Source organism: Dyadobacter sp. CY351 (assembly GCF_021502625.1).
Taxonomy (GTDB): domain Bacteria; phylum Bacteroidota; class Bacteroidia; order Cytophagales; family Spirosomataceae; genus Dyadobacter; species Dyadobacter chenhuakuii.
Genome location: NZ_JAKFFU010000003.1, coordinates 692,059 through 749,729 on the forward strand (window position 1 = coordinate 692,059; position 57,671 = coordinate 749,729).

Here is a 57,671-nt window from a genome sequence, read left to right on the forward strand (position 1 = left end):
CTGAGCCCCTTGCAGTGTAATTGTAGCGGATAAAACTCCGCTCCCCATCCGATGGAAACGAGGTGAATACCTGGCCGATTGTTGTATTTACATCGCCGGTTCGCTGCCCTGCGATATCGTTCCGGAGATAATTCCCGCTCAAACTGACATCCCATTTTTCGGAACGCGCATTGAATGTGACATCGCCGCCAAAACGGAGCGGATTGTGCAGGTTATCATAACGGTAAATGGCCGGAAGGCCTCCCTGCACATTGGCCGAAAACGGTGTAACATTTTCGAACTTAAAAGCGCCATTTTCAGAGGTTAGCAAGCCGGTTACCAATGTCGAGTCCGGGCTTTTGAAAAGTGCCACTGAGCAATATGCCAATGGTTGTTTGGTCTGCCGGTCGGCTACGCTGCCGGAGATGGTTTGCGCCTGTATACAGGCAATCGAAGTGAGTAAAATCAGTAAGGTAAAAGCAAAAACTTTCATGGTGAGTTAAAGGCACTTCCGTGGTTTTGCGGACGAGCAAAATTAACTCTACACCGGCGGTAGACTTTGTACATTCGCGCCGATTTCTGGTATATTCAAGAAATACCCTTCATTCTCTTAATCCTGAAAAGCTCACTCCCGTTCAGCTTATTTTTAATCGGCACTTCCATGATTGAAGAAATCTTTGCGCTAATCTAATATACCCGTCTCATTCTGATCTGGCTGGAAGAACTGATAACCAGCGGCACCTTTTCCACTTTCACCGAACTGTTGTCGAGACCAAACCACTGGGCTTCTGAATTGGTAATGCTCTTGATGGCGAAATAAAACTTCATAACAAACTCTTCATGCCATGGAAGATCATTTTCAACAGACAAGTAACGTTCAAGAACCACAAAACGGAAGTCACCCGTCACATTCTGGCGGTTGAGTGACTCATACCGGCTGGTAATGTCGACCTCGTTATTGCGCACCATATCTTGCACCACATCGCGCAAGAACATATTAATGCGCTGCTCGACCCGGAAACCCAGAATAAAATTGATTTTGATCACATCATCCTCGGCCCTCACATTAACGTGGTAATCCATGGTGTACGGTTCGTCGGTCGTCTCCACGTGCACAAACCAATAGATATCCGCCCGTTTAGGCCGCTTTTGAAATATTGAATAAATGATTTTGTTTTCGATCTGGTCGTCCGCAGCCGCATTGGACATAAACACCAGATGCGTGGCATACTTGGGAACACTGATGTCATTGCTAAGCTCTTTGAGCGCAGGGATATATTTGTCCAGATCCACGAATTCTGTCAGTCTGAGTTTAATCACATTCGCCCGCAGCCACATGGCCATCAGGTCTGCGATGACGATTGCCAGTACCAGGGAAACCCAGCCGCCATGCGGGAACTTCAAAAGATTGGCGGCAAGGAACGAGCCTTCGATAGCCAGGTAAACAACCATGAATGCGCCTACCCAGAGCTTTGCTATTTTATGTACAAAAAGATAGTACGAAAATAGCAAAGTAGTCATGATCATGGTGAGCGTGATGGCAAGCCCATATGCCGCTTCCATATGCGATGATTCTTTGAAATACAATACGATACCAATGCATCCCGCCCACAAAAGCCAGTTTACACTCGGCACATAAAGCTGTCCTTTCTGATCACTTGGATAAATCAGGCGGACTTTGGGCCATAGATTTAGCCGGATGGCTTCCGAAACCAAGGTGAACGAGCCGCTGATGAGCGCCTGGCTGGCTATAATGGTGGCCATCGTAGCGACGCAAATCCCTGGCAACAACCACCAGTCGGGCATGATCTCATAAAATGGCTTTCGTCCATTCAATGTCTCTCCAACGTGCATCGCCAGCCACGCACCTTGCCCGAAATAGTTGATAACCAGGCAAGTTTTAACGTAGATCCAGCTGATCCTGATGTTGCCCCGGCCACAATGTCCGAGATCAGAATATAATGCTTCGGCTCCGGTCGTACAAAGGAAAACGGACCCCAACAGCCAGAAACCTCCCGGATGGTTCGCCAAAAGCTGATAAGCATAATAAGGGTTGAATGCTTTGAAAATTTCGGGGTGGTAAAGCACCTGCGAAAGCCCGAGGACGAGCAGCATTAAAAACCAGACAAGCATCACCGGCCCAAATGCCCGCCCTACAATTGTGGTCCCAAAAACCTGAATGATGAACAACAATGTGAGAATCCCGATGACAATCGGAATGGTCTGAATATGCGGATACAGAATGCGAAGACCTTCCACGGCCGACGAAACCGAGATGGGCGGCGTGATAATCCCATCTGCCAGCAAAGTACTGGCCCCGATTATGGCTGGAATAGTGAGCCATTTTGCATTTTTCCGTACCAGGGCGTAAAGGGCTAATATGCCGCCTTCACCATTGTTATCGGCCCTCAGGATCAGAATCACATACTTTACAGTGGTTTGCAATGTCAATGTCCAGAAAATGCAGGACACCGAGCCGTAAACAACATCCAATGCAATGGCCTCACCGCCGATAATGGCCTGCATGGCATACAATGGGGAGGTTCCGATATCTCCAAAAATAATCCCTAACGCGACCAGCAGACCTGCTGCAGATGCCTTGTCACTATGTTTTAAACTCATTCTTGTTGTTAATTACTGCAATCACACAGACCTCGCCTTTATCAGGGCATATAAATTTGACAATATTAGGATATTTCGCATTCATCATGCTTTGCAGGATTACGATTCTTCGAAAAATTTTTAGTACAATCGATTCCACCAGGCAACCATTTGTGCTTCGGGATTCTTCGTACCAGGAGAACATTCGCAAGGGACAATGATTACGCTCACGCCGCGCGCCCATCCCGGCGAATCCCTCAAAGGCGGTGCCCGCTGCTAAGAATGAGAGGCAATGACGGTTAAGACGGTGATGTACAGCAATGTCTCCGAAACTTTAATATGGAATACATAATATTAGCTGTACTTTTCGTAATTCAATTATACTCAACCCTTTTTCATGAAAAAACTTTACTGCTTCGTTGCGTTTTTGCTGCCTTTTGCCTCATTTGCCCAGTGCCCTGCGGGTGATGTTGTTCTTACTACACAGGATGAAGTCAACTCCTTTCCCACCGATCATCCCGGATGCGTTACATTGCCGCAGAATCTGTCCATTATCGGCCAGGCCCTCACTCCTGACATTACTGACCTCTCTCCATTGGCCGTCATTACCGGTGTGGGCGGAGGAATTTACATCCAGACTGTCGAGGGATTAGCCACTCTGAACGGTCTTCAGAACATTACAGCAATCGGAAACGACCTTGAAATTTCTGAGAACCCGTTGCTGACAGATATAACAGGCCTTTCAGGGATTACAGATGTGCCGGGGAAATTGCTGGTGTCGGGAAATGGTGCCCTGCCAACATTGCTTGGCTTGCAAAACGTTACGGCTGTGGGCAATGATCTCGATATTTATGATAATGCGTCCTTAACCACGCTGAGCAGCCTTACCCTGACGTCCGTGGGCGACGACATGTACGTAGAAGACAACCCGCTGCTTACTGATTTGCAAGGATTGCAGAATATAGTAAACCTCGGCGACGAACTTAATATATTGAACAATGAGGCATTGGCGAGCATTCAGGCCCTTTCAGGCATCGCCGCTATTAAGGATGATATCTCAATAATTTCCAATCCCTTACTTACCAGCCTGGCCGGTATAGATCATTTAACAACATACGGCGGCGACCTGATCATCAGTGACAACGCGTCCATTGGAACTCTCCAGCAGCTTTCAAATGTAACAACGATCGGGGGCGAGCTTAGCATCAGCGAAATGCCGTTATTAACGGATCTGAACGGATTGCACAACCTTACATCTGTCGGGACGCTATACATTTACCAAAACGCTGCACTCACGACTTTAAGCGATCTGGCATTGTCCAGCGCCAACCTGGTTATCATCGAAGACAATGATTTAATTACTGATCTGTCCGGTCTGGATGGTATAACTGCCGTGTCGGAATTCCTGGCCATTGTGGATAACGACGCCCTGACGAGCTTGACCGGGCTTGCCGGGCTTACTGACATTGGTTCTTTAATCATTGCCAATAATAGCGCATTAACCAACATTCAGGCGTTGTCCCAACTTACTTCATTGACAATGCTGCAGATTATTACCAACAACGCGCTGACAGACCTGCAAGGACTGGAAAATGTTACCACAATTGACGGGCAGCTTCTGATTTTAGACAATAATGGATTAACCAGTTTGAGAGGTTTGGACGGCCTCACCACAGTTGACGGGATCGTTCCGGATGAGCCTGGTTTTATACTGTCTGGTAACGCCAATCTGACTGATATCAGTAACCTTTCGGCTTTTACAAGGATGAACAGCAGCTTACTGATCATAAATAACAGTTCACTGGCGTCCTTGTCGGGCTTAGACAACCTGGAATCTATCGGGCCGTATTCTACATTATGGATTGGTCAAAATCCATCATTAACAAGTCTGGCCGGCATTGGCAAGTTCCAAAGTGTAAATAATGTTGTTATCTCCGAAAATGAGGCACTGACGGACCTTTCGGGGCTTGAAACCTTAGGCTCCGTAACCGATGTGTTAAGCATTATAGGTAACAATGGCATGACTTCACTCAAAGGGTTAAATAATTTAACAACGATAGGTGGACATCTTTTGCTGGATTCCAACCCAGCACTTGAAAGTTTAAGCGATTTGAACAATCTCACTTTGCTGCAACAAATGCTCACCATTACCGACAACGTAAGCCTGGGCACCTGCGCGGTAGCCGGCATATGTGCTTACCTGAAAACCAGCAGTCCGGACGTTGTTACCATCTACGGAAATAACACCGGATGCGACTCACAGGAAGAAATTGAGACCGATTGCGCGAGCCTGCCGGTTACGCTGGTTGAGTTCAAGGCAGAGAAAAAGGAAAATGCTGTGCAAATCCGTTGGTCGACCAGCAGTGAAGTGAACAGCAGCTATTTTGAAATACAACACAGCCTTAACAGCGGCAAGTCCTGGGAAATAATTGGCAGAGTGCAGGCTAGCAAGGAAAGCTTTGAGGTTAAAAAATATGAGTTCCCCCATCTTAATCCTTCAAGTGGCGTAAATTTATATCGCCTGAGCATGGTAGATCAGGACGGAACTTTTGCGCTTAGTATGATCCGTAATGTTACATTTAACCAGGCGAATGGATTCTCGGTTTACCCGAACCCGGTTGCAGAGCAGCTAACAGTAGCGGCAAGCAAGGATACACCTGAGGGAAACCTACGAGTCTTCAACGCGGCAGGTAAAATGCTCTTTTCGAGAGATGTTAACTTCTCAGGGAAGCCTTATCAGTTTGAAACTTCGGCTCTGCCCGACGGACTTTACACGATCCAGGTTTCCAACGGCTCAGGAACGAAAGAAGTGAAAAAATTCATTAAACTAACCCGTTAAATCTTGCCGGACAGCGAGGGATCTGAAAACTCACAAATATGAAACAATCGTCATTATCCATAAGGCCCTTTATAGGGAGCAAAGACTTTGAAATATCCCGAAATTTCTATCGCGATATGGGCTTTGAAGAAGTGGTGATCTCACCGGATATGTCTCTTTTCAAAACAGACAATGTTGGCTTTTATCTGCAGGACGCGTTTGTCCGGGATTGGATCGACAACACAATGATATTCATGGAAGTAAAAAATGTGCAAAGCACGTGGGACGAGCTTGTTGCACTCGATCTTCCGGCAAAATACAGCGGCGTGCGGCTCACACCTATTCGTGTCGAGCATTGGGGCCGCGAGTGTTTTGTCCACGATCCGTCCGGAGTGTTATGGCATTTCGGGGAGTTCTTTGATAAAAAATAGCGGTGAATGCGCATTAATGATCCTGAGCCAGGACTTGTGCTTGCGGTTTGGGCAAACTGTTGTCATCCTCCGTTTTGAGAAAAGTAAACAGGATATCGTAGAGGTCACCCGGAACATAAGGCTTCGCGAGATATCCGGAAAATCCGTTGGACAATGCTTTGTCACGCTCATCTGTAAACGCAGAGGCTGTCAGGGCGATTATGGGTGTAGTGGCGCCTTGTGCACGGATAAGCTGGGTAGCTTCAAAACCATTCATTACCGGCATTTTAAGATCCATTAATACCAGATCATAATGTTGGTTGTTGAACCGCTCAACCGCTTCACAACCATTTTGGGCCTTATCGTATTGCAAGCCGATCTTTTTGAGCAGATTGGTGGCAAATAGTAGATTAACTGCATTGTCATCCACGACCAAAATCCGGGCATCGGGAATAGCGACCGTTACGCGCGCTGGCTTCTCCACCACCAGTTGCTGGTTGGAATAGTCGAATTCAATGTCAAAGGAAAAACACGACCCTAGCCCCTCCTCACTTTCTAATTTAATTTCACTGCCGAAAAGCCGTAAAAGCTCTCTCGTTATCGCCAGCCCGATCCCCGTTCCGCGGTTACCCCGCTTTGCTTCACTGCTACTTTGGACAAATATTTCAAAAATAGAAGACTGGTCTTCCGACGGAATGCCGACTCCCGAATCGCTGATCTCGAAGTGTAAGGATATCCGGGTTTCGTCCCTTTTTTGCTCCTTCACCGCCAGTTTTACAAATCCTTTCTCCGTGAATTTGACCGCATTATGAATCAGGTTGGTAAAAACCTGGTTGAGACGGACCTGGTCGCCGGTCAGCTGCGCAGGCAATGCTGGATCAATGTCAAAGATCAGGTTCAACCCCTTCTCCTGGGCCCGGGGTATGAATGTCTTTTCAAGATTTTTAAGCAAAATATACAAGTCGAACGGCTCCGTGGCAAGCTTGACATGATTGGAATTTATCTTATTGAAGTCAAGAACATCATTGACGACGGCCATCAGGTGATCGGACGAAAACTTCAACGTCCCGACCAATTCCCTCTGAAAATCCGTTCGCAAATCTTCCTGCAACATCAAGTGGATAACGCCTACAATCCCATTCAGCGGGGTCCTGATCTCGTGGCTCATAGTTGACAAGAAATCGGATTTGGCCTGCATTGCCTCCCTGGCGAGCTGGTTTTGCTTTTCGAGCTCCTTATTTTGTCTTTGTAAGCTGTTGAAATAAATAAACTCCCTATACTGCTTGTTATAGCGCATTTGCAATACCAATGGAAACACACTTTGTCCCAGAAAATAGAAAAATCCGCCCTCTTTCAGAAAGTGAACCAGCACATCCGCTCCTTTGATATAGAGCGCTAATGAGAAAAAAAGAATGGTGGCAACCGAGCTGATGAGTGCATAGCTGAACTTCCAGTGCAAAACCCAAATCGAGAATATCAGCTGCAACGTCAGGTTGATACTCAGGTCGTAATAATATAGAGTCTGAAAACGGGCGAGGATAAACGAATGAAAAATAATCAGCAGGATCCGGCTGTAAAAAGAAGCATGCTGACTATTTAGTTTCCCTCTGAAATGCAGGAAAATGATCCCTGCTACCAGGCCGCTGCAAGCCAGTTGTATCAGAAAAATAGACCGGTAATTGGGATTGCCATTCAGGTAGTAAAGAATGGACGTGGATGGATAGCAAACCAAAAAGGTCAAACAAAATATCCTGTTACCCCACAATGCCCTGGCCTCGAATGCCTCGTTCCAGAGGTTCGTTAAGCCATGCGGATCGCCCTTTATCACATTCTGAAAGATAGTTGCAGCCACTGTTTGTAAAACTAGATCTAAAACTTTGCAAAGTAGTTATTTGCAATTCATATTCCGCTTTGTAAGCACCGGAACCGCAAATAAATATTGCCCGCATCCTGACCTTTACGCTTTACATTCGTGAGGCTTTGCTACTGCTTAGTCAATCCCGACATGTAAAGATCAAAACCGCCTTTGCCGCCAGGCCTGTCGGAGGAAAAAATCATGAGGGGATAATTGAAATGCATTTGGGCTGGAAGAATGGGCCTGTATTCATTGTTGGCGCTATTTATTCGCTGACCTGCATTAACCGGCTCACTCCATTTTTCGCCATCAAGCTTCGCATAGTAAATATCAGATCCTCCAAAACCACCAGAGCGGTCCGACACAAAAACCATCATACCATCCTGAAAATACGGACATTTATCATCGCCAGGGCTTGAAAGCTCTTCTACCTTCCGCAATTTGTAAGATTCAGGGTGCAGCAAACTTTCCGGTGTAACCTGTTCACCTTCCTTTCTTGGTATACTTAGCTCGTAAATGTCGAAGTTACCATCCCGGTTGGAGCTGAAATAGATCTTGTCGCCTGCATATGAAAAGCTGGGATAACCATCGTCCTTTTTGGAATTTAAAATATCAAAGTTGAATGGCCCTGAGATTCCTTTATCGTCATTTAAAAAATATCTGATCTGCATATTCCCTTCCGAATCGTCTGCGTAGAAGAGGAAAAAATTTCTTTTCGTATAATCACTTTGAATGTCATATCCGAATTTCAATGTCTTTGGCCCGAACACATTGAAATTGCCATTTGCCCTATTAATCATGCCTTCAAGGGCACCTTTGTCCACAAAACTGTCATATTGAATGCCGCCCGGATTATATTTTTCCAGACCTAAACGTTTGTCATAGGTAAACTGCGCCGGAAAACTGACGAGGTTAAACACATTCTTCCTGTCCCGTTTAGAGGAAAATGTCAGGTAAGTATGTCCGGATTTATTATAGGGAAGATCGGAATTATAGTCGTCAAATTCAGAATTGAATTCGTCCAGACGAACTACATCATTCAAAAATTCACCATTCTTTCTGCTGCCCGGTTCGATCGGCCAGCAACTTTGCATCAACAAAACCAGGGCGATATATCTTTTCATATCAAAGTTTAATTGTTCCTTTAAAAGGTACAAAAAACACCCGAAAGGTTGTAACCGGACAAAAACTTATTTTACTTAATCTCACTATGGTTCCTTCGACGGAGCGTAGTAAAGCAATATCGCACCGCTGGCAAATGTCTGGGTTTTTGTCAATTTTAAAATAACCCCGTCGGCCAGTTCTTCAAAAAGAGGCAGCCCTTTTCGTGCAACAACCGGGTGGACCATCAGCTGGAATTCGTCTACGAGGCCTAGGTTCAGCAAGCCGATGATCAGGCTGCGGCTGCCAACCAGAATATCGCGGCCGTCTTCCTCCCGGAGCGCCAGCGCTTCGGTTTCCAGATCGCGGGCAGCGACTTTTGCGCTTTTCCAATCCACATGCTGCAATGTTCTGGAAAATACAACTTTGGGGATCGCATCCATTTGCAATGCAAAATCATCCATCGATTTTTCCCCGCTCGGATGTTCCGCCAGGTCCTTCCAGAATTCCATCAGCAGATAAGTTTTCCGCCCGTACAATGCAACACCGGCGCTTTTCAGAAGCTCTCCATAATGATCGTGCACTGCTTCATCCGGGGAAACCGCCGTATGGTCGCAAAAACCATCCAGCGTCATATTGATAGCGGCGATTATCTTTCTCATACCTAAGTAGATTTGGTTAGTAAAGATTGAACAGCAGCAAAATTACTAAACCAAAGATCCTGTAACTGTGGTCATTTCAAACATATTGAGGGGGTATTTGAGACAAGTTTACTTCACCTGTATTTTTGACCAGTAGGGCTTTGATTCGCTATTATTTACAAACAGGCCATGTGCATCGTAGCTGCCAGCGGGAAGATTTGCTGGAATTGTGTATTTGCCGACACCAATTTTCAACCCTGCTATCGACCAGGTAAAGATGATGAGTTCAGGATCAAGCTCCACGATTTTTTCACCGGATCTGAGACGTAAACGAGGGAGCATATCGACAGTGATCTGAGAATCGAAATAGCCATATGTGACGGGCGAGGCTTTGACGAAGAAAGACTCACCCCTACCCACAGATACAGGGTCCAGACTGCGCATGGTAGCAAGATAAATATTGCCTTTCCAGATGGATTCGATGGCGTTGGTTTCATGGAAAGACACATGATAGCTGGCATTTCCTATGAGCCTTTCTGCTTCATAAAATGACAGCAAATATGATCCTTCGGGCAGACTGGAAGGGATTTTATCAACAGATAAAAAATTACCATCCACGATCCGCGCCGCCGCGGTTAGCGGTTTATCCAGGAAATCATTGGAAAACCGCACAGAATATTGCTGTCCGGGCACAAAGTTGTCACCATACACTTTGATCGTATCCTTATAAAGGACTTGGTATTTGTAACTCGTGCTTGGGTAAACCACAGCTTTTCCCTTGATAAACTTCACGCCCTCGAAGACCACTGGTTTTTGTCCTTGAAGCATGATCTCAACATTCGTTAAATCTCCTGTTATCAAGTCCTTGCTCAAATTATCGTACAGCATTCCGCCCTGATCATTAAAGCTCGTTGTTATGGTCTGCCTGGTTTTTGTATTAAATATTTTAACCAAAGCACCAGGTTTGCCCGGAGCCGAAGGGATGCTGCCCACGTTTTTAAGATAGCGTAAGTTAAACTTTATATAGGACGGATAAACCTGGACCTCCTTATCCAGGAGCTCTATTTGGGGCGCTCCTGAAAACCTGAAATAAACTTGAATGGATAATCTTCTATTGCCTGCTTTGCGCCGTAGCTGAAATACCAGAGGTCCCGTCCCCTGATAGGCATAAAGAATCACATTCTCTGAACTTAACTTACCCAAACTGTCCTCCAAAGCAGTGCTCGATTTCAGCTCCAAACGAACTTCGGCCTTCTTATTATCATACCCATCTGGCAAATCTACCAGATAACTGTTAGTAGCCGTATCAAAACTTATGGTCTTGGCTCCCACAACATCAAAGTCTTTCAGGAATTCGGCTGCGGTCAATGCTCCCGTTGGCTCGGGTTCGGGCACCGGCGGATTCTCCACAAGATCGTTGCCCTTTTTACAGCCTGACAGAAAGGTGATTAATACAAAAAGAAAGTAAAATGTTTGCTTCATTCGGAAGGGATCGCTGCTAGTAACAAAGTAATCCTAAGTAACTTATTTTATACTTTAAATACAATTAATTAAGGGTTTTGTATTTAAAATGGATAAATTAAAGCGTCTGACTTCCATTTAACATTGCACGCTTTCCCTTATGACTTCCCTGATTGAGAAATTTATTGATCAAGCCAGTTACATTGCCATTTTTCTTCTCATGCTCCTGGAAAATGTTTTCCCGCCTTTGCCGTCGGAAATTATCCTGTCTATCAGCGGTATAACGGCAGCCCAGGGTGAAATGAATCCGTTCTTTGCCGTTCTTTCCGCTACATCAGGCTCACTGGCGGGAGCGGGGTTCTGGTATTGGGTTGGGAATAAAGTGGGGCATGACCGTTTGGAAAAGTGGGTTAGCCGAAATGGCATGTGGATCGGTCTTTCGGACGAATCGTATCAAAAAGCGCTTCGGTTTTTCGACAGGCACTCTACTGCGGCTGTTTTCTGGGGAAGAATGGTGCCGACGTTCCGAACCTTCATTTCCATTCCGGCAGGGCTCGTCAAAATGAAACTTACAAAGTTCCTGATCTACACCTTCATCGGCACGCTCACCTGGTCGTCGCTCGTCTTTTTCATAGCCTATTATTTTGGCAATAAATACCAAAGCGCTTTTGATACGGTCGGGAAAGTTTTCAATATCATCTTTGCCGGACTGCTGCTGTTTTATGTCGTAAAAGTTATCCGGAGCTGGGTTCAGAAGAGGCGCAAGTGAACCTATCCCAGGTATCCGGAAATAATTGCCATGAACTGATCAATTTTCGAAATACATCCAGTCTACATGGAAGAGCGGGCCTTTTTTATTTTCATTTTTAAAAACAAAAAACAGATCGTGAATGCCGCCAGACGCTTTAACGGGCATTTCTAACTCTTTCCAATCCGTTTTCGGATCAGCGACTTTTCCTTCCGGCACTGTTAAGCTGCCCAGCAGCAAACCGTCTTTCGAGCCTCGCCGCATTTCAATTGTGCCGCCAATGCCTTGTTCCTGAATACGGAACCGGATTTTTTTAATGTGATTAAGGTCAATGGCGTTGAAACGGGTGTACTTACCGTGCGTAATATGCGAGATGTAAGAAATGTATCCCGTGTTCTTGGTGGCAATCACCACATTCACATTGCCTTCATGGTAATCTTCCAGCTGAATCAGCGGATTTTTGAGCACAATGTGGCTGGCGGTTTTGAGCGACTCGATCCCTTTGGCACCTTTGTCTGCATATGAGGCCTGTAAAACGTAAGCGCCTTCACTTCCTTTTCCGATATGCTCCGTAAGCTTCATGTTATTCGAAAGGGGCGTTTTTTGAGATTCCTGCCCTATTGATAAAATATAGCCAGCAATTTCCTTCGCATTCGTTTCGGATAAATCCGCGTGCGGCGGCATCGGGTATGATCCCCAGTTACCGCTTCCGCCGGTAATGATCTTGCGGGCGAGAAGCGCATCAGCACCTTCCTTATCAGCGTATCTTTTAGCGATTTCCTTTAATGCCGGCCCGATTGATTTGGTTTCCGGCGTGTGACAGGCCTTACAGTCTAGCGAAGCGTACAATTTAGCGGTGCTGGCGTAACGGAGATCGGTTTCTCCGTCGGATGTCAGGGCGCCGGCGAGGTCTTTTCCGTAGGGCAGGTAATTAAAGCTTACTTTAACACGCTGCTGATCAACATTCCCGTCTTCCTTATCGCTCACTTTTACCTGGTAGTCAAATGCTGAATTATCCCAATAAAAGCTGCGGTTTGCCTTTGTCGCTATTGTCACGTCAGGCGGCGTATTGCCAACTTTGACCTGGGTCGTGCCTGTTCCTTTGCCGCCATTCTGGTCGGACACGGTTAATACCACATTGTAAGTTCCGGGCTTACTGAATGTGTGCCTCAGTTCTTTTGACGCAACAGTTTTGCTGCCGATTTTCCAGGCATAGGAAAGCTTGTCGCCGGTGTCAAAATCTTTCGAATCATTGGCCGACAGCGCAACAGTAAGCGGGGCCGCTCCTATTGTCTTATCAATTTTCAAAGAAGCAACCGGATTGCGGTTACCTTCCGAATATTCAACCCGGATGATGCCTGAATCGGTGTTTCTTGCAAACCAGTTGGTACCATATGCGAGCAGGTAAACGGCGCCGTCCGGAGCGATCTGCATGTCCATGGGTGCCACCACTTTCAGTTGAGGCAGGAAAGGCTCCATACTTACATAATTTCCCTCCTGATCCATTGTGACAGCCATTATCCATTTCCTGATCCAATCGTAGATAAATAGCTTGCCGCTGTAATAATCGGGCAATTTATATGGAGCATTGGGGTAAAGATCACTGTAATACACCGGCCCGGCCATGGCGCTCGCTCCTCCTTTTTCCACCAACGGCCACTTTTTGGAAGGACCTTTACCATACCATATGAATGCAGGCTGTGCGGCTGGCAGCTCTTTTACTCCCGTATTATTCGGCGAATCATTGATCGGGCGTTTCGGATCTTTTCCGGGGCCTTCTTTTTTTGTTTCAAAATCATAGTCCGGGAAAACCTCGTTATCACCCAGGAAATAGGGATATCCGAAAAAGCCCGGCTTGCGTGCCTGATTGATCTCGTCGTAGCTCAGCTTCCCTTCACTGGCCGGCACTTCGGTGTCCGGGCCCACATCTCCCCAATATACATACTTGGTTTTAGGGTCCACCGACATTCTGAATGGATTTCTTACCCCCATTGCAAAAATTTCGGGCTTGCCGAGTGAACCGTTTTTCGGAAACAAATTGCCGTCAGGAATACTGTAAGTTCCGTCTGCTTCCGGCTTGATGCGCAATATTTTTCCACGAAAATCATTGCTGTTAGCCGTCGATGCCTGATCGTCGGCCAGTTCTCTTCCCGGCCTTTCATCGATCGGGTTATGCCCTTCTATTTCTTCTGCATTGGTATTATCCCCTATTGACAAATACAAAAGCCCAGCAGCATCGAATGTGAGATAACCGGCTGAATGACAGCAATACTGCCGCTGGGTCGGCACTTCCAGCAACACCTTTTTAGATTCCTGTATCAACTTACGGTCTTTCAGTTCAAAACGCGTTAACTGACTGACGTGCCTATCGCCGCCTACGCCGTAGTAGAAATATATCCAGTTGTTATTCTTAAAATCAGGGTCCGCCGCTACACCTAGCAAACCATCCTCAATGCCGCTGAAAACATTAAACTGAGAGATCGTCGAGAGTTCTCTGGTCTTGTTATCAAAGTAACGGACAGCACCTTTTCTTTCCGCAACTACAATGTCATAATTAGGCAAAATGGCCATTTCCATCGGCTCGTCTAAGCCCGAAACAACCGTCGTATAGGTAAACCGGCTCGAATCCGGTCCATTTACCGGAACGGATGGTCCGGCATCAACAACCCTGAACAACGGTTTTTCTTTCCTGGAAACAGAGGCAATGCTTAACAGGCCAATCGACAGCAGCCCGCTCAAATACAAGATTTTTTTCACTTGAAACATATTAGGTATGTAACTGATGAGTCCGATACGCTGGACTAATGTACGAATTCAGGCATACAGACTTGCCACATTTTAGCATGGCAAGTCTGTAATTTCTAATAATTTGGATTTTGCGTGATAGAACCGCCTGACCTGTCTATCTCGATTTGCGGAACAGGAAAAATCTCGTTTTTGCCTGCTGTGAAATTTCCGCCTTTGCCATTTGACCCAGGTTTCAGCGCATAGGATTTCATGGTTGGCACCAGCGTATTCCAGCGGATAAGGTCAAACAGGCGATGGTATTCCATAGCGAGCTCCACGCGGCGTTCGTGGCGGACTGCCTTGCGCAGATCGTCGGTTGCTTTCACATCCGGCAAAGCCTTTGCTGCAATGCTGGTAACCCTTGACACGGCTTCCACGTCTTTTCTCATGCTGCCAGAAGCACGCTTGCGAACCTGGTTGATATAGTCTGCGGCTTCGGCTTTGCTGCCTCCGCTTTCAATCAACGCTTCTGCGTACATGAGGAGCACATCGGCATAGCGGATCGGGTGGTAAGTCCAGGCATCATTTCCCCAACCCTGGCCACGCCGGATCTCCGGAAGATACACTTTCCTGTTGTGGTAACCTGTGTTAGGATAGGTTGAAAAATCCAGGACTTCTTTCGTTCCGTTTACTTTTGGAAATACATCGCCCGGCTGGATTACGGTGAAGAGTAAACGCGGATCACCCGGTTCAAATTCTTTTACCAGGTCCTGCGTAGGCATATCGAAGCCCCAGCCGCCGGTTGCTCCGCGAGGCGAACAATATACGGGTGTTGTGCTTCCGTTGATGGGTATGGCAGGATCATCTCCCATTAAAATGGAAAACACGGCTTCCTTGGTCTTGTAACCATGTTCAAGAAAAATTTCCTGGAATTGTGGATGCAATGCGAATGCTTTGGAGTCGATCACTTTCTTGGCTGCATCGCGGGCTTTTGCATATAATGCAGTGTCGTCTTTCGCGAAAAACAAATAACTGCGCGCCAGCAACGCGAGCGCAGCTTCCTTCGTCGCTCTACCGATCTCACCTGGCTGAATGCTCGTGGCAGAGAGCATGGCAGGGTCACTGCTAATTGCCAGCAGCTCCGATTCGATAAATGCAAATATCTCTTTGCTCGACGCACGGTTCAGCTTTGTGCGGTCATCCACTGTAAGCGTTTTTGTCACCAAAGGCACGCCCCCGAAAACTTCGGCAAGCTCGAAGTAAAACATCGCTCTCAAAAAGCGGATTTCGTCCAGGTAGCGGTTTTTCAGGGTCTCATCCAGCGGCGCTCCGCTCGCATCGATCAGATCCGCTTCGGGCAATTTTTCCAGTGCAACATTGCAGTTACCGATGGCATTGTAACGTGCTGTCCAGTAGCCTGTAAGCGTTTCATTGGATGCGATCGCGCGGCCGAAGCCCAGGTCGGTTACGAACGGACGGTCACCGGCATCCGAGCCGCCTTTGTCGCTGTCGTCGGTGGTCATATTCCCCAGTTCTGCGCGTGCAGCCTCGTAACCCCAGAAATCGTAAAATCCGCGGTAACACGTTATCAGTGATTTGAAACCTGCATCGGGTGATTTGTAAAATGTTTCGTCGGTCAGGTTGCCCGGAGGCGTGCGGTCTAAGAACTCATCGGAGCAGGATGTGCCGGTCATTACCAGGCACCAAACAAGCATAATGAATGATAATTTTTTCATATTTCTATTCCTGTTTAAGAATATATTCGAGAGTGATCTATTTAAAATTTCGCATTGATACCAAACATCCAGGTGCGAGCCTGTGGGAAATATCCCTGGTCGATACCCATTAACTTGGGGTCTGTCGATCCCATTTCAGGATCAAGTCCGCTGTATTTGGTAATGGTAAAAAGGTTTTGAGCGCCTACATACAACCTCACCTGCTTGGTCTTAACCTTTTGTAAAAGCCCTGCCGGAAGGCTGTAACCCAGCTGTAAGTTTTTCATCCGCATGTAAGATCCGTCTTCCACAAAATAAGAGGACACATTTGTGTTAAGACCTGCATTCTGCGAAATCTTATAGTATTCATTGGTGCTACCCGGGCCATTCCACGCTTTTTCAAGAAAGCCTTCGGGAGCATTGTACCAGCCTGTTCCAGCCTCGGTGTCGTAACGCAGAATGTTCATGACGTCGTTTCCCTGCGAGCCCTGGATGAATGCACTCAGGTCGAATCCTTTGTAAGCTGCATTCAGCGTAAATCCATAGATGAAATCCGGCCATGGGTTCCCGATTTTGGTGCGGTCGTCTGCATTGAGGATATTGTCACCATTAATGTTGCGGAAACGGATGTCGCCGGGCGAAGAAAGCCCTTTTTGCGGACTTGCATTTACCTCGTCCTGTGTCTGGAAAATCCCGTCTGTCAGCCAGCCCAGGTAATAACCCACTGGCATGCCCTCTTCTGTTTTGCTGATCGTTTCACCCAGGTGGGCTGTGGAATAGATCGGCTCTCCGCCGCCCAGTGTCGTTACTTTGTTGGTAAAAGTCGAGAAAGTTGCCTTAATGCCATACTGGAAATCACCAACAGCATTGTCGTATCCAACTGCAAATTCCCAGCCTTTATTCACCATCTTTCCTGCATTTGACCAGGGCGAGTTGGGATATCCCAGCGTGGTCGGCAATGGGACGATAAGGAGCATGTTGTCGATTGCCTTATTGAAATAATCAGCAGTGAAATTGATTTTACCATCAAGAAATGCAAGATCAAGACCCAGGTCAGTCTGCGTAGAGGTTTCCCACTGCAGCATAGCATTCCCTATGCTGCTCCGGCCTGCACCCAGGTAAGCGGTTGTATTGTTACCAAAGAGATAGCGGCCGTTGTTTCCATATGTCGAAAGATAGGCGCCGTTAGAAACATTCTGATTTCCAATCATACCATAGCTCGCCCGCAGCTTTCCGCTCGTCAGCCATTTCGGAGCGGCGTCTTTGATAAAGCTCTCCTGCGTGAAATTCCATGCGGCGGAAACGGAAGGGAAAGTCCCCCAGCGGTAATCTTTCGCAAAGCGTGAAGTTCCGTCACGGCGTACATTGGCGGTCACAACGTAACGACCTCCATATGAATAGCTGATCCTTCCGAAGAATGAATTCAGCGCATTGGAATACGTGTAACCTGAGGCAGCCGGATTGATCGTGGCGGAGTTGATGATTCGCATATCCGGGTCGTTGTTAACCACGCCTTGCTTGGAAGCACCGTATTCGAGTCCTTTTGTCTGCTCTGCGGATGTACCCACCAGCGCATTAACCCGGTGCTGTCCCCATATCTGATCAAAAGCCAGCGTATTTTCCCAGACAAAGTAATTGGACCAATACGAATAATTGCTCACCGTATTGTATGTGCTGTAATCATATCCGTTGAGATAATACTGCGGCGTAAATCCGTTCGACAACGCACGGTTAATGTCCAGGCCGAAATTACTCCTGAATTTGAGCGGCTCGATAATTTTCACTTCCAGATTCGCGCCGCCTTTCAGACTGATCCCTTCCCAGATACTCTGACGCATTCTTTCGATCTGACCAACCGGGTTGGGCTTGTTTGAATAAAGTACACCTGCATATTTTGAAAAAGGATTGCTCGCATCGTAATTCTGCATGATCGTCTGGTAAAAAGCAGGGACATTGGTGAGGTTATCCCTGTAAACAGGCGTGATCGGATCGGCGGTCATGGCGCTGAAAATGGTCCCTGAAAAAGGATTATTCTCATCAATGTTCCGGCGGCTTTCGTACACAACAGCAATGTTGCTTCCCAGCCGTACGCGTTCATTGATATCAGCATTCACATTGTTTCGCCACGAAATACGGCGGTAGTCGGAGCCGCGCACAATGCCTTTTTGATCCATATAACCAACCGATGAGGCAAAATCCACTTTCCTGCTTCCGCCCGATACCGTAATGTTATAGCTCTGCACCGGCGCGTTTTTCTGCGTGATGTATTTCCACCAGTCGGTGCCTTCCGGGCCCGTGTTGGCGCGCACAAATGCCAAAGCCTCGTCTTTCATCGCAGGGGAAATCGGAAGATTTACACCCACGGCCTCAGCAGCGCGGTTTTTGTATGTGATAAACTCCTCTGCATTAAGCATCTGGGGACGCTTCCAGGGCGATTGCAGCCCGTAATAGCTGTCAAAAGAAACATTAACAGATTCGGATTTGCTGCCTCTTTTGGTCGTGATTATCACCAGGCCATTGGATGCACGAGATCCGTAAATAGCAGCAGCAGAAGCATCCTTGTGAATGTCCATCGTCTCGATGTCATTGGGATTAAGCCAGCCGATCCCGCTTTGCGGAAGGCCGTCGACGATGTACAAGGGCTCATTTGAATTATTGATCGAACCGATTCCGCGGATCCTCACCACGCCGGCAGACCCCGGACTACCGCTGCTTTGCGTCACCATAACCCCGGCTGCTTTTCCCTGCAATGCATCGGATGCGGTGCGAAGGGGCATATTCTGGATTTCGCTTCCGCCTACCGATGACACCGCGCCGGTAATATCTTTTTTGGAAACAGACCCGTAACCCACCACAACCACTTCCGAAAGTGCTTTCGAATCCGCCGACAGCTTCATATCCATGACTGATCTGCCTTCCACGGGAAGTTCAGAGGAAAGGTAGCCGATGAAAGAAAATACAAGCGTTCCGTCCTCAGGAACATTGGACAGCGTGTAATGACCTGTGTTATCGGTCGTTGTGCCGTTGCTTGTATTCTTGATAATGATGCTCGCTCCCGGCAATGGCTCGCCTGTGACCGCATCAGCAACAACGCCCGACACTGTCAATGCTGCCAAATCGGCTCTGGTACCGCGTGCGGAAGCCAGTGCATTGGATTGGGAATGCTGAATGCGTGAAGTCTTCTGATCCTTTTCCGATTGCTGCCCTTCCCTGTCTTCAATTTCTTCTTTGGTGTAAATTACATAGAAGTTGTCTCTCAACTTCCGGAAGGCCAGCTTGTTCGGTTCCAGAATCCTTTTCAGGTAAGATTCGAGGGATGAAGCTTTTCCCGAGTCCTTAATTGTAATACCGGCTACGTACCCGGAATTGTACAGAAAAGAAACATTGAATTGCTTTTCCAGGTCCCTCAGTTTACTTTCCAGCGTGACGGCTTGCTCCGTGTTACTTTTTGGAGCATTGACATTGTCCACCCGCGAGAGCGCAACGGACTGCGCGGTTACCTGCGCCAGGAAGCAATTGCAAAGCGCAAAAAGTTTGAGTGTAATAATTAATCGTTTCATAGGCAAAGGCTGTAAAAGGGTTTGTTTTAAGTAAGGAATCTGTTCAATCAAAAGCATATAATTCTGCGTTGTGAATGTATAGTAACATTTCCTCCACCCTACCGCCATTTCAGCGTGAAATTTTTAAAAAATAAGTGCGGTAACGGGCCTGCTTATCTTTTCCGATCTGTAATTGTCAATACTTTTCCGTTCTGGGCTATGATAACGCCCGACGCTTCGGCGATGCCCTGGATCAGGATTTCAATGTTGTCTGTCGGCACAGAGCCGGTGATTTTGCGGGTAAGCAATTCGGGCGACTCTGCCTGTATTTTGAAGTCGTAAGTGTCTTCCAGGATCAGCGACACTTCTTGCAGGGTAGTATTATTAAAAATCAGCTTATGCTCCTTCCAGGCCGAATATACGGACGTTTCCACGCTTTCCCGGACATAGTCGGAAGGATTACCGGCGAATTTCACCATTTCCCCGGGCTTCATAATCAGCGTCTCATTTTCCTCATCATTTAAATTGCACTGCACTTTACCCTGGTCGAGGACAATGCGCGTTCCACTTTTTCGGTTGGCTACGGTAAACTGTGTTCCCAGGACATCCAGGCTAAAATCTTCCGCGGTACGGACCCGGAATTTCCGGTTGTCTTTGGTATGGATTACTTTGAAATAGGCTTCGCCTATCAGGTTAATTTCGCGAAGCTGTTCGTTCCCCCAGTTTGAACGATAAGTAATTTCTGAGTTCCCATTCAGCGTCACTTCCGAGCCATCCGGCAGCATTACAGTGCGCACCTGGCCGTAACCCGTTTGTTCCCTGATCAATCCAGTCAGGCTGAAATAATAGTATAAACCTCCACCCGCCATAACAACAAGCAGAATAGAAGCTGCAACCTGCAGCATCCTTGTAAATAATATACGTCTGCGCGATCGGATCGGGTGCAGATTTTCCTGTTCTAGTGCAGTTTGGATTTTTTCAAACATTTTCGCTTCCAGGGCAGGCAATGCCCTTTCCGACAGGCGTTCCGTGAAATCGGGCTGGCTTTCGTAGGTCAAATACCATGCTTCCAGCTCCGCCTGTTCTTCGTCGGAAGCTATCCCTACTCCCTGTCTTTCCAATAAATATTGTAACCGCTCCCTATTCATTGATGATCAAACTTCTTTAATAGTTGTTAGTAACATTCAAGCCTGACTTCCGTCATTTAATCCCTGCTTTTTTTAGCATAACCTACTCAAACCCGCTCTCTGCCAGCAAGATGAGGATCAATATGAAATCTTTCAAACTGGCCCGGATGATCTTGATCGCCTTGCCCATCTGCTTTTCCACGGTATCCACGGGAATATTTAATTGCAATGAAATTTCTTTATAGCTCAGGTTTTCACGACGGCTGAGCTGATATACTTTTTTGATCTTTTCGGGCAGGTTTTCGATGCTTCTGGCCAATGCGCCGGCAAGCTCGTCGTAGTACAGGCTGTCTTCAATGTAATTTTTTTCAATCTCCTGGGTATTAGTGAGATGGTCCAGATACGCACTACGGATTTTTCTGGAGCGGATGAGGTTGTATATACGGTAGCGAAGTGCGCCGAAGAGATAGGCTTCCATTGACACCGTAATGACAAGCGTTTCCCGTTTCTCCCAGATGTCGATAAAAATCTCCTGGATAATTTCTTCGCATTCCTCTCTTAACAGCAAGCGTTTGTAAGCCGAATCGAACAATCGCCGCCAATACTTTTTATAAAGCTCGGCAAAAGCATTCCTGTCGCCCTGCCGCAAACGGTAAAGCAAATCTTCTTCTTGCCGGTGAGGGTTGTCTGGATCGATGATGCAGGTGATATCTCTTTATTCCTGAAAGCCAAATGTATAGCTTCCCCAGTAGCTTTGCCAGTCGGCTTGCTTCGGGTCGTTGCTGGGAACCATGTGCACGGTGCTAATCATCCATTTTCCATTTTGATCTATTGAAAAACTTGCATTGCCGTCTTTGTCACTTCTAATGGATTCATGCGTGGTTTTTCCTTTCACCTTATGCCAGGCCAGCACCAGTGCATTTCGCAATGGCTTGTTACCAAAGAGCACCTTAAAAGTGACCGAACCTTTTGTTGACTGCGCATAAGGGTGTTTGGCAGGGATGATTTCAAGCTGCATGCCCGTGTTGATGGCGTAAGTTTCATCGGTTGGTTTTCCTACCTGGATCAATGTCTTCACGCACCGCTGATACATTTCCCTTCCCGCTTTCAAAGTATCATTTCGTTGCTGCCGAAGCTTCGCGACGTGATCCAAACCTTCGGTACGGAGATAATCATTGAATTGCAAGGCTTCGAGCTCGATGAATTTGCTGGTGTTATTGAATGCGATCAGGTGACTGCCTTCCGTAGAAAAGCTTAAATCGAGACTACTCAGACTATCCCCATATACCTGACTGCGGATATCCTCCTTCTTACCCTGAGCGAAATGGTCCAGCTTAACAATCTTATATTTATGCCCGTTCGAATGTTCCCCCGTGTAGTCTTCCCCCACCATCAGGTCAATGCGGACTTTTTCATTCTTTTCGAGCCAGAATTTCACAGGCTCCAGCCAGAATTCATGTGCAAATGCAAGCGAGCAAAAAAGCAGTAAGCTGCTTAAGGGAAGGAGTTTCTTGATCTTCATATAAATTTGTATAAACCATAAAATAACAACAAAAAGCCCGAAGGAATCTTTATTCCTCCGGGCTTTTTTGCTGAAATAAGCTAAACAGTAGGCTTCCAGCCGTTCTCATACTCTCGGGACCACAGCTTTTGCGCATCCTTATCTCCGATAATGTGACCATTTTGCGGGTCTATTTTCAGATCCCGGCCTACGCGCCAGGCAATGTTGCCGAGCTGCATGGACACGACACTTTTATGGCCAGATTCCACATCACAGTTAGGACGGCGGTTTGTTTTGATGGCATCCAGGAAATCTGCCACGTGCAGACTGTCCATACCCAGGCTTGGACTCGCCAGGTTCCGCCCCTGCACATCTGCTTTTTCTTTGGCTTTTACTTCTTTCACCAACTTACCATCCAGGTCGTAGACGGCATATTCGTCGCCGCCTGTGTCCAGACTGCCGTTTTCACCATAGAAAATAACACCCCGTTCGAGCCCTTCGATTTTCCGGCCGTTGGAACTTCTTGATTCCCATATCAGCGAAATGCGCCCCGGGAAATCCATCGCCACAACTTGCGTATCAGGTGTCTCCCAATCATCTTTAAACTCATATCTGCCGCCTATTGAGCTTACGCGAGTCGGAAAATCGACGCCGAGTCCCCAGCGCGCCACGTCCACTTCATGCGTGCCGTTGTTCAACGCCTCTCCGGTTCCCCAGTGCCAGAACCAGTGCCAGTCGTAATGGATAAGCCCTTCTTTGTAGGGCATGCGCGGCGCCGGTCCCTGCCACAGCTCGTAATCCAGCCAGGATGGCACATTACCAGGTTTCAGGATGGTGGCTTTTCGCTTGTTGGTATACCAGGTTTTGGCAAGATAAACCCTACCAATAATGCCTTTGTGCAGCTCATTGATGCCTTCGGTGAGGATGGGCGCCGAGCGCCGTTGTGCTCCCATTTGAACTACCCGCTTGTATTTGCGTGCCGCTTCCACAGCCAGCTCACCTTCCCTTGGGTTGTGGCTTAGTGGTTTTTCTACATACACATGCTTGCCAGCCTGGCAGCCCATAATTGTAAGCGGCGCATGCCAGTGATCGGGTGTGGCAATGTAGATCGCGTCGATGGATTTGTCTTCCAGCACTTTGCGGCAGTCCTTTTCCGATTTCGGGGTCTGAACCTGCTTGGCATCCATGACGGCTTTGATAGCCTTCGGGATTGCGCGCTCGTCTACATCGCATATCGTGCCGACTTCTGCATTCTTTTGTCCCGCAATGGTCGCACCCATGCTGCGCCCACGGCTGTTGACGCCAATGGTGGCTATTCGCACCAATTCGTTCGCGCCGATAATGCGGTTATAACTTTTGGCACTAAACCCAAAGGCCGAACCTCCGAGGGTGACACCGGCAGCGCCGGCGGCGGCTATTTTCAAAAACTCACGTCTGTCTTGCATAACTATAACTCTTTGATTTTAATATTTGCAATTAAACTAATAGCCGGGGTTTTGTTTGATCTTTTCCGGGTTAGACTGGATTACTTGTAGTGGGATCGGGAACAAAAGCATATGGTCGCTCCATGTGGCCGGATTAAAACCATTCTGTTCTTTCTGTTCCTGGCTCATCACGGCCTGCGCGCGCTCGGTGCGCACGAGGTCGAACCATCTGTGATTTTCGAATGCGAGTTCAACGCGGCGTTCTTTTTCGATAGCCAGCAAAAACGCTGCATCGGAGGTGAATGGCGCATAGTCGGCCACAGCGCCTGCTGTTGCCCCGGCCGTGCTCCTGGCGCGCTGACGGATTTTGTTGAGATACAAAAGAGCGGTCTGCGGCTGCTTTTTCTGACGCACAAGCGCTTCACTATAAAGCAGATAAACATCAGCAAGCCTTAGCTCAATCCAGTTATTATCATTGTCCGGCGCTACGGAAAAGGATACATCATAATATTTCCTGACATACTTTTCATTGATCCTTGTTCCGCCTGGATCCGACACATAGTCGTCACTCATAGATATCGCTTTCCGCGGATCGCCCGGCTCGTATGCTGCTGACATGGAAGGCGTAGGCGCATTGAAACCTGACTTATCACCTACCAAAACGACTTCTTTATTCGAAAATCTCGGGGCAAAGTTGTTGCTCCACGGACTTCCGGTGCTCGTCCCTCCTTTTTTATATTGTATTTCAAAAAGTGATTCGGAATTGTTTTTATTGGTTACACTAAAAAGTGACTTATAGTCAGCAACGAGGGCATATTGCGGATTATTGATCACTTCCAGGGCCTTCGCCTCGGCCTGCGCATAATGGGAAGCCCCTTTTTTCAGCGGGTAACCAGCCATCGTCATATATACTTTTGCGAGCAGCCCTTTGGCCCCACCCTGTGTTACGCGGCCCTTGTCATTGGTAGCATAAGTTTGGGGAAGGTTTGCTTCGGCGAATGTCAGATCTTCAACAATAAAGTTATAAATCTCCTCGGAGGAGACCCTGCCAAGCGAATAGGCTTCCTCCACAGACAGTTGCTTGTCTACTTTGGGTACGTCTCCGTAGACCCGCACGAGCCAGAAATAGGTCAGCGCACGCAGAAACCTTGCCTCCGCTTTATACTGGGCTTTTAGCTTTTCGTCCCGGAAAGGAACCGCGTCAATCTTGTCCAGTACGATATTGGCCCGGAGGATTGTAACATAGCTCCGGTTCCACAGGTCCAGCACATTCTGATTGTCTGAAAGCAGTATATCTCCGAAGTTATCAATGGAAGTCATGTCCTTGGAACTGCCCGGCACCCATGAAAACGTAGTGTTATCCGAACGGACTTCACCGGCAAAAATGTAAAGCTGGTTATAAACGTCCCGCAAAGAGGCATACGGAGACATCACAGCCTGATTCATATCCTGCTCGGTCTTATAGAAATTACCTGCATTCATATCTGAAATAGGTTGAAGATCTATGAAATTGTCCGTGCAGGAAAGCGAAGCACACACCAGCATTGAGGCTATAATATATCTTTTCATTTTGGAAGAAATTAAGAGAAAAGTAATCAGAATGTTACGTTGATACCTGCAATCACAGTTCTTGCGGACGGGTAACCCAGATAGTCACCGCCTCTGGACAGACCCGATTCACTGCTGGTTTCAGGATCGAAACCGGGATACTTGGTAAATGTGTAAAGATTTTGCCCGGTTACGTACACTCGCAAGGCGCTCACTTTGATGCGCTTCATGAAACTGCTGCCGAATGTGTAGCCAAGCGACACATTACGCACGCGCAGGAATGAACCGTTTTCCACCCAATAGCTTGATGGCTCTTTTTGAAGGCCTTTCGGGTCGCGGTTAGCGCGCAGTATATCACCGGATCCGGGCTCTTCCTCAGACCGCCAGCGGTCTTTCAATTTGGCAAGACCGTTTCTGTCGCCATGATAAATCCCGATCATCCGGTTAAAGAAACTAAACAATTTGGCACCCTGTGATCCCGTAAGCATCAGATTCAGATCAAAACCTTTGTATGAAAAGTCATTACCAAAACCATAGATAAATTTAGGCTGGTTGCTGCCCAGGTATGTCTTGTCCGCCGCAGTGATCTGGCCGTCTTTATTGACATCAATATATCTTGGATCACCCGGCCGGTCATTGGCTAAATGGGGCGCTGCATCGAGCTCTGCCTGATTTTTGAAAATACCATCGTATTGATAACCAAAAAACGTGGCAATAGGCTGACCGATGGTTGTAATGAATGTGTTATTTGCGTTTTGCGCACCAGCGTAGATCGGACGTCTGTCCGGACCGAGGGCCAGGACTGTGTTCCGGTTGAAGGAAATGTTAAAGTCGGTCGACCATTTAAAATTGCCGGTTGTATTTCGCGTCCTTACCAGAAATTCCATTCCTTTATTTTCCACCTTTCCAATGTTTTGCAGCTGTGTAGCGTAGCCACTGATGGTTGGCACGGGCACGTTCAGGAGCAGGTCGACGGACTTACTATTATAGAAATCGGCTTCCAGACGGATTCTTTCCTGCAACAATCCCAATTCAAGACCAATGTTCCACTGCATCGTTTTCTCCCACCCCAGATTTGGGTTAGGATAGTTCACCGGATTGACCGCATTCACCAGCGTTCCGTTTAAAGGATAATACCCGCTTACAGTTCTGGCAATGGACTCGTAATTTCCTATTTTATTATTTCCAACCAAACCCCAGCTTGCCCTGACCTTCAATTCACTGATTTGGCTAACGTTCTTCAAAAACGGCTCACTGCTGATTCTCCATCCCGCTGAAACCGAAGGAAATGTGCCCCATCGGTTTTCCGAACCAAACCTGGAAGAACCATCCCGCCGGATGCTCGCCGAGAAGAGATATTTGTCGTCATAGGAATAAGTAAGCCGGCTCAGGTAAGAGATTAGCGAATTCTGATCTTCCGTGCCTGTTCCTCCCACAACCTGACCGCCTTTAATGTTGCGAACGGCGTCATTAGGGAAGTTCTGAGCATTGACGCGGCTGTATTCCGCGTAAGATTTTTGTGCCGAAAATCCGGCGAGCAGGTTCACCGAATGCTTGTCAAATACCTTACTATAATTCAAAGTATGTTCATTCAGCCAGTTGGCCCCGAGCCAGCTTTCTGCTCTGGCCGATGCAATCCGCGGAGCCCGTGAACCATCCACATCCACAAACGAAGGCTGATAGAATTTCAGACGCCTGTTTTCCAGGTTTCCGTTCAAGCTTACCCGGTATTTAAGCCCCTCAATGATTTGATAATCAGCATAAATAGAGGCAATTACCGCATTCTTTTTTGTAAAATTCGTGACGTTTTCTGCGATACTTACCGGGTTGGAAACATCGCCTGCCCATATTTCCGGGTTCCTTACCTGTGAACCGTAAGTGCCGTCGGCATTTCTTTGCGGATAAATGGGTGGTAAATAAAGCGCATAGGAAAGCGGGCTGTCTTTACCATTCGCTACTTCATTGTTTTCTGCATAATAGGCGCTCACAGCGACGCCTACTTCCAGTTTCCGGGTAACATTGGTTGTCAGGTTTGTTCTGAGATTATACCTTTTGAAATCCGTATGGATCTGGATCCCTTCCTGGTTGGTATAGCTTCCGGAGACTGCATACCGCGTTTTTTCTGACCCGCCATTCACCGACAATTCGTGTTTTTGCGTGGATGCGGTCCTGAATATTTCGTCCTGCCAGTCAACGTCAGCGAAATTGCCGGGATCATTGAAGCTTTCAGGGATTATGTAAAAATTAGCATTGGTGTATTTTGATCTCATTTCGTTGGGATCATTAATGGTATGCGGCGGATTTCCCGGCATCGGTGTCCTGTCGAGCCACGCCTGGTTATGGCCGTCTTTGAAAAATTCCAGATATTCCCTGGTATTCATCATCTTGATTTTCCGCGCCACCTGCTGCACACCATAAAATGAGCTGAAAGAAACCCGTGGTGCTCCGGCAGTTCCTTTCTTTGTGGTGATTATGACCACGCCGTTCGCCCCGCGAGAACCGTAAATGGCCGTTGACGAAGCGTCTTTCAAAACCTGGATACTTTCGATATCGGAAGTATTGACAAGCGAAAAAGCGCTGCTATCAATAGGATAACCGTCGATTACATAAAGCGGTGAGCTGATGGCAGAAATGGATCCAGTGCCCCGGATCCGGATGTTCAGCCCTTCCCCACCCGGTGCGCCGTTGACCTGCTGCACTTGTACCCCCGCCATCTGGCCTACCAATGCTTCGCCGTAGGAAACGGCTGCTGCCTTGGTTGTAAGCTTATCCGCAGATATGGTAGCGATCGCGCCGGTAAGGTCTGCCTTTTTTTGCGTGCCGTAGCCTACTACGACCACTTCGTTCAGCGCCTTGTTGTCTACCAAAAGCGAAATGTCAACAATGCTCTGATTGCCAACCGTAATTTCCTGCGAGGAATAGCCTACGAAAGAAAAAACGAGTATGGAACTGCCGTCGGCAACATTAAGGGTGAATTTACCATCAGTGTCCGTAACCGTGCCCCTTTGCGTGCCTTTTTCAACGACACTTACTCCGGGCAACCCCATTCCGCTCTCATCGATCACCTTTCCCGATACGGATTGCTCCTCTTTTTTCTGTGTATTTTGCTGGCCCCGGTCGCTGGTATTGAGCATAATTTGTCCACCAATCACCCGGTAGGAAATGTTGAGTGGCTTAAAAATCAGGTTCAGCACCTCGGATAATTTCCTGTTGGAAGCCATCACATTCACGCGACGGTTCGCCTGGATCGTATTGGAGCTGTACACGAATTTCACATCGGCAAGCCCCTCGATCTTGGTAAGCACTTTGCTAACCTCGGTGTTTTCCATTTTGATGGAAATGGATTGGTTGAGCAGATCCTGCGTACGGACTTCCCGGGCAAATCCGATGGAAATGCAAACGCCGATCAGCAACGAATGCAACAATGTAATCCTCATAATACTTTGAAGAAGAGGATGAATTTGTACTATTTTTTTCATTAAGTTTGAATGTTTGTTAAGTTTCAGGCTTAGACAAAATCCTTCCCGATCATCTTTTAAGATGAGAACTGGTCAAGTTTCAGAAAGGGAAAACATCGAGGGTCGAATGTGGTCTCAACACATTCGGCTCTTTTCTTTTGTGGCAGCTTTTAATGCATGGCTATGATGGGTTTATAAGTTAGTTAATGGGACATCCCTGGCCGCTCAACAGGATTTTTGTGCCTTCGATCTTATAGCTGGCATTCACTGATGAGCTGATCAGATTTAGCTTGGTAAACAAGGGCTGATTATTAATATCGGCGGTGAAAAGGCAGTTTTTCAATTTTTCATTTTCCAATACAATGTCGATCCCGTACGCCTTTTCTATCAGCGCCACTACGCTGGCGAGCGGTGTGTCATGGAATACAAACTTGCCTGAATAGGCTTCGAGCATGACCGGCTCGCTGACAATCCCCGTAACAAACGATCGGGTTCTGATATCATACGTCCCGCGCTGGTTGGGAACTAGAACTACATTGTTGTCTGCATTCTCAGCGAGCTTATCATCCGCGTCACTTCGCTGGGAAACCGCTACTTTTCCGGTGACAACGGAAACTGCAACTGCGCTGCTGTCATCCTTCATATCTACCCAAAAGCTTGTGCCCAGGACCCGGGTGGCGATTGCCCCCGCATATACAAAAAACGGCCTTTCCGTATCTTTCGTAACGCTGAAAAAAGCCTTTCCTTTTAAATAAACCTCTCTTTTGCCTGACTGAAATTGTTCCGGAAATTCAATGCTGCTATTGGGTAATAAGCTAACCTGCGAACCATCCGCAAGCGTGAGCGCTAGTGGCCGGGCAGTATCATTCTTTTTAAGTGTCAGCTGCTGAGCCAACTCCTTGTTAACTCTTTGATTGCCTACGCGGCGGTTGTGGTCAAACTCGTAGGTTCCCCAAGCCGTTATCAATAAGAGGACCGCAGCCGCCCAGCGCCAGTTAAGCAGCGGAAGCAGCTTCCCTTTCCAGGACGACGGGGATTGGTGTCTGCCCTGAATGGCCTTCCAAATTCTGTCCTCGGTCTGTTGATTTCTTCCGGAAATGTTGGCCGGTTCGTCCCCATCTATGAGCGCAAACCATTGTTCCACCAAACGTTTTTCACGCTCAGTACAATCCCCGTTTTGGTAACGGGTCAGTAGATGATGAAGATGTTGTTTATTCATGAAAACGTTTAAAGCCCTTTTAGTAAAGACTGGAAACCGCGCCTGAACCGCAAAGCCGAAAATGAATTCACTGAAATGTTATACGAAGACTCCGTTTATGGCAAAAAGTTCTTTAATATATACTATTCACAAATGCTAGCAAACACGGAGCAATAAACTCCTTCAAGAGCGTTTTCATAATTCGCAGGGCCTGCGTAATATGGTATTCTACCGTACGTTCGGGAAGGTTGAGTTCAGTCGAGATCTCGCGGACAGTGTGTCCTTCGAAGCGATTGAGCAGAAAGATGCGTTGCGTTTTGACTGGAAGCCTGGCGATCGAATCCCGCATGGTGGCTTCCAGCTCTTCCAGGAAAAAAGAATATTCGGGTGCCTGTGGCGGTTCAATGTTACCCAGCTCTGCAAACACTTTTTCCTTGTAATGATCGATTACCCGGTTTCTAACGGAAGTAAAAAGATAGCTGCGCAGATTGGCTATTTGCAGCGATGTACGCTTCTCCCATATGGTAACGAATAAGTCTTGTATGATTTCCTCAGCCACATTTGCATCGTGCGTTTTCATAAAGGCAAAATCGTACAACTGCTGCCAATGCCTGCGATACATCACCTCGAATGCCGATCGGTCGTCATTTTTGAGTCGGGTCAGTAAATCGGCGTCGTCAGGTAAGAGAAGGCTCATTGATCGTTTCGCGTGGCTATTCAGGAATCAAATCGTAAATATCCACTTTTTTCCAAAAGGTCTCTATTTTTCAATAAAAATCCTTTAAAAAAAACAATTGATAATGGACTTGGGAAATGAAGTGAATACGATTAAAACAGCCACCAGCAAGGCAACTATGAACATAAAATATGAACGGTAACCAATAAACGTTCACAAATAGGGCGCTTTGAATGGCATTCATGTAATGCTTACGGGCTTCACTAAGCAAATTTCCTATCCAGAAAATCCAGGATTTCAGTTTCGAAGTCGCAGTCAAACTTACGGGCTAGCAAGTCTCCGGATTGTAATAAGCTATCGATATCGCTCATATTAAGCGGGACCGGATATAATTCAGATGCGCGTTTCCAATGGCAGAATGTAAAATTGTTATTGATAATGGGCCCGCGTTCTTCTTCATTGGCATTTAACAAAAGTGTATGAAAGAAGTGCTCTTCTGCGAGGCATGTGCTTTTAAAATAAGCGGTATAATCCGGTTCTGCATTTATACGTTCTATCAAAAACCTAACCGCCTTTTTAGTAAATCTCATCCAGTTCGACCCAAAGTAAAGTTGCCTGTCCCCTGGAATAATCCTTGGAAGAGGATATTTCCCCGATATATTCAGGACTTCATTAATGAGTCTTTTGGATAAGGCTTTGCTGGAATAGGGATAAACAATTTTCTTTTTAAGGGGAAGCTTTACATGGTATTTTGTGACGCGATCCGAAACATGCGGATTTAATTCCGAAGTCACTGGCACGTGTTGAACAAAACTCGATTCCCGGTGATTATGTAGGAAATTAATCAGATCAGCATTATTGCAAAGTAAATAATCCTGACCACTTAATATGATTAAATGGTCATATCCATATCCACTATCATCTATGGCTTTGATTCCTTCAATATTTGCCTGCACAAACGGAAACCAACCCCAGTCCCCATTGAATCTATTTTTGATAAAATACACATTTTCCAGTCCCGAAAGCTCTTTTACAAAGTGAGCTGCATCTGCTTTTGCATCCACGTGTATCCAGAATGCACTTCCCTCAAATTGAAGCCGTTCAATAAGCCTGCGCACTTGTTTTGGTAGCTTGTGCACCAGTAGTAAATATGCAACCTTGTAGCTTTGAAAGGTAACCATATCCAGTTACAAGTTTCATCTATTAATCATTTTCCTGGCCCATTGCCGGAAGTTGGCGGGGATCAGCTTTCGCATAATTCCTTCCGGCAAATACAGTTTGTAGGAGTAGCCAACGTATTTAATCGGGGTTCCTAAGTAATTGCTCTGAACCTCTTTCCCGGTTGATATATCCATGACCTTTTGTATTGAAATCCTTTCCAAAGCCATGTCTGTTTTCATCGGCCTGTAATAGGCGCAATTTTCAAAATAAAAGTGATTTACCTGCGTATATCTTGTTGAGCCCGGCACCGTAATTTTTTCTCCTCCATGCAGCAGGTTTGCCGACCAGATTAATGCCTGGCCTTTCTTTAAATTCAGCACTTTTTTTTCTAAATGTTTCTGCACCACCAGCTGCTCAATGAAGTCTTCATAACGTGCATAATAATTGGCAAGCATATCCTCAATGGATTCGCTGGTTGAACCTTTAATCCCTAAAATGGAGAGGTCATAAAAAGGCAACCGATGGCTTGCGGGATAATAGTGAAGCGGCCCGTTTCCATCATGAACATCCTCCAAAGCTACCCACACACCGGCAAGATAACGCTCCGGAACAGAATTGAAGTGAATTGAATCACTATGCGTCCGCTGCTGACTTCCCGTTGAAAAGTTGAGCGTTTGAAATGGAATAGGTCTTCGTCCGTACAGTATCTGTAATATTTCTAAAACCCGGGGAGCAGTTGCAATTTTTTTGACTGCGTCATGATCTTTCCAGGAATCCTGAAGGCGGTTTGTATTATGTGTTGCAAAGTCGGGTTTTACCTGATCAATGGCCCGATCTATTAAAGCATTGTCGATCTGCGGGTCGATAATTACATAACCATATTCGGAGTAGAAACGGATCATTTCCTTCGTTTCTTTATCAAAATCTGCCCTATCGAGCTCTGCCTCAAAAAAGGGGGATTCCACCCAGGGAATTTGCATTTGTAAAGAGGACATATGACTATGTAGAAAAAGTGTTTCTTAGTTCCGACTATTTAGTTACCGTTAATGAATCTAAACTTCTTTCCGGCAAAAGCCCCGGAACTATTCTACTATAAATCGTTCTGCAATCTCTCAGATCTGATCAAATGTATTATCAAATATATTTATTGTATCTTATGGTTACCAGAAAATATTTATAAATAATTCAAATTTACCGTTAAGTAAATTTATTTTAATTTATTAAATGTAATGTTTGGTTTTTAATTAAAATATGGGGTGCTGAACACGAAAGAATTAAGGCTCTTTTACTGCCGGATAAATTTAAGCTTCATATTTACGGGCTTACAATAGGTCAGGATCATTTCATCTCCTGTTTGCTCAATATCCCATGTGGCGCAGCCTATACAATCAACAGTCATACAAACATTATTGACCGGTACTTCTGCCTTCGGTTTTACTTCAAACAGCACGCCATTCACATAGTATGCATCCGGTGGGCAGCATAAAGGCAAACCTTTTCCATCGAGTACCACTCCATCGAACCTGAAACTGATATAAGTCGGTTCGCCATCGACAGGGATCCAAACTTTTTTCCCATCGACCGTTTTCTCGTAAGCGGTCTGTTTCCAGGTGTCCGCAATGGTTGCAATTTCAGGTTGTGGTTCGGGATCATCCTCTTTACACGCAACCAAAGTAAGGGAGATCATCAGGGCAAAGAATAGCTTTTTCATCATGTATGGGCTTTTCTTTAAGGATGCTGTTTGAGCCTTTTTGGTTGGAACACCTGTGAGGTGGTTGGGCAGATTAGTTAGTTATTTTACACCCACTTCTACATTGGTTTTCGAGGTGCCATGGTCAACCATAATTTGATAAGTGTTATGAGCCGGAAGCATCAGCTTCTGCTGTTTCTGGCCGGACAACGGGAATTGGAAAATCGGGACGGCTTGTTTTTGCTCCGCATCCAACTCACTTTTAATGTAAACCTGAAACAGGTCTCCGGCTTTATAATTTGTTTTGGAAAGGTTTACCGTGATTTCCTTTTGATATCCTGTCGCCAACCAGTCGGCATACCCGTTCGTATATCTTGTTCGTGGAAAAACAACCTGTAGATCGATCTGTTCCTGCCGGTAATTGGCAAGAAATGCACCCTGCGTATTCTTATCGAGGATTATCGATGGCGTTGTGATCTTAAATTGTTTGTGTGCGGCGCTGTAAGAGCGAACGAATAGCTTTCCGGCTGTTTCTTTGAACTTAGCTGCGCCTCATATTTCAGTGCTCCCTTTATATCACCAGCATATGATAAATAAGTCATCATCACCTGATTAAACATACTTTTCTCCATCGGATCACTGTATGCACTTTCATATCGAAGAAGCATATCCACCGCCTGTTTATAACCATGCACGCCAATCACGGAATCCGCAAAGCTGAATAGCTCATAAGCCTTAGGGACCTGACCTGAATCTAATGTTGATTGGAAAGTAACTGGCGCTTTTTCAATGTTGGGCTTATCATTTAATATAAAAGAGAAATTCGCCAGGCATAAACAGATGATGTACACAGTAGATTTCATATAGCGTTTATTTATATATTTAAGAAAGAATAAATATATGAATAAAACCCTTAGACCAGTGCAAGTGTCACCGCGAGGCTATTGCAGATATTTTATGTTTCCAGAGAAATAACACCCCCGCAGCTACCAACATTACCACGAAATTGATCCCAAGTTGCGACGTTTCTCCTCTTGATACATGGAAAATAATTGCGCTGATCATCAACAGGATAATGCCGTAGCAGGTGTAAATGGTCAGGGCTGGCCACAGGCGTAGTAACCGCGGTAAGATGATGCCGACTCCTGCCAGCGTGTCTGCGATTCCTGCAATTACTACAAGCATTGGGTTGTCTGCTGTCCAGGGCCACATCTTAGAGAGTTGCTCAGCGGGTGTAAAAAGTTTGACATACCCGGCCCATAAGAAAGTTGCGGCTAAAAGGGCCTGCAACGACCATAGCAATATGTTAAGGCTCCTGACTTTAAGTTGATTTTTTTCCATTTTGTTTTGCTGTAAATCCAAAAGCAAAACTATTTACCTTTACTTTCCATTTGACAGCGCTTCCTGTTTGGATAGCACTATCCAAACAGGAAGTAACGGTAAGTAAACATAATCACAGGATGTTAACCAATGGCGGCTGCCCCAAAACGGCACTCTCAATCAAGGATGCTCTCGAAGCCCTCGAAGGACGATGGAAATTACTTATCCTTTTCTCGCTATCCGGCGGAAGCAAGCGTTTCAAGCAGATCTCGCGGGAAGTGCCGGGCATTACAGATAAGACATTATCCAAAGAGCTGAAAAACCTGGAAAGCAATAAGCTGATCACCAGAAACGTCTACGACACATTCCCGCCCACTGTTGAATATACCATCACAGATCACGGCAGATCGCTCGAAAATGTATTGGAAGGTTTGCATTACTGGGGCTTAAAGCACCGCGCTATGGTGATAGAACAATAAGCTGCCGCCATTTTTCATTATATTAGCCGAGCTTGTATTCCGGTTTACCGATGAATTGCAGGGATGGATCTTCGTTTTTGCATGCTCATTTACTTACCTCTGCAAAGCCTTTTTCTGGGACTATGACTTTTGGTTTGATGGCTATGCCTATTTTTTCATGCTGGCGGGCCATCGATCAATGGGATCAGGCCGGGATATGGTTCGTTGTCAGAGAAAGATATGAAAGAAGGGATCGCGCTTTTGTCGGTTTATTTTTAGTGGGGCTTTGTTTCCTAAATCCAATAATCAGTATGTCGATTAAGATCAGGAACCCGTTCATATTTTCTATATAATGATTAATATGATGCCAAGCTTCAACTTAAATACTTACCGTCAGCGTCAAATTTCTTGCGAAGATTGTACTCGGTAATTGGGATAACGGAAATGGACATAATGGCAAGCAAGGAACTGCACACATAAAATGAAGTCATGCCGCCAACCAACAAATAAGAGCTAACAGTGAGCATACAAAAAATGATCGATACCCAAACCTGAATCCTCGCACTATATTGATTCGCTTCCCGCCATGTCTCTTCATTTTTCATGGATAAAGGCGTACGATATCCAACGAAGGAATTAATCTTGCCAGGTTTAACAAACCGCAACAACATCACCACAACCACACTGCATAACATAAATCCGATATGGCCTAATAGTATTATGTTCATAGTCCGTGATAGCTATTCATAACCCTTAATCTGTGCTAAACCCCTGACAGAAAGCCAATGTAGCACTATGCAAAATGGCACCAGAATAAATATGCTGCTGCTGACGAATTTAACCATCATGCTGGCTGATATGGCCACTATCCAAATGCTGAGTAAGTATTTTGCCCAGGGAAGCTTGTTCATGATTAACGCTGTTTAAATGCTCGGTTATTCCTGAAAATAGTAAAAAAAATGAGTAAATGCCAAAAAAGCGAGTTGCTTTTTGTGTGAGGAGCTTCAAAGATTTTGATTCGCATCTTTGTATATTGATGAGTCATTAATGAAATATTACGATGTTAGAAGCGAACAAAAAAACTTACAAATCTGAAATAGGCCCGGAGCTATCCATTTCAATTTCAGGCGTGCTCATGATTGTCAGCATCTTACTTATTACAAAAGGAGGCTGGGCCGGTTTGGCAACTGCTGCAGTGATAGCAGTGTTCTTTTTGCATTTGTTTTCAACTACCTATTACCAGATTCTCGACGATCAGCTCAGGATTAAATCCGGGTTTTTGATGGACAGGAGGATACCCATTAGATCGATCACAAAAATCGTGGAAACCCGCAACCCGTTAAGTTCTCCCGCACTGTCGTTAAACAGATTAGAGTTGAAGTATAATCGATATGACAGCATAATGATCTCTCCCAAAGACAGGACTCACTTCATTGCTGACCTTTTGGAAATCTCTGAACATATTGAAGTTCCGTCTTCTTACATTTTGAAGCACTGAACTTTAATGTCCGAAGCTCAATAACCCGCAATGTGTTGCCGTTGCCTGATCGAAAAGAAATAAGCGCGTCGGTAGTATCCTCGCCTGAACCGGGAAAGAATATTTTATGGCAATACACTACCTTTGCGGCCCTCATTCAGAAAACCTTCCGCCATGACCGCCACGAAACAATTAGGAGAAGCGCCTATCAGGACGCTTTTTTTTCAAAATTATGGTCCTGCTATCATCAGTTTGCTGTCTTCTATCATTCACCAGGTCATTAATGGGATTATACTCGGACAACAAGTAGGAAAGGATGGCCTGGCGGCTGTTGGGTTGTACGGCCCGGTCGTGATTGTTCTGGTAGCATTGAGCTTGCCTATTATGATTGGCGGCGGCGTGCTGATCGGCAAGAGTATCGGAGCGGGTGACTTTAAGCAGGCTCAACAGGTTTTTCAATTTGCTACGACGATTGTTATTTTACTTGGCACTTGTGTATCCATCACTGCACCGTTTACAGCAGTCCCTCTTGCCCGGTTCCTGGCTGGGGCGGCTAATGTTACATTGGCGGAGAACACGGCGGACTATGCTTTCTGGCAGTTGGTGGGGCTGCCGTTTTTCTTTCTGGGAATGATATGGGGAAACTTTGTGCGTGCGAACAACGCGCCGAAAGTCTCGCGAAATGCTTCCATTTTGGCTGCCGGCGTTAATGTTGTTCTGGATCTGATACTGATTGTGGCTTGCGGAATGGGGGTTAAAGGCGCATCCATTGCCACAGCAGTGGCATTGGCCACTGGCGCAGCCTACCTTTTTGTATACATTTTAAAAGGGAATACGCACCTGAGTTTTTCAACATTTCGGTTCACATTGAAACTTCCGCAGTGGAAAGACTATTTTAAAATAGGACTTCCTTCATTTGCGTCCGAAATCGCATTTTCGTCGGGTTTGCTGTTGATTAACCAGTCGCTGATCGGTTTCGGAGCCACGGCAGTGGCTGCATTTGGTTTGGTGAACTATCTCGGTTTCCTGCTCATCCGACCTTTTACCGCTGCAATGATCGCCGCACTTCCCATTATGTCATTCAATATAGGTGCAAAACAACCGCAGCGCGTGTTAGAGACTTTGCGTTTCGCGCTGGGTTTTACACTGTTGCTGGGGATTGTGGTGACCGCAATCGGCTTTTTTGTATCGGATCAGCTGATAATGTTATTTTCGGGAGCTGAGAACATGGCTTACCGGAAAATTGCAAGCCAGGCGATGGGATTATATTTTTTGCTTTTTTTAGCGGCAGGGCCGAATTACCTGCTTGCAGCCTTTTTTCAAAGCACTGGCAAAACAGTCATATCCCTGGTTATCAATTTATTGAAAGGATTTTTACTCATTGCGCCAGCGCTTATGATCCTTCCAGAATATCTTGGTCTGCCGGGCATTTGGCTATCCCGATCTTTGGCCGAAATACTGACTTTAATCATCGTCGCAGCGTACACATTTTACTATAAGGATCGGTATTTTGCCATCAATGCAATTGTGCCGAATACTTAATCGGTATGCTTAGCCTTATGCATGGCCGATAACAGGAAAGTATAGTTTGAACGACGCGCCGTGTCCCCGCCTGCTCGTCGCCATGATCGCCCCGCCATGGTTCTCCATTACTTTTGCACAAATAGCTAAACCTATACCCGTTCCGGCAAATTCGTTTTTACCATGCAACCGTTGGAAAACCTGGAATATGCGTTCCTGGTACTGCTCATCGAAACCAATACCATTATCGGTAACTTCAATCTGGTAATAAAAATCCGTCCGGCGGGCAGGTTTGACAGAAGGCGGTAAATCTGTCGAGGAAAGTTTAGCAGACTTGATCTGCACCATAGGAGCCACATTGGCGTGCCGGAATTTGAGGGCGTTGCTCAGTAAGTTTTGAAATAGTTGGCCTAATTGTAAACGATTCCCGTAAATCACGGGCAGCTCATCTATTTGAACGATGGCACCGGTTTCAAGAATGGTCAGTTCAAAGTCTGGCAAAATGCCTTTTATAATGGCTTGAAGCGATATCTCCTGGTTGTCACTGCCCTGGCTTGTAAGGCTTGAAAAACTCAAAAGGTCTTCGATGAGCGTAGACATCCGGCTTGCTGCTGCCCGCATTCGCTCCAGATAGTTTAAACCATTACCAATTTCGGCTCCGTACTGTCTGTGAAGCAGGTCCCCGAACTGTTGGATCTTACGAAGGGGCTCCTGTAAGTCGTGACTGGCGACATAGGCAAACTGCTGCAAATTTTCGTTCGAGCGGATAAACAATTGGTTAGCTTTTTCAAGCTCCTCATTGATAGCAATATACTCCTCGTTCTGAGCTGCCAGTTCTTCATTGGCTGCGGCAAGCTCTTTTGTACGCAATTCCACAAGGCTTTCAAGCTGTTGCTGCTGTTGCCTTTCTGCCGTAACATCCTGGGCCGATCCTACCAATTTGTAGGCGACTCCCTGGTTATCGTAGATGACTTTACCTCTTGCATGCACGATCCGCTGCACGTCCGACTTATAGGCGATCAACCGGTATTCAGCGTCGTAAATCCCATCGGATCCGGGCAGAAGGGCCTGTGCAATGGCGGAATTTACCCGGTCACGGTCCTGCGGGTGAATGGGCTCGTATATCTGATCCAGTGGAATCTGCTGGTCGCCAAAGCCAAACCAGTTTTGAATATTTCGTGAATAAGTCACTTTACCGGTAGGAATATCCAGTTCCCAGGACCCGAGTTCGGCCAGCTCGATGGCACCGCGGAGGCTGGCTTCGGCATGCCGGAGGTCTTGTTGGATCACTACCAGGTCGGTCACGTCGGCGGCGGTGTTCATTACGCCGTAAATCCGGCCGTCCGAATCGCGGAGTGGGGTGAATGTATAGTTGAAATAAAAGAGTTTTAAATGCCCGTCAATCATGAGATCAACCCGCTGATTTTTGGCCTCGTATGCTTTTCCCGTAGTGTAAACGGAGTCGAGCTGCTCGTAAATCCCCGTCCCGGCCAGTTCTGGCAGGATTTCAGCATAACAGTTGCCAATGATATCATTCCCTTTGCCCCAAACATCAATGATTGCCTGATTCACCAGTTCAATCCGCATCTCCCGGCCCACGTACACGCCAATCGGGAACGGTGCACTTTCTACCAGATTCCGCAAGCGGGCCGTGCTTTTTTCCAGGTCTGAATGCTGCAACTGCCGGGTGCCGACAGCAGAACCGTCTGGCAAGCAGGTTATTAAAACACCATTTACAGAATAATTATCATCCATGAGAGGGCTGACGCTGCACTTTAAACCGATTCGTTCGGAGCCTGAGTGTGCAGCCAGATGGAGGTCTTGATCTGGCAGGTTAACCGCATCAGAGCCAGCCATTACTGAGGATACAACGGAGCCAAGGGATGTCCAGAATTCAGTATTTTTATCCAAAGACCTGCCAAACCAGGATTTCTCCTCACCGCTGCCAAGATATGCCTGAAATGCATCATTGTACAAAGTGACAAGTTCCGGGCCCCAGCATATGAGCATTGGAACACGGGCGCTCAACATCATCTGGACAAGTGTACAAAGGCTCTTTGGCCAATGATTTGGTGTGCCGATTGGCGAATCAGACCAATCAAACTTTCGGGCAAATTCGCCCATTTGTCCCCCACCCTTTAAAAACCGGAAATCGTAATTACTATTCAACCCTGGACAATCGTATTTATCGTTTCGGAAAGTTAAACAATCTCTGTTTATAATTAAAACCGGGAAGGTGGGTGTAATCTATGCTTCCGGGACGATCCGTGGCTTTATTTTTCCGGATATATTTGATTTATAATAGTAGTAACTGAAAGTCAACTTATATCAATGTTACCATAAGTATAAAGTTTACAATCTTTCTTTAATATGTAGTTTACTTATACAACAGACCTATTATGATAGCTATCCGATTTTCTGTAACTTTTCTATTGCTGATAGTACTGCCTGTCACACAGCAAGTGCACGGCCAGGATAATAGCCTCTCAGAGCGCATCAAGCGCGTTGCCATTGATCTCGACTCATCAGCTTTATCAAGTTATGCGCCCTTAGATCTGGGATTTGGGATTAATCCGGAATTTAAAGTAATGGGGATCGGCGAACAGTCGCACGGTACTTCTGAGTTTTTCAAGGCGAGGATTTCTTTGATCAATTCGCTGGTCAAATCAAGCGGAGTAACCAAAATAGGGCTCGAAGCACCATTCGCAGAAGTGGAAAACCTGAATGCGTATGTTTTGGAAGGAAAAGGAGACCTTCGGCAAATTCTAAAATCTTTCAGATTGTTTAACTATGAATGCAAGGAATTTGTGGATTTGGCAGAGAACGTGAAACACTTAAACAAATCTCTGAAAAGCCCGCTGACTTTCTTTGGCATCGATATGCAAACTCCGTTTCAGGCATTGCAAAATATAGCAGAATCTTGTAATGCAAATGGCAACGCCACTTCGGATTCGATTAACAAGATCACAGAATACTATAAGCTTTTAGACAATGAGATGTACAACCACATGTTCAATAAGCAGGATTTTGCTGAGCTCTCAACATTAAGCAATCAAATATTTAACACCTTAACCAAAGACAAGGCCGCTTGCCTTCAGAAGGATATCATTCTCAAAAGCATAGATAGTTACAAGCAGTTCCTAATGCTCAACAATCCGGAAAACGACTTCCAGGCGCAGTCGACATTGCGGGATTCGCTGATGGCAGAAAATGTTCTTAATGCATTAAAACCCGGTCAAAAGATGATCGTTCTGGCGCATAATGGTCACGTACAAAGGACGCCAAATACCTATTCAAAAAGTATGGGATACTTTTTATCTCAGAAACTGGGCACTCAATACCAATGTATGGCAATGACAACGTCCACCGGATATTATACCGCGTTCACGCCCGCAGCCGGTAAGGTTACAGACAAAAATCCGATCCCTGATGCGAAGGTCGGCACTTTCGAACATGAGTTTTCTAAAATCCGAAAATCAATGTTTTTCTTTAACACATCAATGGTCAAAAAGCAGCGTGGCAGTGGGATTTTGCCAGATAAATACAAATTGCTCCCATTTGGTGTGACAGACCAGCCATTTGTAAGCGGAAATCTGCTGGACGACTTCAACTACGTACTTCACATTGAGAAGACTTTTGGAAACCAAAGTTTTTACCTAAAATAAGGGTAGGAAATTAAATTCTAATGCGGATCGGGCCCTTAATATCATGAACATCAACCGGCACTCCCTTTTGTGTTATCATGACGCTGCCTTTTTTGTGTAGGTCAATAGCTACCCCGAGTACATCTTTCATATACTTCCGCCAGTCGTCAGGAAATAGCTTACGCGCGATTTCCGAGGGGCACGTACTTTTCTCAGCACCACGATCAATGGCAGTAGACAGGATGGTTTCGGCTATTTTCTCGTAATGATGCATGTGTATCCTGCGTAAATAGGTTTGCAGAAATACCATAAAGATCGGACCAGCTGTGGCCATTTCAATATCATATTGTTGCCTCATTCAACCACCATCTTCCGGGTTTCAGAACCATTGTTGGTTTCAAATTTCACCAGATACGTCCCTGCTGGCATTGGGCTCAGAACAAATCCGGTGTCTGTTCGCTGGATAACCTTTATGCCAATATCCCTGCCTTTCAAATCCAGGACCCGAATGTTACTAACCTGGCTGCCTGACTGGACTGTAACCGTTGTGCCTGCGCTGACGGGGTTGGGATATATGTAATTTTGCAAATCTTTCTCATCAGCCTGCAAACTTACCACGCGGCTGAATGCAAAGCTCTCGTCAACATCCACAGCACGAAGACGATAATAGACAACCGATGCCAGGGAGGCAAATGTTGTATCTGTAAACGAATACCTATGCGCTTCTATCCCATTTCCGGCTGCTCTAACCGTTCCAACCGCAATGTAGCTTTTGCCGTCAAGGCTTCTTTCAATATCAAAATGCGAAGCATTTACTTCATCAGTTGTTTTCCATTTCAATAAGGCGCTTTGTTCCGCCTTCTCAGCTGTAAAGCTGACCAGGTGTACAGGCAATGCCGTTTCATTCACATTACTATGCACGAAAAACCCCGAAAAGCCCGTCACATGAAAGCTCACTTCCCAGCGCTTTGCCGTATCATTCCAAACAATGTCCTCATCCTCAGGGTTGATCAGCAGCACGGCAGGCCCATTGCCCGTCCAGCCGGTATAAGTGTCGGGGAAGCCATATTGGCTTGTTCCGTGATTTTGCGTGACACGAATGTTGTGAATGCCGTCGCTATCCGCCGGGCCGGTTGGCAAAGCTGGTGCGCTTCCTCTGTTATTATTAAAATCGTCAAAATCAGATTGAGCATAAAATAACGTGACGCGCCCGGTTGCTGTGTTGGCATTGGCAGCGGGAGTAATATCATAATAGCGCCTTACATAAGGCTGACCGGCAGAAGGGGCCGATTGTGCAATGTACACTTTTGCGCTGACAGCACCACTCACGCCCGTGCCTGCTGACAATGGCGCTATTATGCCGATTTCACCACAATCGTTTGCAAATGTGACCGGAGCTCCGGCAATTGTCTCCGTCACTTCCGAGTGATCGTCCGCCAGATGATCATCAGCCGGTGATCCGCTGTTCACAATCACATAGAAGTTACCAGCACTATATCCTACCAGCGAATAATCATATACATTATTTTCTGTAACAAGAAATGTCCACCCCCCATTGGTGGCTGTGCCCAGGATGCTGTTACATAATTTCGCAACTCCTGACGAGGCTGCCTGCCCGGTAAAAGGAGTAAATGCCCCTGCATTGTAATTGTCTCCATTACTCCATTGAAATGCACTTACAAAATAATGCTTACTACCCCAACCCGTGATCACAGTACTAAAATTATACGCCGGGGACCCGACCACCGAGTTGGAAATGCTCACGGGGCCAGTTATTCCCGTATTTCCATCGCCCCAGGTCACTGCGCCAATATAATTATCAGCAACGTTTTTCCAATACATGCTTGATACCACATAATTTCCGTTGCCTAGTTGCCGGGTATCGAATCCAACCTTATCGTCTTCCGTTGATCCTACCAGTGAATTGGAAGCACTAACCTCGCCTGTAAGCGCGTTAGTGCCACTGCACCAGGTCACAGCTCCTGCATCCTTTACTGGACCATTATCCCAGTTAGAGCTTGTAACCACATAGTTCCCGTTGGCAAGTGGAATTACATAGCCTACCCCATCGTCCTGCGATGATCCTACCAGTGAATTGGAAGCACTCACAACACCGGTCATTCCCGTAGTTCCGTTGGCCAATGTGGCAGCTCCCGCAGCATTGACCGCGCCATTGCTCCAGCCAAAACTCGAGACTGTATAATTCCCGTTGGTCAAAGCAGTTATAAAGGTCCCCACGGCATCACCATGTGTGGCGCCCACCAGCGAATTTGAGGTGTTCACAGTCCCTGTCAGACCCGTAGCACCATTCACCCACGTCGCGGCCCCCACTCTTTTTTCTGGTGCGATCTGCCAGGCAGCACTTCCTACAACGTAGTTGCCATTACTTAAAGCGACAACACCGCCTACAAGGTCACCCGTTGTCGAACCCACCAGCGAGTTGGAAGCCGAGATAATGCCTGTCAGTCCCTTGGTACCGTCTACCCATACTACGGCACCAACATCTCTTACGGGCCCATTATCCCAATATGCACTAGTAACCACGTAGTTTCCATTGGTAAGGGCAGTTATTCCACCCAGATAACCATATGCTTGAGTTCCTACGAGGGAATTAGCAATATTCACTTCTCCCGTTACTCCGGTAACACCATTTCCCCAAGTTATCGCTCCTGCATCCCCCAAAGGACCATTGTCCCAGGTTTCACTTCTGACCACGTAATTTCCGTTAGCAAGGGCAAGGACTTGAATGCCCACCTGGTCATTAGCACTTGAACCCACAAGAGAATTGGACACAGTTACCGCACCGGTTAATCCTGTTGTGCCACTGGCCAAAGTTACCGCCCCTGCATCATGCACTGAACCATTATCCCAATGACGGCTTTGCACAACATAATTCCCGTTTTTGAGCTCAACGACGTTATCGGCACCTACTTTATCATCAGCTTTAAGTCCTACGAGGGAATTTGAAGCGCTCACTACCCCTGTTATACTGTGGTTCCGTTCCCCCAGGTTACCGCTCCGGCTGCGGCCGCCGAACCATTCTTCCATCCGGTACTCCGAACCACATAGTTTCCATTGGTGAGTGGATATACATTTTCCCCACCAATCAGATCACCGGCTTGCGAACCAACCAGTGAGTTGGACGCGCTAACCTTTCCCGAGATGCCTGTGGTCCCGTTTGCCCATGTCACCGCTCCCGCATTGCTCGCAGAACCATTACTCCAAAACGGACTGTTTATGACGAAATTTCCATTAGTTAGTGCTGTCACTCCAAAAATCCCCACATGGTCATTCGCCTTACTGCCTGTCAGCACGCTGATCAGTTTATGGGTTGCACCATTGTAAAAGTACACCGCACCCACATTGGGAATTGCTCCGTTGCTCCAGTCCGGATCTGTTACGACATAATTTCCATTGGTTAATACCGTGATTTTGGAACCAAAACTTCCGCTGCCGGGAGGACCGGCAACTTGTGTTCTCTGAGCCGTCGATACGCTGAAATTGATAAATAGAAGGAAAAGGACCTGGATTATCCATACGCCCTTTTGAGGCTTATAACTTTCTTGTAGCTGTGTATACATGTCTTAAAGTTTTGATACAATAAAAACAAAGTATACTTTTTTCAGATTTTATTTAACAATACTATGTTTAGAATTAAATATATTTATTTAATGGTCAATTTCAGTCGAGGATAGGCGTAGTGCCTAAGTCTCTTTCGTAAAACGCTGATAAACGGAAGTAATTGATACTTGTTTCACCCCATTCTTTGTATACAAATACCGCTTATTGACGATAACCAGCCTGCCAGCCGGATCTACGGTCACCGACTCGGGTTTTACCCATCGATATGGATTCTCCTGTTCACTTGGCAGCACATTGAGCAATTTGAGATCTTCGGAAAACTGGAACTGGCGCGCGGTGCCTTGCCGCAAAAAATCCATTCGTAAGGATGGGTCATAATTTAAACCCGGACCGCCTGCCCATTCTTCGTTTTCAAGGCGGATATATTGCTCGGGCCAGGACTGACTGAATAGATATGCAGGTTCTGCAGACAAGGGATTTTTAGGGTAGATACGCACTTCTACGTCAAAATGAAAATTCTTTTCAGAGGGAAGGATATCAATTTCCTGGAACAAGTCGGTGGAACTTACACCATCCATATTTACATCGACGGCTTCATTACTGACCGAACTGATGATACCATATTTTCCATGGAACTGTTCCTGCAGCGCAGCAACTTTTTGAGCTTCGATAATCTCAGGATCTACCAAAGGATCATCTTTTTTGCAGCCCAACATTACCGCAAGAAAAATAGGGCAAAGAAGAAGAAGTGTTTTCATGACTTTGAGTTTTTGTTTTCACAGAAATTTATAAAAAATATCCCTGTAAAGTCAAATGCGGTTACAAAATAATTTCTTGGTGTACTATTTAAACCGTGGATCTTTGCATTAACGCAAAAAACCCGGCAAATGCCGGGTTTCAGCCTTGAAATTGTAGTTATCCCGCGCTTTTCACATTCTTTTGATCATCATTTTCAACCTTGCGGCTCTTGACAGTCTTGAACATGCTGCCGAACTCCCAGTTGAGCGACAGCCGCACCGAGCGCATCAGGTAGCGGGAAGCAAGTGTCGATTCAAAATCTGCTGCGCGCGTTACGACCGTTTGGCCGATGTAGCCGCCGAACGGGCTTACCGTTGTCAGTGAGATCGTTAGCTTTTGCGCGGGCAGTTCCTTCTTGGCCGAGAAACTGTAATAGAACCAGTAGCTTTCAAAACCCTGCAATTTCACATTGCGACCGTCGTAATTGGCATATGCCTGCACGCTGAAATTGTCCGGTAACTTCCAGCTGCTGTTCACATTCAGGCCCCACGCCCACCCTTCATTCAGGATATTCAGTGCGCCGCTGCGGTAGCGCGCGCGGCGTACATTGGCATTACTATTGATCTTCCAGCCCGGCATTACGCTAACCGAGGTCGACAAATTCAATCCGTACTGAATGTTCGAAGCGAGGTTTTGCTTGGAAGTGGTCGTAATCCCCCCGGGGCCGATGGTGACGATGCTTTCGATCGAGTTCGTCGTTTCACGGGAAAAGAGCGATGCATTCAGGAAAAAGTCAGAATCCGTCTGCAATGCGTAGGTAAATTCTACCTGATTTACCTGCTCGGGGCGCAGGCTTGGGTTGCCAATTTCGAGGTTCTTAGGATCTTGTGCATTTACATTGGGATTCAGGTCCCAGATCGAAGGCCGCGAAATGCGTTTGGTATAGCTTAATGTCAGGTTGTTATTAGCATTCAGCTTTTTAAACAAAGTTGCGCTCGGTACGAAATTCCAGAAATCGTTCTTGAAGGTGCTGTTCTGGTTCCGTTGATTTCCTTCGAGGTAAGTCCCTTCCATCCGCGCGCCGGCGTGCAGCGCCCAGCCGTTTTGCCATTTGAATTTCAATTGAGAATAACCTGCAAATACATTCTGCTTGTAGCTAAAAAGATCTGTGCGGGAGCTTACCGGGACAAGCTGGCCCGGGTTACTATCACCGCTGGCAGCTACCTGATAATCGCTGCTGTTTTCGCGCAGGATCATTTTCGCGCCGCTTTCCCAGGCATTTTTATAACTGTTTCCAAAGGGAAAAATATAGTCCGTTTGCACCGTCCATTCGCGGTTGAGATTTTTATTGTCGTTGATCTCGCGGTATAACAATGCATTGTCCGGATCGCGCTGCATGGCGTCATAATTGAACCCATCAGACGAGCGGTTGTGCTGCGCCATAATATAAAGCTCCTCCCCCGGCTTCCTGAATTTTTTGGTATAACCCAGATTTAAATCAACACCCAATGTCGGTGAGCGTGTTATTACATTCTGACGAAAATCTTCCAGCAAAGTTTCGTTGGCAGAAAAGCGCTGGTTATGCTGCGCACTGTTATCGGGCCATTTCCCAAACCAGCCATTGACTGAAAAATTGAATATACTGGCAGAATCCGGCGCAAACTCAATCTGCACATCGCCCGACCCGTGCGGCTTGGTATTGTCGCGGACCACATGCTGTTGTACCCTTCCCGTTTTCTCGCCATTCTCAAAAGTCAGGCGGTTCAGCGCAGTTTCTTCCCGGTTCCGGAAACTGTGTGCGTGCAGAGTGGTATTGATATTCCATTTTTCACGGCTGATCGATAGACGCGGATTCAGCGCCTGTTCAAGATTTCCGGCCACAACCTCCACTGTTCCGCTCACATTCTGCTGGCCTTTTTTTGTTATAATGTTGATCACACCTGCGGCACCTTCTGCATCGTAACGCGCAGATGGACTGGTGATTACTTCCACTGCTTTGATGGAATTAGCAGGCATCATGTTCAATGCATCCGCCGCCGACCGCGCCATTTGGCCGGAGTATTTTCCATTGATTAAAATGCGCAAATTGCTATTTCCGCGCATGGTAACATTACCCGCCGCATCGACATTCAATACAGGTGCTTTGCGAAGTACATCGGCCGCAGTGCCACCCTGGTTGCTAATGTCTTTTTCTGCATTATAAACCAGCATCCCCGGCTGCTGCTCCACAAGCGCGCGCGTGCCGGTGACATTCACGGCATTGAGCTGCGTTACTTCGGGTTTGAGATAAATGTTGCCGGCATCGAACACTGGTGATTTTGAGGAAATATTAAATGCTATGTTTTTTTGGGCGTAACCCATGAAGGACAAGTTTAGAAAATAGCTGCCTGCTTTGATATCAGCAGATTTAAACAAACCATTTTCATCAGAATAAGTCAAGGCAACTACCTTTTTCTCACTATCCAGAATTCCAATTGTAGCGAATTCGACAGGCTTCCTGCTAACAGAATCGGTAATGATACCTTTGACCAGATAAGCCGGTCCATTCTGTGTCTGGGCTTTTAAAATGTTGATGAAGCAAAAAAGAAATGCTGTGAGCAGCAAAAGTTTACGAATCATAATGCAATGGAATTAGGCGCTTGACACGCTTGGTTTTTTTTCGCTTACCCCACCATACAAAAAATCCGGTGACGGGAAGGCTGGCACAAACGAGGCTTGCGATGAAATAGATAATCTTTGTAGGCATATTCCCGATCGCGCCTACATGCAATCCGTAATTGTTGCGCCTGAGCCAGTCAGCAAATTTCAGGTTGTCGACCTGTACGGCTGACGAGGGAAGCGCTGCGAGCGTGTACTGGTCCAGATAAACGTCCCGCCAGGCACCGCGGTCCATGTCCGTGCAGATGTAAATCGCATCTTTCGGCTCGTCGGGAAAGCCGACAATGATTGCGTCTTTGTTATAAACCGCAATTTCTTCCAACCCTTTCCTGAAAGCCCGGTCGACAGCAGGGATACTATCCGGCGTGATGATCTGCGTCGTATCGGAAAAGCTGCTGATTCTTTTCGCCGGCTCGCTGCCGCCCGACGCCAGCCAGTAAACGCCATCATTGATCCACGCAAAACCCATGATCAGTCCTGTTAATGTCAGGATCATCGCCAAAATCAGCGAATAAAACCCCAGCACATTGTGCAGATCATAGTTTACGCGTCTGAATTTGGCTTTCCACTTAATGCTGAACGCCTTTTTCTTTTCGCTTTTCGTCCATTTTTTTGGCCACCACAAAATGAGTCCGGTCACCAGTAAAATGAAGAAAATCAGCGTAGCCCAAGCCACAATCTGATGCCCGACTTCTCCTTCAATCCAAACTCCTACGTGCCCGTCGAGAATAAAGTGAAAGAAATCATCTCCTGCCACAATCGCCTGCACCTCGGCCGTGTACGGGTTAACAAAAACCATCGAATCCGCATCAATCGTCACCTTCGCGGCCTGCTCGTGGCCATAGTACCAGATACTGTGCGTTTCCCGGCCGGGAAGTGACGTTTTCAACCGCCCGGCAATCTGCGACGGCGGCAGATAGGGTTCATTATTAACCCGCTTCGCATGGGACCACGGGCGGGTCAGCGACTTTAATTCCTGCTCGAAAACCAGCACACAGCCGGTAATGGAGACGATAAAAACGACAATCCCGGAGGCAAGGCCCAGCCACAGATGCAGCCAGGCATTTATTTTTTTAAGCATTACTTCGTCTTTTCCAGCCTGAGTATATAATCAATCCCCCCAACAAACTCCGCACCAGGTGTCAGCTTCTCGGTAGCAGTGTCGTATTCCCATATATAATCTTTATCCGCAGCATTTACCGCGATGTAAACCTTGTCATCTTCACGCACGACGGCATTTACCATACGTTCGCCTTTGTCGGCGGGCAGGTCGAGCTTTTTCAGGAAAGTGCCGTTTTTAGCGTCAATGATCGAAAATGAATGTTCGGCGTCAATGCTTTCGCCGGCTACGCGGGTGCGGACGATGGCTTTGCCATTGCCGATGTACCACATCGCTGCGCCCATTCCATTGCTGGTTTTAGCGGAAAAATCGAGGTAATACGAGTTATCGAGCGTGGTTGCACCTTTTTTAATGCGGTATACGGCCGAATGCGATTTGTAATCGTAGTTATAGACCGGGTCAGTGATGAAATAAATGTCGCCGCTTTCGTCCTGGAACGATACCGGCGCGTACACAATCGGTCCGCCCGGTACGGAGGAACGGGATTCGAAAATGTTGCTTTCCACCGCCATGTCGGAGGCGTTCACAACAGCTACATTGAAGTTCTGAATGCTTTCTACAACCGGCCATTTGGAGAAATCGGAAGTTGCGAAGCTGTAACCTACAAAAATTTTCCCGTCGCGGTATTCAGCAAAGCCAATTGCGAAGCCGTCCATCGTCTTGCTTGGGAAAGCCTGGAATGCAAGTTTTCCCAAGGTTACCGACATATCCACCACTTTCACGATCGCATAACGCGCCTCATTTACCCCAGCCGCATTCTCGCCTGAACCGAAAACGACCAAAGTAGCATCGTCGATCCATACAAAAGAGCTCCAATCCAGGTGCGTGAAAGGCACTTCTTTGTCAACTACCAGTGCGCCTTTTTCAACATGATATTTACCAAAACGGCCACTGCCTGCATTAGCATGATAATAAAATCCGTTACGCTGGATAATGTCCTGCGCATACACTTTGCCCGTCATTTCGGCGCCGTTGCCTTGCAGGCTGATCTGTCCCGAAGTCAGGGAAGGCACGTCGGCAATGTAGTAGGCTGTGTTCGGCCAGCTGCCTACGCAGACCACTGCCGAATATTTGCCCGCTTCTTCCACAGGCGCATTCCCGCCTGGGTCGTCGCTGCAACCGTTTAATACGAACGCGGCCAAAGCCACCATTAATGTTTTTACAGGGAGGCTGAAAAATTTGCTCATTGGATTAGGTTATTGAAAGTTAGTTGGTGTTTTTATTTGAGGAAATAGCGCAGTTTCACCGAAAAGGCGCGGCCCGGTTTCTGCAAACGGAAGTTGTCGAATGCGAGCGCGTCCGTAAGGTTGCGGCACTCACCAGAGATGTTGTAGCGACCGTTTTTGAATGAATAACTAAGCGTTGCGTTGTGCAGCAACTGGTTGGGAATGGTTGATTTTCCATTCACATTGCCGAAAGCCTCCCAGGTCAGGTAAAACCAGTGCACATATTGGGTATACCAGCTGAATTGCAGGCGGGTATCTTTCCCGAACACATTGTTTTTACCAATACTCAGGTTAGCATTGCCAAATAGCCAGGGTTGGTTTGGGATCTTGTTTTTGTAAGTGGCTTCCGGCGTAGTCGATTCGGTGCTGCCGAACCGGGTCATATTCACCGCACTCTGATAGGTCGCATTAATATTGAACGAAAGTAGGTCGCCGTAATCGTAGCGTGCCTCCGCTTCAAAGCCGGTCACACGTACGCTGGATTTGTTCTCGTTCTTTAACGCTTTGGAACGCTGGTCGGGCACCGCGAAAATGAAGTCCTGCGCATTGCGGTAGAAAGTAGCAGCTTCCACAAAAAAGCGGTGTTTATTTAACCTAAAACCATAATATCCGCCCAGGTTCGCATTGTAGCTGCTTTCTGGTTTCAGGTCGGAATTTGGATTGATATTCAGGCCGTCACCGAAAACCTCCTCCACTTCTTGTAGCCGATAGGCCCGCTCAAGCGAAATTTTCACGCCCAGATCCGCCAGCAGTTTAAAGCGTGACGCAACCCCGTAACCAAACATGTCAAACTGTGTATTGAAAGACTGGTAGGCATTATCAACATACTTTTTCCTTTCCAGTCCCAGTCCGTAATATTTGCTAAAAAAGGTATTTGTTAATCTTTTGTTAAAAAACTCCTGCTGGTAAGCCACGCCCAGGATCTGCTTATTTAGAAAACCGGGCATATCGTCAAACGACGTCTGCAATGCATTGAAGTTCTCATTTTTAAGGTGGTCAAATGTGTAGTTTACATTGAAAGAGTGCTTGTCATTCAACAGGTAACTCACATTGGCGCGCATGAAGCTGCGCGGGCGGATAATGTTCGAAACCGATTTGATGCCGCCCATCTCGCTGGCGCTCTTGACCGTCCAGGCACCATCCCAATAGTATTGCCTGAAAAGTGTGTCGGCGGTAACGAAGCTATCTTTTGACAAAGAGCCAAACAGGCTCAGCTCCAAACCTTTGACGAACAAATCGCTTTTTTTATAACGCAGCGTCGCTGTGGTAGCTTTGCTTTTTCGGGTCACATTGCCGTAGACAATCGCCTGCTCAAAGCCGGTCTGCAAATCCTGTTGGCCTTCGGAATAGCCAATACCCGCGTAGAGCACATCGGCCCAGCGTTTGTTCGAGATACCCACTTCCAGCTGGCCCATCGCCGACTGGTAATGGTCGTGAAAACGGCGCACATCGGCAGTCATAAATGCTGCGCCGGAAAGGTCGGTGATCTGGTTGCCGACACGCGTGCCGCCTTCCAGTATTTCTACGCCTTTCATTTTGTAATTGTTATCCGAGTAATTGTAAAAACCGCTGGCTTTCACAGTAATGCCCGTCGGCTTGTGCACATACTGGCCACTAGCCGACGAACGGTGGGTATTGAAGGAACCATAACTGTGACTCAGATCGAGGTAGTTGCGCTGGTTTTGGTTCGTAATTACATTCACCGCGCCGCCCATCGCATCGGAACCAAGCTGCACCGGAACCACACCTTTATACACTTCAATGCGTTCGGCCAGATTCACCGGAATGTTGTTCAGCGAAACCGCGCTGCCCAGTATTTCGAGCGGCACACCGTCGATGAAGTATTTGACCGCTTTACCGGAAAGTCCATTAATCGAAAAGTTAAAATTAGAACCCAGCCCACCCTGTTCGCGTATTCTAACACCTGCACTTCGGTTCAGGACCTGGTTCAGGTCGGCAGTTGTATTGGCAAATTGCCGCGTTTCGATCGCATTGACTGTGAACGGTTGTTCTTTTACCTCCTGCACTTCCGTTTTACCGAAAACGCTGACTTCGTTCAGCTCTCGCTGGTTTTCTTTCAGGTCAAAATTCAGGTCGGTTTTGCTGCCGGATTTGACGATTACTTCTTTGGAAAAAAGCATATAACCCAATGCCGACGCTTCCATCATATACGTCCCGGACTTGTTAATGGTGAGTTCAAAAAAACCGCTTCCATCGGTCGTTGTGCCGAATGTGCCGTTTTTCACCGAAACGGTTGCACCAGGAATCGCGTCGCCGTTTTGTGTGCGGACATAGCCGGACAGCTGCGCCGCTTTCTGGGCGATGGCGACATTGGAAATGAAAATGATTGCAATGAGAAGTAGGTAAAGGTTTTTGCAGGAAAGCATGGATGATGGAAATGAGATACCATTCACCTAGTAGCGGCAAAAAGCTTTACCCGAAGGTGCCTTTCGAAAAAAAATTAGAATTTATTAAGGATTTAGTGTTTCGAGGCGTAAAATGTAATCAACCTCGTCGCTGAAATGTAGTCCTTTTTTAAGAGCACCTGTTTCCGGATTATAAATCCAGACGTAATTCCCCCCTTCGTTGGGGTTGACGGTAATATAAGCCAATCCATTTTCAACGAGCACACAATTTCGCGCTGTCCCTTTGTCGAGCGGCAGGTTTAGCCTTGTCGTTGTTTGTTTTCCAAGATCAAGTACATAAAAATCGAAATGCGGGACGAGCCAGTGGTCTTCCATGCCTTTGAACACACCTTTTCGCTCCGTGCGGACAATCGCTTTTCCATTTCCTAAATACCAGAAACCATAACCATGATTTTGAATTTGCGATGCAGAGAGGTTGAAAAAGTAATCCTTATCAAGCTCGCCCGTCGATTTATTGATGCGGAAAATGCCGGTAGGTTTGAAACGATTGTCCCCCAACGCAATACCGGGACATGCGATAAAATAGAAATCCCCTTTTTCATCATTAAAAAAATGCGATTGCCGGGTGTTGACCCCGCCAGGATAAGTTGAGCGGGTATCCTTAAACGTCCGCACTACTTTCATGTCCGGGTAACTGAGCTTTGAAACATATAATGTATCGCTTGTTGTATAGCTTTTCAGGTCGGTTTTGTGATACGTGTAGCCGAGATACAAATTACCATTCATGAAATTCGCAAAGCCGATCGACATGGAATTAAATGGCGCCACCGGTTTAGGAACACTCACAACACTTTGCTGCGCTTTCAGATTATCCAATGTGATTTTTGCAAAACGTGCCACACCTTTTTTCGTATCATACCCGAAAATGCAAAGCGTGTCACCCTGCCAGGCATAAGTGTCAACGCTCCATTGCCCGGGTAACTGAATGGAGCCGGTTTCTTTGAACTCCTGATTTTCAATTGTGTTGCGTACAAAGCGGGTGTCTTTCCAGTTGAGCCGATAATAGTTGTTTTCGCGGACGATCAAATCATAAAAAATACGCGGCGGGATTACTTTTGTGCCTGACTTCTCAGGATTGAGCATCTCCCCGGACATGATTGTGTCGGTCTGAACAAGGTATTCGGAACCGTCTTTCATCATCAGGTAAAGGCTGTATTTTTTTCTTAAAGAATTGTCGCCTGAACCGTCACAACCAGAAAGCCAGAAAGCTGAAAAGAGCGCGAATGCAAATAAACATTTCCAAAAACTTTCCTTCATACGCTTTTAGATATCGAACTGCGACATAAGCTGGCGCTGCATCAAAGGCGGCAGGCCGGTAAGGGAAGTTTCAGGCAAGATGACCACCTCGCCAGGCTGCGATGCGCTGCCGTAGTTCAGCGCGATGTACTGAAGCCCCTTTTTCAGAACCATTTTGCCGCGTTTCGCATCAGGCCGCGCGCAGCTGCCATGGATCGTGAGCTCAATGTCGCGTTTGGGGTTGATCAAAACCGCTCCGCAAAAATCAAACTGCCCGGTTTCATTGTTGATCTCAACATTGCTTTTCGGGCCGATGGAGATAGAATAGGCACGCTCGTGCAGGTCCTGGTTGAAAATTTCAGACTTATTGTTAACAACGATGACATTTTGGTGTGCAGAGCGGTTTTTTATAAAAATAGTCAGCGCGGCAGCAATAGTCACAAGTAAAACGGCAGCAACCTGACGCCAAAGCGGTTTGAAAAAACTTATAAAAGGGGACTGTTTGGGTTTTGGCAGCGAAGCGGAAATATCTGCCCACATATCATCCTGTATCTTGAATTTGCTTTCACCGGAAGGCAGCGGGGCGATTTCAGATACACCCTCCTCATCGTCTTCCAGCCATTTCTCCACAGCCTGCTCCTCCTCAGGCGTGCACAGCCCCTGGTGATATCTTTCAATTACTTCCTTTGTAATGTTCATGGTGCACTTTTACCAAATATTGCTTTTGGTAAAAGTAGCATAAATAACTTTTAACCGTAAGTATCGGCAGGAATCTATGCCAGGTATTCGGTCAGATTGGCCTTGAGGGTAGAGAGTGCGCGGGTAATGTGATACTCCACTGCGCGCTCTGATATCAGCAGCGATTGCGAAATTTCTCTGTTGGAAAGACCCTGTTCCCGGCTCAATTTAAATACTTTCCGGCACTGATTGGGCAGCGTATCAACAAGTCCGGAGACCTTTTCTTTGAGACTGTTGTACATCACATCGTTTTCCGTACAATGCGCCGAGCCGCATTCCAGCATGCGAATGTGCTGAATGTGTTCGCGGCGCACCTTTGTGTTTCTAAGATGCTCGAATACCTTCAACTTGGCAGCGCGAAGCAGATATCGTTCCACCGATACCGTAATTTCAAGCTCCTGGCGGCGCTCCCAAAGTGATTTAAAAATTTCCTGCACCATTCCCTTCGCCACTTCTACATCTTGCAGGTTATTATAACAAACCGCAAACACCCTTTCCCAATGGAGCTGATATAGCTCTTTGAAAGTTATTTCGTCAATGCGAATGGTTTGAAGCTGCACTAAAAAGGGCTATTTAAGTCTGCAATTGCGCAAATATAATAACCTTCTTGTATTATGTGGAATAATTCTAAATAAATTCTTTGCCGTGTTCCTTTAGGCTTCCCTCATTGCCCTGCCCTGTTGACTAACTAATAAGCCCCCTTCAATCAATGCCTTAAAATCCCTCACAAGAGCACTGTATGTTTGAACTACACAATCGTCGGCCCGGGCGCGACCAGTGCCAGTATGTTCCGGTAAGTTCAAGTTTAAAATTCATAAGGGATACTTAAATGCGCGAGATCATGAAAAATAAATGGAGTATTTCAATTATTAAACTGACTGTCTTTGCGGTCAAGCGGCTGCATGGCAGCGCTGCGATTTTCATTGTGGCATTATTACTGTTACAGATTACTACGGTTCATGCGCAAAAACCCCCACGCATACCGTTGCCTTTTATCACTACCTGGCAAACAACCACGCGGGAAAATCCGACTTCCAAACACATTATCTTTCCCGGCTGGGGCCGGAACTATACGATATTCTGGACCGGCCGTGTCGGCGGACGAACGGTGTATGGTCAATTAGCGGGGAATGGTGCAACCAGAATAGACTTTCCTGCACCGGGTACTTACCAGGTCCGGGTGGGTCCTGGCAGCGGCACCTTCTATCGGTTCATGATGCATGAAAGTGAAAGGACTAAACTCCTTCGGGTGGATCAGTGGGGAAGTGTGGTCTGGTCATCTATGGGCTCGGCTTTCAAAAATTGCCACAATATGGACGTCGTGGCAACCGACATCCCGGACCTTTCGCAGGTGATTGATATGAGTAGCATGTTCGAAGCCTGTCTCGTCCTTACCGGCAATGCGCGTTTTAACGACTGGAATACTGCCAATGTGAAAACAATGAAGGGTTTATTTAATACTGCGAAGCTATTTAACCAGCCTATTTCGAATTGGAATACAGGCAATGTTACCGATATGAGCAATATGTTTCAGTTTGCCTGGAGATTCAATAAGCCAATAGGAAACTGGAACACCGGAAAAGTTATCAATATGTCCTACATGTTTGCTTACACCAATGCTTTTGATCAGCCCATTGGAAACTGGAATACAGCAAATGTTACCAATATGTCGCACATGTTTGAAAGTGCGCAGGCTTTCAACCAACCCATTGGAAATTGGAATACAGCAAATATGTTGAATATCAATAATATGTTTGCTTCTACAAAGCTGTTCAACCAGCCGATTAACAGCTGGAATACCGCAAAGATAACAGACATGCATTCCCTGTTTTATTTTGCCATGGCATTTAACCAGCCCATGGGCAGTTGGGATACAGGTAACGTAACCAACATGACAGCCATGTTTTGCTATAATCACGTCTTTAACCAGCCCATTGGAAACTGGAATACCCGAAATGTTACAGATATGAACCTGATGTTTTCTATGGCGTCCGCATTCAATCAGCCCATTGGTGGATGGGATACGGGGAAAGTAACTAATATGCGTTCCATGTTTTACGGAAATAAGGTTTTTAATCAACCGTTAGGAAACTGGAATACGGCTGCTGTTACAAACATGGCCTATATGTTTTATGGTAACGCGTCCTTT

At 46.6% G+C, this 57,671-nt stretch carries 43 protein-coding genes and 1 pseudogene (2 of these 44 only partly in view); 8 read left to right on the top strand and 36 right to left on the bottom strand.

Annotated features, from left to right (window positions below; all coding sequences use genetic code 11):
• Positions 1-472 carry the 5' portion of a hypothetical protein gene (locus tag L0660_RS08335; protein ID WP_235159069.1) on the bottom strand. The gene continues 134 nt to the left of window position 1, outside the view, so 472 of the gene's 606 nt are visible here — the first part of the coding sequence; its start codon is at positions 470-472; the stop codon falls past the left edge of the window.
• Positions 473-666: 194 nt separating this feature from the next.
• Positions 667-2,601 carry a KUP/HAK/KT family potassium transporter gene (locus L0660_RS08340; RefSeq protein ID WP_235159070.1) on the bottom strand — a complete coding sequence of 645 codons (1,935 nt, stop codon included), beginning with the start codon at positions 2,599-2,601 and terminating at the stop codon, positions 667-669.
• Positions 2,602-2,977: 376 nt separating this feature from the next.
• On the opposite strand from L0660_RS08340, the gene L0660_RS08345 reads away from it, so the two are divergent.
• Positions 2,978-5,419 carry a T9SS type A sorting domain-containing protein gene (locus tag L0660_RS08345; RefSeq protein ID WP_235159071.1) on the top strand — a complete coding sequence of 814 codons (2,442 nt, stop codon included), beginning with the start codon at positions 2,978-2,980 and terminating at the stop codon, positions 5,417-5,419.
• 38 nt (positions 5,420-5,457) lie between these two features.
• Entirely contained in the window at positions 5,458-5,829 is a 372-nt protein-coding gene (locus tag L0660_RS08350; protein WP_235159072.1) for a glyoxalase, read from the top strand.
• 13 nt (positions 5,830-5,842) lie between these two features.
• On the opposite strand, the gene L0660_RS26215 is transcribed toward L0660_RS08350, so the two are convergent.
• The 4 genes from L0660_RS26215 to L0660_RS08370 form a co-directional block, all read right to left on the bottom strand.
• On the bottom strand, positions 5,843-7,660 hold the full coding sequence (locus tag L0660_RS26215; protein ID WP_235159073.1) for a response regulator: 1,818 nt from the start codon (positions 7,658-7,660) through the stop codon (positions 5,843-5,845).
• 131 nt (positions 7,661-7,791) lie between these two features.
• Positions 7,792-8,787 (bottom strand): hypothetical protein, encoded by a 996-nt coding sequence (locus L0660_RS08360; RefSeq protein WP_235159074.1) that lies wholly within the window; start codon positions 8,785-8,787, stop codon positions 7,792-7,794.
• 84 nt (positions 8,788-8,871) lie between these two features.
• On the bottom strand, positions 8,872-9,426 hold the full coding sequence (locus tag L0660_RS08365; RefSeq protein WP_235159075.1) for a dihydrofolate reductase family protein: 555 nt from the start codon (positions 9,424-9,426) through the stop codon (positions 8,872-8,874).
• Positions 9,427-9,534: 108 nt separating this feature from the next.
• Positions 9,535-10,887 (bottom strand): hypothetical protein, encoded by a 1,353-nt coding sequence (locus tag L0660_RS08370; protein ID WP_235159076.1) that lies wholly within the window; start codon positions 10,885-10,887, stop codon positions 9,535-9,537.
• Between the two features lie 139 nt (positions 10,888-11,026).
• On the opposite strand from L0660_RS08370, the gene L0660_RS08375 reads away from it, so the two are divergent.
• On the top strand, positions 11,027-11,635 hold the full coding sequence (locus tag L0660_RS08375; protein ID WP_235159077.1) for a DedA family protein: 609 nt from the start codon (positions 11,027-11,029) through the stop codon (positions 11,633-11,635).
• A 39-nt stretch (positions 11,636-11,674) separates the two neighbouring features.
• Here L0660_RS08375 and L0660_RS08380 read toward each other — a convergent pair whose 3' ends face one another.
• The 17 genes from L0660_RS08380 to L0660_RS08460 all read right to left on the bottom strand — a co-directional run bounded on the left by L0660_RS08380 (position 11,675) and on the right by L0660_RS08460 (position 34,719).
• Positions 11,675-14,371: a PQQ-dependent sugar dehydrogenase gene (locus tag L0660_RS08380; protein ID WP_235159078.1), complete on the bottom strand. Its 2,697-nt coding sequence runs from the start codon at positions 14,369-14,371 to the stop codon at positions 11,675-11,677.
• Between the two features lie 104 nt (positions 14,372-14,475).
• On the bottom strand, positions 14,476-16,077 hold the full coding sequence (locus L0660_RS08385) for a RagB/SusD family nutrient uptake outer membrane protein (RefSeq protein WP_235159079.1): 1,602 nt from the start codon (positions 16,075-16,077) through the stop codon (positions 14,476-14,478).
• A gap of 41 nt (positions 16,078-16,118) precedes the next feature.
• On the bottom strand, positions 16,119-19,616 hold the full coding sequence (locus L0660_RS08390; RefSeq protein WP_235159080.1) for a TonB-dependent receptor: 3,498 nt from the start codon (positions 19,614-19,616) through the stop codon (positions 16,119-16,121).
• 152 nt (positions 19,617-19,768) lie between these two features.
• On the bottom strand, positions 19,769-20,743 hold the full coding sequence (locus tag L0660_RS08395; RefSeq protein ID WP_235159081.1) for a FecR family protein: 975 nt from the start codon (positions 20,741-20,743) through the stop codon (positions 19,769-19,771).
• 82 nt (positions 20,744-20,825) lie between these two features.
• Positions 20,826-21,383, bottom strand: a complete 558-nt coding sequence (locus tag L0660_RS08400; protein WP_235159082.1) for an RNA polymerase sigma-70 factor — start codon at positions 21,381-21,383, stop codon at positions 20,826-20,828.
• A gap of 54 nt (positions 21,384-21,437) precedes the next feature.
• A complete protein-coding gene (locus L0660_RS08405; protein ID WP_233798759.1) occupies positions 21,438-22,244 on the bottom strand; it encodes a DUF4198 domain-containing protein in 807 nt (268 codons plus the stop codon).
• 80 nt (positions 22,245-22,324) lie between these two features.
• Positions 22,325-23,668, bottom strand: a complete 1,344-nt coding sequence (locus L0660_RS08410) for a Gfo/Idh/MocA family oxidoreductase (protein ID WP_235159083.1) — start codon at positions 23,666-23,668, stop codon at positions 22,325-22,327.
• Positions 23,669-23,704: 36 nt separating this feature from the next.
• Positions 23,705-25,216, bottom strand: a complete 1,512-nt coding sequence (locus L0660_RS08415; protein ID WP_235159084.1) for a RagB/SusD family nutrient uptake outer membrane protein — start codon at positions 25,214-25,216, stop codon at positions 23,705-23,707.
• 26 nt (positions 25,217-25,242) lie between these two features.
• Positions 25,243-28,674: a TonB-dependent receptor gene (locus tag L0660_RS08420; protein ID WP_235159085.1), complete on the bottom strand. Its 3,432-nt coding sequence runs from the start codon at positions 28,672-28,674 to the stop codon at positions 25,243-25,245.
• A 178-nt stretch (positions 28,675-28,852) separates the two neighbouring features.
• The gene (locus L0660_RS08425; RefSeq protein ID WP_235159086.1) at positions 28,853-29,872 is read right to left on the bottom strand and encodes a FecR family protein; all 1,020 of its coding nucleotides are present in this window, start codon (positions 29,870-29,872) and stop codon (positions 28,853-28,855) included.
• Between the two features lie 112 nt (positions 29,873-29,984).
• On the bottom strand, positions 29,985-30,548 hold the full coding sequence (locus L0660_RS08430) for a sigma-70 family RNA polymerase sigma factor (protein ID WP_235159087.1): 564 nt from the start codon (positions 30,546-30,548) through the stop codon (positions 29,985-29,987).
• Between the two features lie 242 nt (positions 30,549-30,790).
• On the bottom strand, positions 30,791-31,708 hold the full coding sequence (locus tag L0660_RS08435) for a beta-1,6-N-acetylglucosaminyltransferase (protein ID WP_235159088.1): 918 nt from the start codon (positions 31,706-31,708) through the stop codon (positions 30,791-30,793).
• A 15-nt stretch (positions 31,709-31,723) separates the two neighbouring features.
• The gene (locus L0660_RS08440; protein ID WP_235159089.1) at positions 31,724-32,683 is read right to left on the bottom strand and encodes a phytanoyl-CoA dioxygenase family protein; all 960 of its coding nucleotides are present in this window, start codon (positions 32,681-32,683) and stop codon (positions 31,724-31,726) included.
• Positions 32,684-32,973: 290 nt separating this feature from the next.
• Entirely contained in the window at positions 32,974-33,402 is a 429-nt protein-coding gene (locus tag L0660_RS08445) for a hypothetical protein (RefSeq protein WP_235159090.1), read from the bottom strand.
• A gap of 78 nt (positions 33,403-33,480) precedes the next feature.
• A complete protein-coding gene (locus L0660_RS08450; protein WP_235159091.1) occupies positions 33,481-33,726 on the bottom strand; it encodes a hypothetical protein in 246 nt (81 codons plus the stop codon).
• 110 nt (positions 33,727-33,836) lie between these two features.
• Positions 33,837-34,241: a hypothetical protein gene (locus tag L0660_RS08455; RefSeq protein ID WP_235159092.1), complete on the bottom strand. Its 405-nt coding sequence runs from the start codon at positions 34,239-34,241 to the stop codon at positions 33,837-33,839.
• Positions 34,242-34,308: 67 nt separating this feature from the next.
• Positions 34,309-34,719 (bottom strand): DoxX family protein, encoded by a 411-nt coding sequence (locus tag L0660_RS08460; RefSeq protein ID WP_235159093.1) that lies wholly within the window; start codon positions 34,717-34,719, stop codon positions 34,309-34,311.
• 119 nt (positions 34,720-34,838) lie between these two features.
• Here L0660_RS08460 and L0660_RS08465 point away from each other — a divergent pair, with 119 nt between their 5' ends.
• Positions 34,839-35,177, top strand: a complete 339-nt coding sequence (locus L0660_RS08465; protein WP_235159094.1) for a helix-turn-helix domain-containing protein — start codon at positions 34,839-34,841, stop codon at positions 35,175-35,177.
• 353 nt (positions 35,178-35,530) lie between these two features.
• Here the strand turns inward: L0660_RS08465 and L0660_RS26300 are convergent, their stop codons facing one another.
• Positions 35,531-35,884 carry an SdpI family protein gene (locus tag L0660_RS26300; protein ID WP_409013386.1) on the bottom strand — a complete coding sequence of 118 codons (354 nt, stop codon included), beginning with the start codon at positions 35,882-35,884 and terminating at the stop codon, positions 35,531-35,533.
• 332 nt (positions 35,885-36,216) lie between these two features.
• Between L0660_RS26300 and L0660_RS08470 the strand changes: the two genes are divergently transcribed.
• On the top strand, positions 36,217-36,654 hold the full coding sequence (locus tag L0660_RS08470) for a PH domain-containing protein (RefSeq protein WP_235159095.1): 438 nt from the start codon (positions 36,217-36,219) through the stop codon (positions 36,652-36,654).
• Between the two features lie 153 nt (positions 36,655-36,807).
• On the top strand, positions 36,808-38,175 hold the full coding sequence (locus L0660_RS08475; protein WP_235159096.1) for an MATE family efflux transporter: 1,368 nt from the start codon (positions 36,808-36,810) through the stop codon (positions 38,173-38,175).
• Positions 38,176-38,190: 15 nt separating this feature from the next.
• On the opposite strand, the gene L0660_RS08480 is transcribed toward L0660_RS08475, so the two are convergent.
• The gene (locus L0660_RS08480) at positions 38,191-40,188 is read right to left on the bottom strand and encodes an ATP-binding protein (RefSeq protein ID WP_235159097.1); all 1,998 of its coding nucleotides are present in this window, start codon (positions 40,186-40,188) and stop codon (positions 38,191-38,193) included.
• A gap of 365 nt (positions 40,189-40,553) precedes the next feature.
• Between L0660_RS08480 and L0660_RS08485 the strand changes: the two genes are divergently transcribed.
• The gene (locus tag L0660_RS08485) at positions 40,554-41,819 is read left to right on the top strand and encodes an erythromycin esterase family protein (RefSeq protein WP_235159098.1); all 1,266 of its coding nucleotides are present in this window, start codon (positions 40,554-40,556) and stop codon (positions 41,817-41,819) included.
• A 10-nt stretch (positions 41,820-41,829) separates the two neighbouring features.
• Here L0660_RS08485 and L0660_RS08490 read toward each other — a convergent pair whose 3' ends face one another.
• From L0660_RS08490 to L0660_RS08540, 11 genes and pseudogenes are all read right to left on the bottom strand, one after another.
• The gene (locus tag L0660_RS08490) at positions 41,830-42,156 is read right to left on the bottom strand and encodes a DUF3253 domain-containing protein (RefSeq protein ID WP_235159099.1); all 327 of its coding nucleotides are present in this window, start codon (positions 42,154-42,156) and stop codon (positions 41,830-41,832) included.
• Positions 42,153-44,774, bottom strand: coding sequence for a T9SS type A sorting domain-containing protein (locus L0660_RS08495; RefSeq protein ID WP_235159100.1), 2,622 nt, complete (start codon positions 44,772-44,774; stop codon positions 42,153-42,155). The genes L0660_RS08490 and L0660_RS08495 overlap by 4 nt, the downstream gene beginning before the upstream one ends.
• 9 nt (positions 44,775-44,783) lie before the next feature.
• Positions 44,784-45,379: pseudogene (locus L0660_RS08500) on the bottom strand (hypothetical protein); the annotation flags it as partial.
• Between the two features lie 123 nt (positions 45,380-45,502).
• Complete coding sequence (locus L0660_RS08505; RefSeq protein WP_235159102.1) at positions 45,503-46,138, bottom strand: hypothetical protein; 636 nt, start codon at positions 46,136-46,138, stop codon at positions 45,503-45,505.
• Positions 46,139-46,295: 157 nt separating this feature from the next.
• Positions 46,296-48,737: an outer membrane beta-barrel family protein gene (locus L0660_RS08510; RefSeq protein WP_235159103.1), complete on the bottom strand. Its 2,442-nt coding sequence runs from the start codon at positions 48,735-48,737 to the stop codon at positions 46,296-46,298.
• A complete protein-coding gene (locus tag L0660_RS08515; RefSeq protein WP_235159104.1) occupies positions 48,727-49,857 on the bottom strand; it encodes a PepSY domain-containing protein in 1,131 nt (376 codons plus the stop codon). Before L0660_RS08515 ends, L0660_RS08510 begins: the two co-directional genes overlap by 11 nt.
• The gene (locus L0660_RS08520) at positions 49,857-51,083 is read right to left on the bottom strand and encodes a DUF4374 domain-containing protein (protein WP_235159105.1); all 1,227 of its coding nucleotides are present in this window, start codon (positions 51,081-51,083) and stop codon (positions 49,857-49,859) included. Before L0660_RS08520 ends, L0660_RS08515 begins: the two co-directional genes overlap by 1 nt.
• A 32-nt stretch (positions 51,084-51,115) precedes the next feature.
• Positions 51,116-53,509, bottom strand: coding sequence for a TonB-dependent receptor (locus L0660_RS08525; protein WP_235159106.1), 2,394 nt, complete (start codon positions 53,507-53,509; stop codon positions 51,116-51,118).
• 84 nt (positions 53,510-53,593) lie between these two features.
• Complete coding sequence (locus L0660_RS08530) at positions 53,594-54,805, bottom strand: DUF4374 domain-containing protein (protein ID WP_235159107.1); 1,212 nt, start codon at positions 54,803-54,805, stop codon at positions 53,594-53,596.
• Between the two features lie 6 nt (positions 54,806-54,811).
• The gene (locus tag L0660_RS08535; RefSeq protein ID WP_235159108.1) at positions 54,812-55,483 is read right to left on the bottom strand and encodes a hypothetical protein; all 672 of its coding nucleotides are present in this window, start codon (positions 55,481-55,483) and stop codon (positions 54,812-54,814) included.
• 74 nt (positions 55,484-55,557) lie between these two features.
• A complete protein-coding gene (locus L0660_RS08540) occupies positions 55,558-56,082 on the bottom strand; it encodes an RNA polymerase sigma-70 factor (RefSeq protein ID WP_235159109.1) in 525 nt (174 codons plus the stop codon).
• 281 nt (positions 56,083-56,363) lie between these two features.
• Between L0660_RS08540 and L0660_RS08545 the strand changes: the two genes are divergently transcribed.
• Positions 56,364-57,671, top strand: partial view of a BspA family leucine-rich repeat surface protein gene (locus L0660_RS08545; RefSeq protein ID WP_235159110.1) — the 5' portion only. The gene runs 729 nt beyond the window's last position; the window shows 1,308 of its 2,037 coding nt (coding positions 1-1,308); the start codon lies at positions 56,364-56,366; its stop codon lies beyond the right edge, outside the window.

Coding starts and splice junctions, on each gene's coding strand:
- L0660_RS08445 (WP_235159090.1), bottom strand. CDS start 33,402: ATGATGAAAAAGCTATTCTTTGCCCTGATGATCTCCCTTACTTTGGTT.
- L0660_RS08435 (WP_235159088.1), bottom strand. CDS start 31,708: ATGGTTACCTTTCAAAGCTACAAGGTTGCATATTTACTACTGGTGCAC.
- L0660_RS08455 (WP_235159092.1), bottom strand. CDS start 34,241: ATGAAATCTACTGTGTACATCATCTGTTTATGCCTGGCGAATTTCTCT.
- L0660_RS26300 (WP_409013386.1), bottom strand. CDS start 35,884: ATGAACATAATACTATTAGGCCATATCGGATTTATGTTATGCAGTGTG.
- L0660_RS08430 (WP_235159087.1), bottom strand. CDS start 30,548: ATGAGCCTTCTCTTACCTGACGACGCCGATTTACTGACCCGACTCAAA.
- L0660_RS08360 (WP_235159074.1), bottom strand. CDS start 8,787: ATGAAAAGATATATCGCCCTGGTTTTGTTGATGCAAAGTTGCTGGCCG.
- L0660_RS08345 (WP_235159071.1), top strand. CDS start 2,978: ATGAAAAAACTTTACTGCTTCGTTGCGTTTTTGCTGCCTTTTGCCTCA.
- L0660_RS08420 (WP_235159085.1), bottom strand. CDS start 28,674: ATGAAAAAAATAGTACAAATTCATCCTCTTCTTCAAAGTATTATGAGG.
- L0660_RS08510 (WP_235159103.1), bottom strand. CDS start 48,737: ATGATTCGTAAACTTTTGCTGCTCACAGCATTTCTTTTTTGCTTCATC.
- L0660_RS08505 (WP_235159102.1), bottom strand. CDS start 46,138: ATGAAAACACTTCTTCTTCTTTGCCCTATTTTTCTTGCGGTAATGTTG.
- L0660_RS08470 (WP_235159095.1), top strand. CDS start 36,217: ATGTTAGAAGCGAACAAAAAAACTTACAAATCTGAAATAGGCCCGGAG.
- L0660_RS08480 (WP_235159097.1), bottom strand. CDS start 40,188: ATGATGTTGAGCGCCCGTGTTCCAATGCTCATATGCTGGGGCCCGGAA.
- L0660_RS08370 (WP_235159076.1), bottom strand. CDS start 10,887: ATGAAGCAAACATTTTACTTTCTTTTTGTATTAATCACCTTTCTGTCA.
- L0660_RS08525 (WP_235159106.1), bottom strand. CDS start 53,509: ATGCTTTCCTGCAAAAACCTTTACCTACTTCTCATTGCAATCATTTTC.
- L0660_RS08440 (WP_235159089.1), bottom strand. CDS start 32,683: ATGTCCTCTTTACAAATGCAAATTCCCTGGGTGGAATCCCCCTTTTTT.
- L0660_RS08395 (WP_235159081.1), bottom strand. CDS start 20,743: ATGAATAGGGAGCGGTTACAATATTTATTGGAAAGACAGGGAGTAGGG.
- L0660_RS08515 (WP_235159104.1), bottom strand. CDS start 49,857: ATGCTTAAAAAAATAAATGCCTGGCTGCATCTGTGGCTGGGCCTTGCC.
- L0660_RS08405 (WP_233798759.1), bottom strand. CDS start 22,244: ATGAAGATCAAGAAACTCCTTCCCTTAAGCAGCTTACTGCTTTTTTGC.
- L0660_RS08475 (WP_235159096.1), top strand. CDS start 36,808: ATGACCGCCACGAAACAATTAGGAGAAGCGCCTATCAGGACGCTTTTT.
- L0660_RS08520 (WP_235159105.1), bottom strand. CDS start 51,083: ATGAGCAAATTTTTCAGCCTCCCTGTAAAAACATTAATGGTGGCTTTG.
- L0660_RS08485 (WP_235159098.1), top strand. CDS start 40,554: ATGATAGCTATCCGATTTTCTGTAACTTTTCTATTGCTGATAGTACTG.
- L0660_RS08425 (WP_235159086.1), bottom strand. CDS start 29,872: ATGAATAAACAACATCTTCATCATCTACTGACCCGTTACCAAAACGGG.
- L0660_RS08340 (WP_235159070.1), bottom strand. CDS start 2,601: ATGAGTTTAAAACATAGTGACAAGGCATCTGCAGCAGGTCTGCTGGTC.
- L0660_RS08410 (WP_235159083.1), bottom strand. CDS start 23,668: ATGCAAGACAGACGTGAGTTTTTGAAAATAGCCGCCGCCGGCGCTGCC.
- L0660_RS08390 (WP_235159080.1), bottom strand. CDS start 19,616: ATGAAACGATTAATTATTACACTCAAACTTTTTGCGCTTTGCAATTGC.
- L0660_RS08535 (WP_235159108.1), bottom strand. CDS start 55,483: ATGAACATTACAAAGGAAGTAATTGAAAGATATCACCAGGGGCTGTGC.
- L0660_RS08375 (WP_235159077.1), top strand. CDS start 11,027: ATGACTTCCCTGATTGAGAAATTTATTGATCAAGCCAGTTACATTGCC.
- L0660_RS08365 (WP_235159075.1), bottom strand. CDS start 9,426: ATGAGAAAGATAATCGCCGCTATCAATATGACGCTGGATGGTTTTTGC.
- L0660_RS08490 (WP_235159099.1), bottom strand. CDS start 42,156: ATGAGGCAACAATATGATATTGAAATGGCCACAGCTGGTCCGATCTTT.
- L0660_RS08415 (WP_235159084.1), bottom strand. CDS start 25,216: ATGAAAAGATATATTATAGCCTCAATGCTGGTGTGTGCTTCGCTTTCC.
- L0660_RS08460 (WP_235159093.1), bottom strand. CDS start 34,719: ATGGAAAAAAATCAACTTAAAGTCAGGAGCCTTAACATATTGCTATGG.
- L0660_RS08385 (WP_235159079.1), bottom strand. CDS start 16,077: ATGAAAAAATTATCATTCATTATGCTTGTTTGGTGCCTGGTAATGACC.
- L0660_RS08465 (WP_235159094.1), top strand. CDS start 34,839: ATGTTAACCAATGGCGGCTGCCCCAAAACGGCACTCTCAATCAAGGAT.
- L0660_RS08350 (WP_235159072.1), top strand. CDS start 5,458: ATGAAACAATCGTCATTATCCATAAGGCCCTTTATAGGGAGCAAAGAC.
- L0660_RS08530 (WP_235159107.1), bottom strand. CDS start 54,805: ATGAAGGAAAGTTTTTGGAAATGTTTATTTGCATTCGCGCTCTTTTCA.